This is a genomic window from Gilliamella sp. App4-10 (genome assembly GCF_001690495.1).
GTDB classification, from domain to species: Bacteria; Pseudomonadota; Gammaproteobacteria; order Enterobacterales; family Orbaceae; genus Gilliamella; species Gilliamella apicola_G.
Window position 1 is genome coordinate 1 of the sequence record NZ_LZGS01000044.1, and the last position, 57,671, is coordinate 57,671.

Annotated in this window: 59 protein-coding genes, 4 tRNA genes and 3 pseudogenes (1 of these 66 running past the window's edge); 41 read left to right on the plus strand and 25 right to left on the minus strand. The window is 34.2% G+C overall.

Annotated elements, in window-relative coordinates; translation table 11 throughout:
- Nucleotides 1–159 precede the first annotated feature (159 nt).
- From argC to serC, 5 genes are all read left to right on the plus strand, one after another.
- Entirely contained in the window at nt 160–1,170 is a 1,011-nt protein-coding gene (gene argC, locus A9G23_RS09010; RefSeq protein WP_065587296.1) for an N-acetyl-gamma-glutamyl-phosphate reductase, read from the plus strand.
- 76 nt (nt 1,171–1,246) lie between these two features.
- Nucleotides 1,247–2,026, plus strand: a complete 780-nt coding sequence (argB, locus tag A9G23_RS09015; protein WP_065587297.1) for an acetylglutamate kinase — start codon at nt 1,247–1,249, stop codon at nt 2,024–2,026.
- Nucleotides 2,027–2,130: 104 nt separating this feature from the next.
- Nucleotides 2,131–3,381 carry an argininosuccinate synthase gene (locus tag A9G23_RS09020; RefSeq protein WP_065587298.1) on the plus strand — a complete coding sequence of 417 codons (1,251 nt, stop codon included), beginning with the start codon at nt 2,131–2,133 and terminating at the stop codon, nt 3,379–3,381.
- A 120-nt stretch (nt 3,382–3,501) separates the two neighbouring features.
- Nucleotides 3,502–4,875, plus strand: coding sequence for an argininosuccinate lyase (argH, locus tag A9G23_RS09025; RefSeq protein ID WP_065587299.1), 1,374 nt, complete (start codon nt 3,502–3,504; stop codon nt 4,873–4,875).
- Between the two features lie 160 nt (nt 4,876–5,035).
- Nucleotides 5,036–6,121 (plus strand): 3-phosphoserine/phosphohydroxythreonine transaminase, encoded by a 1,086-nt coding sequence (gene serC / locus A9G23_RS09030; RefSeq protein ID WP_065587300.1) that lies wholly within the window; start codon nt 5,036–5,038, stop codon nt 6,119–6,121.
- A gap of 75 nt (nt 6,122–6,196) precedes the next feature.
- Here serC and A9G23_RS09035 read toward each other — a convergent pair whose 3' ends face one another.
- Nucleotides 6,197–6,556, minus strand: coding sequence for a DUF4156 domain-containing protein (locus A9G23_RS09035; RefSeq protein WP_065587301.1), 360 nt, complete (start codon nt 6,554–6,556; stop codon nt 6,197–6,199).
- 216 nt (nt 6,557–6,772) lie between these two features.
- On the opposite strand from A9G23_RS09035, the gene A9G23_RS09040 reads away from it, so the two are divergent.
- Nucleotides 6,773–6,849 (plus strand) — tRNA-Ile (locus tag A9G23_RS09040).
- 131 nt (nt 6,850–6,980) lie between these two features.
- Here the strand turns inward: A9G23_RS09040 and A9G23_RS11535 are convergent.
- Nucleotides 6,981–7,178: a hypothetical protein gene (locus A9G23_RS11535; protein ID WP_065587302.1), complete on the minus strand. Its 198-nt coding sequence runs from the start codon at nt 7,176–7,178 to the stop codon at nt 6,981–6,983.
- A gap of 150 nt (nt 7,179–7,328) precedes the next feature.
- On the opposite strand from A9G23_RS11535, the gene A9G23_RS09050 reads away from it, so the two are divergent.
- The 15 genes and pseudogenes from A9G23_RS09050 (at nt 7,329) to A9G23_RS09120 (ending at nt 20,675) form a co-directional block, all read left to right on the plus strand.
- On the plus strand, nt 7,329–7,565 hold the full coding sequence (locus A9G23_RS09050; protein WP_081297013.1) for a helix-turn-helix domain-containing protein: 237 nt from the start codon (nt 7,329–7,331) through the stop codon (nt 7,563–7,565).
- Nucleotides 7,566–7,578: 13 nt separating this feature from the next.
- On the plus strand, nt 7,579–8,610 hold the full coding sequence (locus tag A9G23_RS09055) for a BRCT domain-containing protein (RefSeq protein ID WP_176700613.1): 1,032 nt from the start codon (nt 7,579–7,581) through the stop codon (nt 8,608–8,610).
- A gap of 26 nt (nt 8,611–8,636) precedes the next feature.
- Nucleotides 8,637–10,136: an ATP-dependent nuclease gene (locus A9G23_RS09060; protein WP_065587305.1), complete on the plus strand. Its 1,500-nt coding sequence runs from the start codon at nt 8,637–8,639 to the stop codon at nt 10,134–10,136.
- Between the two features lie 20 nt (nt 10,137–10,156).
- The gene (locus A9G23_RS09065) at nt 10,157–10,363 is read left to right on the plus strand and encodes a hypothetical protein (protein ID WP_065587306.1); all 207 of its coding nucleotides are present in this window, start codon (nt 10,157–10,159) and stop codon (nt 10,361–10,363) included.
- Nucleotides 10,364–10,696: 333 nt separating this feature from the next.
- A complete protein-coding gene (locus A9G23_RS09070; protein WP_065587307.1) occupies nt 10,697–11,677 on the plus strand; it encodes an Abi family protein in 981 nt (326 codons plus the stop codon).
- Nucleotides 11,655–12,652, plus strand: a pseudogene (locus A9G23_RS09075) (phage integrase). Before A9G23_RS09070 ends, A9G23_RS09075 begins: the two are co-directional and overlap by 23 nt.
- An 11-nt stretch (nt 12,653–12,663) precedes the next feature.
- A complete protein-coding gene (locus tag A9G23_RS11405) occupies nt 12,664–13,347 on the plus strand; it encodes a hypothetical protein (RefSeq protein WP_141674929.1) in 684 nt (227 codons plus the stop codon).
- A gap of 778 nt (nt 13,348–14,125) precedes the next feature.
- Entirely contained in the window at nt 14,126–16,102 is a 1,977-nt protein-coding gene (locus A9G23_RS09085; RefSeq protein ID WP_065587309.1) for a BglG family transcription antiterminator, read from the plus strand.
- The gene (locus A9G23_RS09090) at nt 16,092–16,547 is read left to right on the plus strand and encodes a PTS sugar transporter subunit IIA (protein WP_065587310.1); all 456 of its coding nucleotides are present in this window, start codon (nt 16,092–16,094) and stop codon (nt 16,545–16,547) included. Before A9G23_RS09085 ends, A9G23_RS09090 begins: the two co-directional genes overlap by 11 nt.
- Before the next feature lie 29 nt (nt 16,548–16,576).
- Entirely contained in the window at nt 16,577–17,914 is a 1,338-nt protein-coding gene (locus A9G23_RS09095) for a PTS galactitol transporter subunit IIC (protein ID WP_065587311.1), read from the plus strand.
- A 13-nt stretch (nt 17,915–17,927) separates the two neighbouring features.
- Nucleotides 17,928–18,212, plus strand: a complete 285-nt coding sequence (locus A9G23_RS09100) for a PTS sugar transporter subunit IIB (RefSeq protein WP_065587312.1) — start codon at nt 17,928–17,930, stop codon at nt 18,210–18,212.
- A 104-nt stretch (nt 18,213–18,316) separates the two neighbouring features.
- Nucleotides 18,317–18,832 carry a YjbQ family protein gene (locus A9G23_RS09105; protein WP_065587313.1) on the plus strand — a complete coding sequence of 172 codons (516 nt, stop codon included), beginning with the start codon at nt 18,317–18,319 and terminating at the stop codon, nt 18,830–18,832.
- A 14-nt stretch (nt 18,833–18,846) separates the two neighbouring features.
- Complete coding sequence (locus tag A9G23_RS09110) at nt 18,847–19,497, plus strand: ribulose-phosphate 3-epimerase (RefSeq protein ID WP_065587314.1); 651 nt, start codon at nt 18,847–18,849, stop codon at nt 19,495–19,497.
- A 10-nt stretch (nt 19,498–19,507) separates the two neighbouring features.
- The gene (hxlB, locus tag A9G23_RS09115) at nt 19,508–20,044 is read left to right on the plus strand and encodes a 6-phospho-3-hexuloisomerase (protein WP_081297016.1); all 537 of its coding nucleotides are present in this window, start codon (nt 19,508–19,510) and stop codon (nt 20,042–20,044) included.
- 424 nt (nt 20,045–20,468) lie between these two features.
- Complete coding sequence (locus A9G23_RS09120; RefSeq protein ID WP_065587315.1) at nt 20,469–20,675, plus strand: hypothetical protein; 207 nt, start codon at nt 20,469–20,471, stop codon at nt 20,673–20,675.
- A 540-nt stretch (nt 20,676–21,215) separates the two neighbouring features.
- Here A9G23_RS09120 and A9G23_RS09125 read toward each other — a convergent pair.
- On the minus strand, nt 21,216–21,797 hold the full coding sequence (locus A9G23_RS09125) for an IMPACT family protein (RefSeq protein ID WP_065587316.1): 582 nt from the start codon (nt 21,795–21,797) through the stop codon (nt 21,216–21,218).
- A 54-nt stretch (nt 21,798–21,851) separates the two neighbouring features.
- Between A9G23_RS09125 and nfi the strand changes: the two genes are divergently transcribed.
- Together nfi and A9G23_RS09135 are read left to right on the plus strand one after the other, a co-directional pair.
- A complete protein-coding gene (gene nfi / locus A9G23_RS09130) occupies nt 21,852–22,523 on the plus strand; it encodes a deoxyribonuclease V (protein ID WP_141674930.1) in 672 nt (223 codons plus the stop codon).
- On the plus strand, nt 22,513–23,259 hold the full coding sequence (locus A9G23_RS09135) for a tRNA1(Val) (adenine(37)-N6)-methyltransferase (RefSeq protein ID WP_065587317.1): 747 nt from the start codon (nt 22,513–22,515) through the stop codon (nt 23,257–23,259). Before nfi ends, A9G23_RS09135 begins: the two co-directional genes overlap by 11 nt.
- Nucleotides 23,260–23,490: 231 nt before the next feature.
- Here the strand turns inward: A9G23_RS09135 and A9G23_RS09140 are convergent, their stop codons facing one another.
- The 6 genes from A9G23_RS09140 to lolB all read right to left on the minus strand — a co-directional run bounded on the left by A9G23_RS09140 (nt 23,491) and on the right by lolB (nt 29,577).
- Nucleotides 23,491–24,891: a basic amino acid/polyamine antiporter gene (locus tag A9G23_RS09140; RefSeq protein ID WP_065587318.1), complete on the minus strand. Its 1,401-nt coding sequence runs from the start codon at nt 24,889–24,891 to the stop codon at nt 23,491–23,493.
- A 52-nt stretch (nt 24,892–24,943) separates the two neighbouring features.
- A complete protein-coding gene (ddaH, locus tag A9G23_RS09145) occupies nt 24,944–25,714 on the minus strand; it encodes a dimethylargininase (RefSeq protein WP_065587319.1) in 771 nt (256 codons plus the stop codon).
- A 272-nt stretch (nt 25,715–25,986) separates the two neighbouring features.
- Nucleotides 25,987–26,538: an adenine phosphoribosyltransferase gene (gene apt / locus A9G23_RS09150; RefSeq protein ID WP_065587320.1), complete on the minus strand. Its 552-nt coding sequence runs from the start codon at nt 26,536–26,538 to the stop codon at nt 25,987–25,989.
- A 229-nt stretch (nt 26,539–26,767) separates the two neighbouring features.
- Nucleotides 26,768–27,841 carry a bifunctional transcriptional activator/DNA repair enzyme AdaA gene (locus tag A9G23_RS09155; RefSeq protein ID WP_065587321.1) on the minus strand — a complete coding sequence of 358 codons (1,074 nt, stop codon included), beginning with the start codon at nt 27,839–27,841 and terminating at the stop codon, nt 26,768–26,770.
- 263 nt (nt 27,842–28,104) lie between these two features.
- The gene (gene ispE / locus A9G23_RS09160) at nt 28,105–28,947 is read right to left on the minus strand and encodes a 4-(cytidine 5'-diphospho)-2-C-methyl-D-erythritol kinase (protein ID WP_065587322.1); all 843 of its coding nucleotides are present in this window, start codon (nt 28,945–28,947) and stop codon (nt 28,105–28,107) included.
- A 9-nt stretch (nt 28,948–28,956) separates the two neighbouring features.
- Nucleotides 28,957–29,577, minus strand: a complete 621-nt coding sequence (lolB, locus tag A9G23_RS09165) for a lipoprotein insertase outer membrane protein LolB (protein WP_065587323.1) — start codon at nt 29,575–29,577, stop codon at nt 28,957–28,959.
- Nucleotides 29,578–29,747: 170 nt separating this feature from the next.
- Between lolB and hemA the strand changes: the two genes are divergently transcribed.
- The 10 genes from hemA to A9G23_RS09220 all read left to right on the plus strand — a co-directional run bounded on the left by hemA (nt 29,748) and on the right by A9G23_RS09220 (nt 39,022).
- The gene (gene hemA / locus A9G23_RS09170; RefSeq protein ID WP_065587324.1) at nt 29,748–31,019 is read left to right on the plus strand and encodes a glutamyl-tRNA reductase; all 1,272 of its coding nucleotides are present in this window, start codon (nt 29,748–29,750) and stop codon (nt 31,017–31,019) included.
- Nucleotides 31,020–31,054: 35 nt separating this feature from the next.
- Nucleotides 31,055–31,303 (plus strand): DUF1289 domain-containing protein, encoded by a 249-nt coding sequence (locus A9G23_RS09175; protein WP_065587325.1) that lies wholly within the window; start codon nt 31,055–31,057, stop codon nt 31,301–31,303.
- Between the two features lie 121 nt (nt 31,304–31,424).
- Nucleotides 31,425–31,667 (plus strand): zinc ribbon domain-containing protein, encoded by a 243-nt coding sequence (locus tag A9G23_RS09180; protein ID WP_065587326.1) that lies wholly within the window; start codon nt 31,425–31,427, stop codon nt 31,665–31,667.
- Between the two features lie 99 nt (nt 31,668–31,766).
- Nucleotides 31,767–31,853, plus strand: a tRNA-Leu gene (locus tag A9G23_RS09185).
- A gap of 884 nt (nt 31,854–32,737) precedes the next feature.
- Nucleotides 32,738–32,965 (plus strand): hypothetical protein, encoded by a 228-nt coding sequence (locus tag A9G23_RS09200; RefSeq protein WP_065587329.1) that lies wholly within the window; start codon nt 32,738–32,740, stop codon nt 32,963–32,965.
- Nucleotides 32,966–33,105: 140 nt separating this feature from the next.
- Nucleotides 33,106–33,270, plus strand: a complete 165-nt coding sequence (locus A9G23_RS11540; protein ID WP_176700262.1) for a hypothetical protein — start codon at nt 33,106–33,108, stop codon at nt 33,268–33,270.
- Complete coding sequence (locus tag A9G23_RS09205; RefSeq protein WP_065587330.1) at nt 33,267–33,536, plus strand: flagellin N-methylase; 270 nt, start codon at nt 33,267–33,269, stop codon at nt 33,534–33,536. Before A9G23_RS11540 ends, A9G23_RS09205 begins: the two co-directional genes overlap by 4 nt.
- A gap of 464 nt (nt 33,537–34,000) precedes the next feature.
- The gene (locus A9G23_RS09210) at nt 34,001–35,074 is read left to right on the plus strand and encodes an HlyD family secretion protein (protein WP_065587331.1); all 1,074 of its coding nucleotides are present in this window, start codon (nt 34,001–34,003) and stop codon (nt 35,072–35,074) included.
- A gap of 13 nt (nt 35,075–35,087) precedes the next feature.
- Complete coding sequence (gene rbbA, locus A9G23_RS09215; protein ID WP_065587332.1) at nt 35,088–37,886, plus strand: ribosome-associated ATPase/putative transporter RbbA; 2,799 nt, start codon at nt 35,088–35,090, stop codon at nt 37,884–37,886.
- 5 nt (nt 37,887–37,891) lie between these two features.
- Nucleotides 37,892–39,022: an ABC transporter permease gene (locus A9G23_RS09220; RefSeq protein WP_065587333.1), complete on the plus strand. Its 1,131-nt coding sequence runs from the start codon at nt 37,892–37,894 to the stop codon at nt 39,020–39,022.
- A gap of 113 nt (nt 39,023–39,135) precedes the next feature.
- On the opposite strand, the gene A9G23_RS09225 is transcribed toward A9G23_RS09220, so the two are convergent.
- On the minus strand, nt 39,136–39,396 hold the full coding sequence (locus A9G23_RS09225; RefSeq protein ID WP_065587334.1) for a DUF4113 domain-containing protein: 261 nt from the start codon (nt 39,394–39,396) through the stop codon (nt 39,136–39,138).
- Between the two features lie 124 nt (nt 39,397–39,520).
- Between A9G23_RS09225 and A9G23_RS11290 the strand changes: the two are divergent.
- Both A9G23_RS11290 and A9G23_RS09235 read left to right on the plus strand, forming a co-directional pair.
- Nucleotides 39,521–39,910: pseudogene (locus A9G23_RS11290) on the plus strand (AEC family transporter); the annotation flags it as partial.
- Nucleotides 39,911–39,916: 6 nt separating this feature from the next.
- Nucleotides 39,917–40,459: an AEC family transporter gene (locus A9G23_RS09235; protein ID WP_081297019.1), complete on the plus strand. Its 543-nt coding sequence runs from the start codon at nt 39,917–39,919 to the stop codon at nt 40,457–40,459.
- A 265-nt stretch (nt 40,460–40,724) separates the two neighbouring features.
- Here the strand turns inward: A9G23_RS09235 and A9G23_RS09240 are convergent.
- From A9G23_RS09240 to A9G23_RS09305, 14 genes and pseudogenes are all read right to left on the minus strand, one after another.
- Nucleotides 40,725–40,800: transfer RNA gene (locus A9G23_RS09240), tRNA-Gly, on the minus strand.
- Nucleotides 40,801–40,812: 12 nt separating this feature from the next.
- A tRNA-Leu gene (locus tag A9G23_RS09245) sits at nt 40,813–40,900 on the minus strand.
- Nucleotides 40,901–41,131: 231 nt separating this feature from the next.
- Nucleotides 41,132–41,686: a CDP-diacylglycerol--glycerol-3-phosphate 3-phosphatidyltransferase gene (gene pgsA, locus A9G23_RS09250; RefSeq protein WP_065587337.1), complete on the minus strand. Its 555-nt coding sequence runs from the start codon at nt 41,684–41,686 to the stop codon at nt 41,132–41,134.
- A gap of 107 nt (nt 41,687–41,793) precedes the next feature.
- The gene (gene uvrC / locus A9G23_RS09255; protein ID WP_065587338.1) at nt 41,794–43,629 is read right to left on the minus strand and encodes an excinuclease ABC subunit UvrC; all 1,836 of its coding nucleotides are present in this window, start codon (nt 43,627–43,629) and stop codon (nt 41,794–41,796) included.
- Nucleotide 43,630: 1 nt separating this feature from the next.
- Nucleotides 43,631–44,308, minus strand: coding sequence for an arginine ABC transporter permease ArtM (artM, locus tag A9G23_RS09260; RefSeq protein ID WP_065587339.1), 678 nt, complete (start codon nt 44,306–44,308; stop codon nt 43,631–43,633).
- Between the two features lie 12 nt (nt 44,309–44,320).
- Nucleotides 44,321–45,049: an arginine ABC transporter permease ArtQ gene (artQ, locus tag A9G23_RS09265; RefSeq protein ID WP_065587340.1), complete on the minus strand. Its 729-nt coding sequence runs from the start codon at nt 45,047–45,049 to the stop codon at nt 44,321–44,323.
- Between the two features lie 132 nt (nt 45,050–45,181).
- The gene (locus A9G23_RS09270; RefSeq protein WP_065587341.1) at nt 45,182–45,916 is read right to left on the minus strand and encodes a transporter substrate-binding domain-containing protein; all 735 of its coding nucleotides are present in this window, start codon (nt 45,914–45,916) and stop codon (nt 45,182–45,184) included.
- Between the two features lie 23 nt (nt 45,917–45,939).
- Nucleotides 45,940–46,668: an arginine ABC transporter ATP-binding protein ArtP gene (artP, locus tag A9G23_RS09275; RefSeq protein WP_065587342.1), complete on the minus strand. Its 729-nt coding sequence runs from the start codon at nt 46,666–46,668 to the stop codon at nt 45,940–45,942.
- A gap of 182 nt (nt 46,669–46,850) precedes the next feature.
- A pseudogene (locus tag A9G23_RS09280) lies at nt 46,851–47,480 on the minus strand (ElyC/SanA/YdcF family protein); the annotation flags it as partial.
- A 1-nt stretch (nt 47,481) separates the two neighbouring features.
- Nucleotides 47,482–48,171 (minus strand): CidB/LrgB family autolysis modulator, encoded by a 690-nt coding sequence (locus A9G23_RS09285; protein ID WP_065587343.1) that lies wholly within the window; start codon nt 48,169–48,171, stop codon nt 47,482–47,484.
- Entirely contained in the window at nt 48,168–48,623 is a 456-nt protein-coding gene (locus A9G23_RS09290) for a CidA/LrgA family protein (protein WP_081297021.1), read from the minus strand. Before A9G23_RS09290 ends, A9G23_RS09285 begins: the two co-directional genes overlap by 4 nt.
- Before the next feature lie 96 nt (nt 48,624–48,719).
- A complete protein-coding gene (sbcB, locus tag A9G23_RS09295; protein WP_065587344.1) occupies nt 48,720–50,165 on the minus strand; it encodes an exodeoxyribonuclease I in 1,446 nt (481 codons plus the stop codon).
- A gap of 306 nt (nt 50,166–50,471) precedes the next feature.
- Nucleotides 50,472–50,957 carry a ubiquinone anaerobic biosynthesis accessory factor UbiT gene (ubiT, locus tag A9G23_RS09300; protein WP_141670044.1) on the minus strand — a complete coding sequence of 162 codons (486 nt, stop codon included), beginning with the start codon at nt 50,955–50,957 and terminating at the stop codon, nt 50,472–50,474.
- 21 nt (nt 50,958–50,978) lie between these two features.
- Nucleotides 50,979–52,610, minus strand: coding sequence for a Na+/H+ antiporter (locus tag A9G23_RS09305; RefSeq protein ID WP_065587346.1), 1,632 nt, complete (start codon nt 52,608–52,610; stop codon nt 50,979–50,981).
- A gap of 155 nt (nt 52,611–52,765) precedes the next feature.
- Between A9G23_RS09305 and recO the strand changes: the two genes are divergently transcribed.
- Nucleotides 52,766–53,458: a DNA repair protein RecO gene (recO, locus tag A9G23_RS09310; RefSeq protein ID WP_065587347.1), complete on the plus strand. Its 693-nt coding sequence runs from the start codon at nt 52,766–52,768 to the stop codon at nt 53,456–53,458.
- Between the two features lie 34 nt (nt 53,459–53,492).
- On the opposite strand, the gene A9G23_RS09315 is transcribed toward recO, so the two are convergent.
- Nucleotides 53,493–53,948 carry a YaiI/YqxD family protein gene (locus A9G23_RS09315; RefSeq protein WP_065587348.1) on the minus strand — a complete coding sequence of 152 codons (456 nt, stop codon included), beginning with the start codon at nt 53,946–53,948 and terminating at the stop codon, nt 53,493–53,495.
- A gap of 254 nt (nt 53,949–54,202) precedes the next feature.
- On the opposite strand from A9G23_RS09315, the gene thrS reads away from it, so the two are divergent.
- From thrS to pheS, 5 genes are all read left to right on the plus strand, one after another.
- Nucleotides 54,203–56,128, plus strand: coding sequence for a threonine--tRNA ligase (gene thrS, locus A9G23_RS09320; protein ID WP_065587349.1), 1,926 nt, complete (start codon nt 54,203–54,205; stop codon nt 56,126–56,128).
- A gap of 27 nt (nt 56,129–56,155) precedes the next feature.
- The gene (infC, locus tag A9G23_RS09325) at nt 56,156–56,695 is read left to right on the plus strand and encodes a translation initiation factor IF-3 (protein WP_065587350.1); all 540 of its coding nucleotides are present in this window, start codon (nt 56,156–56,158) and stop codon (nt 56,693–56,695) included.
- Nucleotides 56,696–56,780: 85 nt separating this feature from the next.
- Entirely contained in the window at nt 56,781–56,978 is a 198-nt protein-coding gene (rpmI, locus tag A9G23_RS09330) for a 50S ribosomal protein L35 (RefSeq protein ID WP_034945602.1), read from the plus strand.
- A gap of 30 nt (nt 56,979–57,008) precedes the next feature.
- The gene (gene rplT, locus A9G23_RS09335) at nt 57,009–57,362 is read left to right on the plus strand and encodes a 50S ribosomal protein L20 (protein ID WP_024496189.1); all 354 of its coding nucleotides are present in this window, start codon (nt 57,009–57,011) and stop codon (nt 57,360–57,362) included.
- Nucleotides 57,363–57,573: 211 nt separating this feature from the next.
- On the plus strand, nt 57,574–57,671 hold the beginning of the coding sequence (gene pheS, locus A9G23_RS09340; protein ID WP_065587351.1) for a phenylalanine--tRNA ligase subunit alpha. 886 nt of this gene lie beyond the right edge of the window; 98 of the gene's 984 nt are visible here — the first part of the coding sequence; its start codon is at nt 57,574–57,576; its stop codon lies off the right edge, out of view.

The following is a 57,671-nucleotide window of genomic DNA, read 5'->3' on the forward strand; positions in this document are numbered from 1 at the left end:
CCAAAAACCAAAAACCAAAAACCAAAAACCAAAAACCAAAAACCAAAAATGAAATTAAATTCATAAAAAATGAATAAAAATTCATTTTTGCGCTTGTAATAGCCTTATAAATAACCTACTATATACAAATAATTGTATAAAAAATAGATAAGGATAGGCATGTTAAAGGCAATTATTGTTGGAGCGAGTGGTTATGCTGGCGCAAAATTAGTGTATTATTTACATAAGCATCCACATATAGAACTTATTGCTTTAACAGTATCAGAAAACAGCCAAGATGATGGCAAACTGATCTCTGATTACGATTTATACCCTCAGTTAAAAGGCGTTGTTGATTTACCGCTTATAGCTACTGCGGATTATTCCGCTTATATTAATGATGTCGATATCGTTTTTTTAGCTACTGAACATGCTGTTAGTCATAATATAGCCCCTTATTTCTTAGAACATGGCTGTACCGTTTTTGATTTATCCGGTGCGTTTAGAGTCAATTCCGCCACTTTTTATTCTGATTATTATGGCTTCAACCATCAATACCCAAAATGGTTAGATAAAGCAGTTTATGGTTTAGCCGAGTGGAATAGTGAACAAATCAAACAGGCTCAACTTATTGCTGTACCAGGATGTTACCCTACAGCTTCACAATTACCACTAAAACCATTGATCGAGGAGGGTCTATTAGATAATTCACAATGGCCTGTTATTAATGCTGTGAGTGGGGTGAGTGGGGCAGGGCGAAAACCTTCGCATAATAATATATTTTGCGAAGTGAGCTTACATGCCTATGGACTTTTTACTCATCGCCATCAACCCGAAATTGCGACACATTTAGGTCAAGAAGTGATCTTTACACCTCATTTAGGTAGTTTTAAACAAGGTATTCATGCCACTATAACTTGCCGAGTAAAAGAAGGCGTAACATCACAAGATATTCTTACGGCTTTAAATAAATATTATCAAAATAAACCTTTAATCAGAGTCTATCAAAAAGATTGGCCGGCATTAAAATCTGTCATTGGTTTGCCTTATTGTGATATTGGTTTTGTATTAAAAGATCGCCATTTAATATTAATTTCTGTTGAAGACAACTTATTAAAAGGTGCAGCAGCACAAGCAGTGCAGTGTATGAATATTCGATATGGTTTTGATGAAACTACATCATTATTATAAAAATGGATGAAATATTTAAATTCTGTAAAAAATTATTGAATAAATTAGCAGTAAGTTAAATTAATAGGAAACTAAAATGAAACCATTAATTATAAAGCTTGGTGGTGTATTACTTGATAACAAAGATGCCTTAAATAAATTATTTGTTGTTATTAGTGAATATAAAAAGAATTTTCAACGGCCATTAATTATTGTGCATGGTGGTGGTACAGTGGTCGATTCACTAATGGATAGACTCTCTTTACCCGTGGTACGTCGAAATGGACTACGAGTTACCCCTGCTGACCAAATTGACGTTATTGTCGGTAGTCTTGCTGGCAGTGCCAATACCACCTTATTGTCAGAAGCTAAAAAACAGAAAATAGCCAGTGTGGGGCTCTGCTTAGCTGATGGTAATAGTGTAGAAGTCAAGCAAATTTCGGAAGATCTTGGTTATGTTGGTGAAGCCAAAACCGGCGATCCTACGTTAATAAATCTACTTATTAATACTGGTTACTTACCCATTATCAGCTCGATTGGTATTACTGACGCAGGGCAAATGATGAATGTCAATGCTGATCATGCTGCGGTGGCGCTAGCCAAAACGTTAAATGCTAACTTAATATTATTGTCTGATGTGATTGGTGTACTTGACGAAAATAAACAACGCATTGAATCACTAACGCAATCGCAAGCCGATCAACTGATTGCCAAAGGTATTATTACAGAAGGCATGATCGTAAAAGTCAGTTCCGCTTTTGAAGCTGCCAAAGCTTTAGGACGACCGATTGTAATTGCTAGTTGGAAAGAGTCTGACCAACTGATTGAATTATTTAACGGACAATCAGGTACTACAGGTACAAGAATAATAGCTTAAATATTAAGCTGCTAGTATATTAAGCTAGTTAGCTATATTTAACGATTAAAAGTAGAGGTCTTTAACTCATTTTTTATCATAAGTTAATTTAGAAAGGGTGTAGTATGAAAAAAAGTGGAACAAAAAAAGTGGTATTGGCTTATTCGGGTGGTTTGGATACATCGGCGATTATTCCTTGGCTAAAAGAAAACTATGGAGGGTGTGAAGTTTATGCATTCGTTGCTAATGTAGGTCAAGATCCCAAAGAATTAAAAGATATAGAAAAAAAAGCTAAAGCGTCGGGTGCAGTTGCTTGTAAAGTTGTTGATTTACGAGAAGAATTTGTTAAAGACTATGTGTACCCTGTCTTAAAAACAGGGGCCTTATACGAAGGTACTTATTATCTTGGTACCTCGATGGCTCGTCCAATTATTGCCAAAGCACAAGTTGAATATGCGCTAGCGGTTGGCGCTGATACATTATGTCATGGCGCGACGGGTAAAGGTAATGACCAAGTACGTTTTGAAACCACTTATACCGCACTCGCGCCACAACTTAAAGTGATTGCACCTTGGCGTGAATGGAATCTACGTTCGCGTGAAGCATTAATTGATTATTTAAAAGTACGTAAAATTCCAACTACCGCAACTGTTGAAAAAATTTACAGCCGTGACGAAAACGCATGGCATATCTCAACCGAAGGCGGCGTGTTAGAAAGCACATGGAACCAAGCTAACGCTGATTGCTGGGCTTGGACTGTTTCGCCAGAAGAAGCGCCAGACAAACCAGAATTGGTGACCATTGGCATCGAAAAAGGTGAAGTGGTTTCAGTCAATGGTAAAAAATTATCGCCTTACAACTGTGTTGCAACATTAAATAAAATTGGTGCAAAACATGGTGTTGGACGAGTTGATATTATTGAAAACCGCCTAGTTGGCATTAAATCACGTGGTTGTTATGAAACGCCAGGTGGCACAATCATGATGACAGCATTATGCGGTTTAGAACAATTAATCTTAGATCGTGACAGCTTTAAATGGCGCGAACAACTTGGTTTAGAAATGGCTTACGTTGTTTACGATGGACGCTGGTTTGCTCCATATCGTCGATCAATTCAAGCTGCAGCCGAAGTTTTAGCGCAAGATATGACAGGTGAAGTAGTGGTTAAACTTTATAAAGGTAATGCGACTGCGGTACAAAAGCAATCACCCAATAGCTTATACAGCGAAGAGTTTGCCACATTTGGTGAAGATGAAGTTTATGATCATAGCCATGCTGGTGGGTTTATTCGTCTATTCTCGTTATCATCACGTATACGTGCATTAAATGAAGAAAAGCAAAAACAACCTGCAAAAAAGCGAGAAAGTAAAAGCTAATGTGCAAATAAAATAGTGATAATTATAAATATATACAGGTTAAATCCTGTATATATTATTTTTATTCTTGATAAAATTTAAATTATTTAAGCAATTATTGAAGATAATATTGAGGTAATTATGGCATTATGGGGTGGACGTTTTAGTCAAGCGGCAGATCAACGATTTAAGCATTTTAATGATTCATTGCGCTTTGACTATCGTCTTGCAGAGCAAGATATCATGGCTTCAATTGCCTGGTCAAAAGCATTGGTGACGGTTAACGTTATATCTTATGATGAACAAAAAAAATTAGAAAAAGCCTTAAATGAATTACTAATTTCGGTTAAACAAGATCCCAAACAGATTTTACAAAGTGATACCGAAGATATACACAGTTGGGTCGAACAAAAACTGATCGAAAAAATTGGCGACTTAGGTAAAAAATTACATACAGGGCGAAGCCGTAACGACCAATCAACGACCGATTTAAAACTATGGTGTAAAGATCAAATCCCTTACTTAATTAGTGCGATTAATCACTTGCAACAATCTCTGGTTATAGCTGCCGAACAGCATCAACATGCCATTATGCCCGGTTACACCCACTTGCAACGTGCTCAACCAATCACCTTTGCACACTGGTGCTTAGCCTATTTTGAAATGCTAAGTCGTGATGTCAATCGCTTACAAGATACACTAAAACGCTTAGACGTTAGCCCATTAGGCTCAGGTGCATTAGCTGGAACCGCCTATCCAATGGATCGTGAGCAATTGGCGCATTGGTTAGGGTTTACTCAAGCAACGAATAATAGTTTAGATTCGGTGTCTGATCGTGATCATATTGTTGAATTATTAAATAACGCCTCAATAGGCATGATACACCTATCGCGTTTTGCTGAAGATCTTATTATTTTCAACAGTGGCGAAGCCAATTTTGTTGAACTATCAGATCGTGTGACTTCAGGATCTTCACTCATGCCACAAAAAAAGAATCCTGATGCATTAGAACTGATTCGTGGCAAAGTAGGGCGGGTTACGGGGGCTCTAATGGGAACACTCATGACTATCAAAGGTTTACCGCTTGCTTATAATAAAGATCTACAAGAAGACAAAGAACACCTATTTGATGCGCTCGACACTTGGCAAGAATGTTTAGATATGGCCGCACTAGTGTTAGAAGATATCAAAATTAACTATACAAACTGCCAAGAAGCCGCTAAACAAGGTTATTCAAATGCAACCGAACTTGCTGATTATTTAGTTGCCAAAGGCATACCATTTCGCGAAGCTCACCACATTGTTGGCGAAGCCGTTGTTGATGCGATAGCAAAGCAAAAAGCACTCGAAGAACTCTCGCTTACCGAACTACAAAAGTTCAGTCCCGTTATCGATAGTGATGTCTATCCAATATTATCGTTAGAATCATGCTTAGCTAAACGCTGTGCTAAAGGCGGCGTTGCACAACAGCAGGTAAAATCGGCGATTGAAGTTGCTAAGCAACAACTTTCATAATCACCTATATCAATCTAATTACAACCATGCCGGCATTCGCCGGTGTTTTTATACTAAAACACATGGTTTTCTGAAACTTTTTTACAAAAAATCTGATTGTATATCTGTCCATACAGTGTAAAAATAGAATACTTTTTTGAATGGATTAAAGTGAATCGCAATGAATAAAAGTTATAACTTTAGTGCAGGTCCTGCAAAATTGCCTGCTGATGTATTAAAGCAAGTGCAAACTGAATTATTAAATTGGCGTAATACAGGTGCATCGGTTATGGAATTAAGCCATAGAGGTAAAGATTTTGATGCATGTGCTATTGAAGCCTCTAACGACCTGCGTGAAATTTTAAACATCCCTAATAATTACAAAATCCTTTATTGCCAAGGTGGTGCCAGAGCACAATTTGCCGCAGTTCCATTAAACATCTTAGGTAACAAAACCAGTGCAGACTATATTAACAGCGGTTATTGGAGCCAATGCGCAGCTAAAGAAGCTAGCAAATATTGCCAAATTAATGAACAAAATGTTGTTATCAAAGAATATGGAATAACAGCTATCAAACCTATGTCAGAATGGCAATTAAATGATAATGCCGCCTATGTACACTATTGCCCAAACGAAACAATCGATGGAGTTCAAATCTTTGAAGAGCCCAACTTTGGCAATAAAACCGTGGTTGCTGACTTATCATCATGCATATTATCGCAACCTATTGATGTAAGCCGATATGGCATTATTTATGCCGGTGCACAAAAAAATATTGGTCCATCAGGCATTACCATTGTTATTGTGCGTGAAGATCTTATTGGTTATGCGCAAAAAATACTACCATCAGTATTAGATTACAAAATTTTATTAGACAACGATTCCATGTTTAACACGCCTCCTACATTTGCATGGTATATGTCGGGCTTAGTGTTTAAATGGATAAAAAGCCTTGGCGGACTAAAAGCAATGCAGCAACGAAACCAAGCCAAAGCGCAATTACTATACCAATTTATCGATCAATCCGATTTTTATCGAAATGCTGTCGCAACAGCGAATCGATCAATTATGAATGTCACTTTCTTGTCGCCAAATGAAGAACTAGATAAAAAATTTGTAAGCGAAGCAACTCAAGCTAACATTATTGGCATCAAAGGTCACCGTATTGCAGGTGGAATGCGTGCATCCATTTATAATGCGATGGATCAAGAAGGAGTGAATTATTTAATTGACTTTATGCAGCAATTTGAAAAACAAAATGGTTAAATTAATTCAAGATATTATAATTCATTAATACCAATAAGAAAGGGAGGCAAAGCTCCCTTTCTTATTTAACTAGCTTTATTTACAACTATAAACATCACCAACCATAACAGCATCTGTTGGCGCTATATCCGAAATATATTGCATAGAAGCATCTTGTGCGTTATAAATCACATTCCCCCCCATTGCAGCAGCCTTATTCATCAGCTCAGAAGCTGCATCGCGAATTAGCTCGCTATGAGTTTTAAGGCCAGAAAAGAAACTACTACGACGTCCTTCTGCTTTACCCAATAATTGACAAGAAGCCGCAGGCTTAGTATCCATAAACTGAACTTGACTACCAGCAGAAGTCGGTTGATATTTAGAGCCACTACAAGCACCTAAAAACAAGGTTGCAAACATCGTAACACCAATAAATAATAATTTTTTAATAGACATAACATTCCCTCAACCAATAAAATAACGAACAATAATAAACCAAATTATTGTATCAGTTTAATTAAACAAAAAATATCAGTAATTCGATCTGAATAAAATCCAATAAATTGCAGTTTAATAAATAATCAAACCAACCTATTTTATTAATTAACTATAGCAAATTTGATTCAACTCTATTATAATCATAATCCTACTAACTCAGTAGCACATACAAAAGGCCCCTTAGCTCAGTTGGTCAGAGCAGTCGACTCATAATCGATTGGTCACTGGTTCAAGTCCAGTAGGGGCCACCATTCTAAATCAATATAATCAAAAAGTTATACTTAAAAAACACATTATAAAAATCAGTCAATTTTATTAAGTAGCGGTAGTCAATCCAATAAGCTTTTATACTAGTGTAAGCATTTCTATCAGCAATGGCAAATCAGTGCTGATCGCCAAGTTTACGGATGATTGTTGTTATAGGGATATCTTGACTATTTACCGTTTTTGCCAATCCTTTTTTGAAAATAATCAGCACGCCGTTTTTTAATGTTACAGCGGCATTAAAATCATTGTATAAACGTGTTAAAAGTGAAGCATCAGATTCGTTGGTTTGGCCTATATGGGTGATGAAACTCACGCAAAAAACTGTGTTGATTTGTTGCTTGAGTATTTGGTGTTATGTTCATGTAATCCTCGAAGTGAATAAACCGGGGTTAAGTGTGCTTAGTCTTGCGCTTTTTTTCTAAGCAAAAAGTAGCCTGCTGTTCTGAATCTGATAAGCTTATCTATGCGATATAAGAGGGATAGTTTTCCTTACGATCTTGTTATTAGATGTATGGATGAAACAGGGGCTACTTTACAATGGTTAGCTAATGGTGAAGGTGAATTTTTATCAAATGAAAAACCAAAAGAAACCGTTCTAACAGATGAAACGCTAGAAAAGCTGGAACGACTGGCAAACCTGAAAGAAAAGGGTGCAATAACCGATCAAGAGTTTAACGAATTAAAGGCTAAGTTGATTTAGTAAAGGGTGAATGATGGCAAAGTGCTTGAATTGTAATAATGATATTCGAAAAGGCGCATTGAAAAATAATTGTCCGTACTGTAATTATCCTCAACCGACATGGAGTAATAAAAGTCTTATTATTACTTGGTGCTTTTTTGCTTTTACTTTTTTGTTATGTGGATTTCTATTGTCAAAGGTATTTTTAGTTATACTTACAATACAAGCATTTTTCTTCTTTTCTATGTTAAAAAAAAGAAAGTATTTTTCTTTTAACACGAAGCCAAAAGAACAAATTGAACAAGAAAATACAATAAGTTCAAATGAAATTGGCTTTGGTAAAACTAAATTATCTAAAAGCTCTCAAAAACGAATTTTAAAAGCTAAAGCAAAAAAAGCAATTAAAGCAGAAGCAAAAAAAGAAAAGAAACATAATCCAGTCAAAAGCATTTCTTACACACCTCCAACAGCAGAAGAAGAAAAAGAGAAAAAAGCTAAAGAACGTGATCGATATTTAAAAGATAATTTTGAATCTAAACTAAAAACATTGTGGAAAGGTTCAAAAGATATTGAGTTTTCTTATTCTGATGCAAATGATGATATTAGCTATCGTCTTTTAAATTTAAATAAAGTATTGATTAACCAACATAGTGAAATCTATTTTTCTGGTATTTGTGCCGTTCGTGATCAAATTCGAACATTTAAGGTGGATTGTATTATATCCACCATTGAGTACAATTATCATGATTATAGTATTAAACAGTTTTTAACCCAAGTTTTACAAATTAGCAATAATGCTGGAAGCTCAAGAAAAAAAAGTAAAACTAAAAAAGAAACGTTTGATGTCCATTTTACAGGGTTTAAGCAATCTGATAAAAAACGATTAATCAAACTAGCAGAAGAAAAAGATCTAACAGTAAGAAAAAGTGTTACTCAAAACTTGCAAATATTGTGCATAGGTTATAACGCTAGTAAAAATAAAATTGAACAAGCAAAAAATAACAATATACCAGTGATGAATCAAGAAGAGTTCTTACATTTTCTTGAGACTGGCGAAATTTCATAATTTTATATATAAGGATAGTTAATATAATGAATTTAGTTAAATTAAAAATTGAAAATATTAAAAATATTAAGTTCGCAGATATTGAATTACCTTTTGAAGGTGGAATTTATGGCATTATTGGTTCAAATGGTTGCGGTAAAAGTACCTTAATGCTTTTACTTTCAGTTTTGACAAGCCCAAAACGATACTTTATGTTGAATGCACATGACTATGATAATAAATCATTTGTATATTTAGATATAAATATAGATGGTAAAAATACAATCAATACCTGGGTTGTCGAAAATGATAATAAGTGGATGTGTAAAGAAAACTGTGTTCGTTTGTCTGGTGTTTACGAAGGTAGTCTGTTTTATGGCACAAGATTTGATAACTCAAGAATAGTAGATAAATTGTTTAAAGAAAGAATGATAACTGATGATATGATTGTTGATGCTGATGATTTTGTTAAAGATAACCTAAGTTATATTTTGCATGGTGACAGAAAAAACTACAGAAATTTAAGAAGAATTAAAAGCAAACGGATATCAGAAAAATTAAATTTAATAAATATTCCTTACTTTATTGATATTGAGAATAGAGGTTTAATAAGTCAATACAGAATGAGCTCTGGTGAATGTTTATTAATTTCATTACTTAACTATATCTATTATACATTGATTAATCAAGGAACTAAAAAATATCAAAATACAACTCCCTTGATTCTGATTGATGAAATTGAGTTAGCTTTACATCCTATTGCGATAAAGAGATTATTCGCTTTTTTTGAAGAACTAAGAATTACCTACCCAAAACTGGTTATATATATAACTTCACATTCTCCAGAAGTTATCAGGGCACTAGCTCCCGAAAATATGTTTTTGCTGAAAAACGATAATGGTAATATAGATACTATCAACCCCTGTTTTCCCAGCTATGCGATAAGGGATGTATACTCTCACGATGGTTATGATATTTTAATTCTTGTTGAAGATAAACTGGCTTGTTATCTTGTTAATAATATAATTGCAGAGCATTTTCTAAACAAAAGCAAATTAATACATGTTGTTCCTGTCGGAGGCTATGATAGTGTTTTAAAGCTACATGTAGACTTATTAGCCAATAATGTATTAGGTACTAATAAAAAAGTAATAAGTATACTTGATGGGGACGTAAAGGAAAGCGTAAGTAAATTAACAGATTTTCAAAATCTCTTAAAGCTTTATTTACCGATACCGAGCATTGAAAAATTTTTGTTTGGCATGCTGAATGAGAAAAAATATTCAGATGCTAAAAAGGTTATAAATGATAAATATTTTACACTCAAATCATTAGATAATTTATTTTCAGAATTTAATAATGAACATAAATCTCCTCCAAAAAATCCAGACAAAAAATTTTATTCAAATATAAAAAAAGATCTAAAAGGAAGATGTATTGAGGAAAGCGCGTTTATTGAAAAATTAAGTGATGATATAAAAACAATACCTAGTTTGGAATTTGATAAATTTGCTAAAAATCTTAATAAATTCATAAATGAAATTTAGTACTGAGAAATTAATAAGATATGTCAATTCGAAAACAAAATTCAGGCAAATGGCTTTTTGAGAAATACCTTGAAGGTGGTCGGCATGTTCGTAAAACGTTCGCCACCAAAGGCGAAGCGTTACCTTACGAAAATTATTTAGAAGAGCAAACTAACCAAAAGCCTTGGCTAGGTGAAAAGTTTGATAAGCGCCATTTATCGGATTTAATTAACCGTTTTCATTACTAGGCAAACGCTTAAATGCAATGTTATTTGTTAATATATCATGAATTAAGGCAACTCCTTAAGCTTTTTAGAAACTGGTGAGATATTGTTAGGGAGTGATTGTGGAGCTGATTCTATGCAATTTCATTGATTGAAAAGTGCATATAAAAACAAATAAGCATCAATAAACATCAATTTTAGTCGACAAGGATCCGAACTTGTAGTAATATAATTGTAACGGTACCCTGTCCTCTAATCTCTTATTAACGTACTTAATTGGGCGAAGAGTAATTATGGCAGGGTCTTCTTTTATCTGCATTAGGTAATTAAGCCCATTTTATTTATAAAGGTTTAGTTATGTCTTATCATGTAATTCCCAAAAAAGAGCCAAAACCCCACAAAACGTATCAACAACAAATCGATATACTGGTTAGCCGTGGCATGTCTATAAAGGATATCAAACGAGCTAAACGAAAATTATCTCATATTGGCTATTATCGTTTATCGGGCTATTGGTATATTGCAAGAAAAGAGGCGATTAATTCCAAGCTTAACAAGCGTTTAGATGACTTTCAAGAAGGAACCGTTTTTGAAGATTTTTATAACTTATATTTATTTGATAAAGATATTAGGTTACATCTTTTTTGTGGAATAGAACGAATCGAAAATTATCTTAAAGCTATTATTTCTTATGAACTAGGTAAAAGTAATCCTTGTGCACATTTAAACAAAAACTTTTTTAAAGTAGATAAACAAAAATATAACGATAAGTTTGAAGAGTATATAAAAAAACTAAAAAGTAAGATCGTAAATAGTAAAGATGTTTTTATTAAATGGAATTATGAAAACTATAAAAATATACCGATCTGGGTTGCAACAGAGATTTGGGATTTTGGTATGTTATCTAATTTTTATCAGATATTAAAACATAACTATCAACAAAGTATTTGCACTCGACTTGGTATAACTGATGATAGTACTAAGCATTTAGAAAACTGCCTACATACATTAAATATTATTCGGAATAAATGTGCTCATAATTCTAGGCTATGGAACTATAGCGTTAAACCCTCAATATCATCAAAATTATTAAATAATCTAGAATTAGACTCACTACAAGATTATTCATTAACCCGCCTTAAAGCGGTTATTTTAGCTATTTGGAGTTTAACTAAACGATTTAGTAAAAATTCAGATTGGCTAATAAAAATGGTTAAATTACTGGAGCAAAAACCTAATATTCCAAATGTAAACTATTACAATATGGGATTTTTTAATAACGATCTAAAAGTGTTATACCAATTGTTGGATAAGTATGACTGTACGCAAACAAAGTAACGGCAAATGGCTATTTGAAAAATACCTTGAAGATGGTCGGCGTGTTCGTAAAACGTTCGCCACCAAAGGTGAGGCGTTAGCTTACGAAAATTATTTAGAAGAGCAAACTAACCAAAAACCTTGGTTGGGTGAAAAGATAGATCGCAGGCGTTTATCAGATTTGATTAATACTTGGTATTCATTACACGGGCAAACGCTTAAAGACGGTGAAAAACGCCTAAAAGCCATGTTATTTGCTGATGATTGTATAGGTCATCCACTTGCTACCGATTTCACAGCCAAACAATTTACTAACTATCGTCAAAAACGCATTGATGGTGAGATATTTAGAACCGATCGCATTAAAAATGTAGCTCCCCGAACCATGAACCTTGAATTAACTTATTTTAAAGCAATGTTTAATGAGTTGATCAGGCTAGGGGAATGGCAACATAACAATCCAGTTGAACGAATACGCCCATTTAAAACAGATGAGCAAGAAATGGCTTATCTAATTAAAGAGCAAATTCATGAACTCTTGCTATCTTGTGAGCAAAGTACTGCCACCGATTTAACCATCATTGTTAAAATTTGTCTAGCAACAGGAGCAAGGTGGAGCGAAGCCGAAAGCCTAAAAGGTGCTCAAGTAAAAGATGGTAAAATCACCTACATTAACACCAAAGGCAAACGTAATAGAACCATTCCAATTAGTACAAGCTCTTTAACGAAATTCCCAAAAAGAATGGTAGCTCATTTACTCCCTGTTACTCGGCGTTCCGCTCGGCAATCAATCGTGCAGGAATAGAATTACCAGATCGACAACTAACCCACGTATTACGCCACACTTTTGCCAGCCATTTTATGATGAATGGTGGTAATATTTTAGTATTACAAAAAATCCTCGGCCACACCGATATCAAAATGACTATGCGCTACGCACACTTTGCACCTGATCACTTTGAAGATGCGGTAAGGTTGAATCCGTTAAATGACTAAGAGGGAATTGAATGAGATATTTGAATATATTAAAAAAAATTGAAATTGAGGAAAAAAGAAGGGAAAAATTGAGATTAAAATTATACAAATCATCTTTTTTGTATAAATCAAAAAAATACTCTTACTTGGCATCAATAGTGTCAGTACTAATTTCAATAATATTTCTGCTTTGTATCCATTGTTTAAATTATGAGCCAAATTCAAAGCTCTATATAGTTCCATTTCTTATTTTAATTTTTAGCTATGCTTCTATGACATTCTGTGTTGCTCTAGATATTTATAGCAACAAAAAGAAAATTATTAGCCACACACTGTTACCTTTTTGTAATTCAATAAATTCAAATGTAAAAACTTCTTACATCATGGATAACAAATATTTTAAAGAACTGTTACAGCTTGATCTTCAAGTTTTAGAAATTGGAAAAATTGAATTAAAAAATGAACGCTCTTTTTTAGAAAAAAGAATAGGATGTATTGTTGGTTCCTTGGATAAATTGGGTATTTTACCTGGAGTATTATCTACTATGGCTATATTATCAACTTCTGGCGGTTTTAATTGGGTGTCAGGTATTGCTTATGCATATATTATTTTGATGTTAATTTCATTCACTTTCTATCCAATGATAATGAGATATAACAGAATGATTGAATTAACAGAGTTAGTCATACAATTTAAAAACGAGCAACTAAAATAATGGCGGAAAAATGGCGGTTGAAAATATTTTTATATAGTAAAATATGTCTATATATGTATTTATAACCGCTTGATTTAATTGTAAGTTATTGATTTTAAATACAGCTTTAAAGAACTCATAATCGATTGGTCACTGGTTCAAGTCCAGTAGTAAATGTTTTATCTCTTTTCACCACTTTTCATTTTAATAAATAAAATCATTAAACTATATAAAACAAAGTACGCTTATTATTCATTATTGCTCGTGTTAATTTGGTTGCTATTACCAATTTTAGTAATATAAATCATATGTCATAAACGGCGTATTACTAAAACTGAGGTGATATATGGCTAGGATAGTAAAACCATTAACTGATAAGCAAATTCAGTCATCTAAACACCAAATTGAAATAATATCAATTATCTGATGGAAAAGGTCTTTTTTATTAATAATGCCAACAAGTGTTAAGCTATGGCGTTTTAATTACATGTATTTATATAGTTAAAAATTCAAGAGTAGCTCATTAGTGTAATCCATGTAAATACCCCTAACTTAGTACACAACTAACGTAGAAAATTATGCTACTTGTTTTAGTGTTTTATACTCAATCGGTGTCATGTTATTTAATGCCTCATGAGGTCTTATCATCAATCAATGATTTTTTCAGTTCTTTTTAATGACATTTTTTTCCAGATTAATCTGGAAAAAAATGTCATCGTCTTAATTTGTTGAACTCATTATACTTTAAAGCATAACGTTATGAATGTATTACGATAAAACTGACAAAAGGAGTTTGGTAATGGAAAGACAGATACAATTACTGAAACTACTTTTTAATGAGTCCGAATTTAAACCAGCAGCCTATTTTAGTTCAAAATTATCCATTTCGACCAAAACCATTTATTTTGACATTGAAAAGTTAAATGATCAGCTATTAACCTTCCCCAATAACGATATTTATATCGAAAAATCTCCCCGTAAAGGTTTAATACTGATGGGAAATAAAGACGATATTGATTCGATAATTGGTTATCTAGAGCAAAACAATAGCCATGGCTATTTTAATAAAAACGCACGTCGATTAACGCCACAATATCGCCGATTAGATATTGTAAAACGTTGTTTGCTAAATCAAGAAAGCGTTTCGTTAGAACAGCTCTCTGATGATTATATTGTTAGTAAAACATCACTTCATAAAGATATTGAGTTTATTAACCGTTCATTATTCTCTGAAAATGTCTTACTAAATATCACGCACAAAGCCATTGTTGTAGAGGGTAAAGAAAACCAAATTCAGCGCGCAATTAAGCACTTTTTATTGTTATATATTCATAAACAAGATAGTTATTATCTAAATCAATTAATGAAATCATTGATGGACAATGATTCTTTTACGCAAATTAGCCAATTATTATTTGCACACTACGAATCAATCGTTCAGCAATCGTCAGAATATTATTTATCATCGTTATTGATATCGATTGCAATACAGTTAAAACGATTAATACTCGGTTATCCTATTGATGAAGAAGATGATTTTTTATTTAACCATATCCGTTATATGCAATCGTATTTAATTGCATCAGATCTTGCTAAACAACTCGAAGTTACCTTTAAAATCAATTTTTCAACTAATGATATTAAATATTTAAGTAAGCTATTTTTTGCTCATCGAATCATTGATGAATCGGTAAAAGTTGATGATAGTTTTTATGAACAAATCATCCGCAAAATTATAAAAAAAATTGGCGAAATTGAAGGAATCGATTTATCGAAAGATAGCAAATTGTTCCATTCATTGTTATCTCACTTTCCACCCATGATTACCCGTTTGCAAAAACAAATACGTATTATGAATCCTATACTAAAAGAAATAAAACACGAATATTCAAAATTATTTAGCGTATTGTGGTATGCACTTTCTGATGTAGAACGTAAATTTGATATTCGCTTAAACGATCACGAAATCTCATTTTTATTGATTCATTTTCAAATTGCGTTAGATAAAGCAGCTGATGCTAATAATATTGTGATTATTTGTCAATATGGTTGTTCTTCATCGAATTTAATACTTAATAAAGTTCGAAAAATATTACCTTCTAAAGATAATATTGAAGTTTATTCAGTTTCGAAATTGGCATCGACCAATCATAGTAATGTTGATTTATTTATTACTACACTTGATATCAACAATCTCAATAAGCCAGTTGTTAAAATTTCCTCATTATTAAATACCAATGACTATCAAAATATTATTCAGGCTTATGCCAATTATGTGTTAAATAAGCAGTCTAATTTTTATGATAAAACAAATTGTTATCCAGCCACAGCAAAATTTGTTGTTGCTGATCTTATTCAATTAAATGTCGATATTGATAATAAAAATGAATGTCTTAATCAATTAATACATCGGCTTGAAGATAAAGGTTATGTCACTTATCACTACCGTGATTCTGTTTTACATCGCGAAGAAATAGGTGACACCGCTATCGAAAACGGCATTGCCTTACCGCATGGGTCCCCCATGTTTGTGACGAAATCCAGTATATCCATTATGACATTACGCAAACCCATCAAATGGGGTGTTATTGATGTTAGCGTAATTATTATGGTTAGCCTTTCTGAAAATAACATCAATAGTATCAATGAAGTATTTACCGAAATTTACGAAATTGTTTCGAACAAACACGCAATATCAGCGTTAAAAAATATCACTCGTTTTACACAACTAAAATCATTTTTAAATAATCAAAAAGGAACCAAAAATGTATTTTGATAAACAGTTATGCCTTTTGAATATCGAGGCATCAAATCAAGAACAAATTCTGACGCTAATGGCACAAATGTTATTTAGCAATGGAATAGTTACGCAAGATTTTTTAGACGGCATTTTACAAAGAGAACAACAATATCCAACGGGTCTATTGGTTAATTCTGTTGGGTTTGCTTTGCCACATACGGATTCATCAAAAGTTAATCAATCACAAATTTGTTTTGCATCATTAAAACAACCCGTCACTTTTAACGGAATGACTGATGACAGTGAAAAAATTCCGGTCAAATTTATCTTTATGCTTGCCATGAAACAACCTCATGAACAAGTTGAAAATTTACAAAACTTGATCGATTTATTTCAAAACGAACAAGCAATAAAACAATTAGAACAGTGTAGTTCAATGACTGAATTTATCGCAATTTTAAATCAAGCAGGCATTAAATAAAAAATTAACTTTTTTAAAGGAGTTCTAAAATGGATAGTGTGATTAACATCTTTCAATGGCTCATAAATTTAGGTGGGGTAGTGTTTTTACCGATCATCATATTTATTATCGCCTTGGTTTTTAAGGTTCCATTTTCCAAAGCGATTATGTCTGGTATTACTGTTGGTACCGGTATTGTTGGTTTAGGTTTAGTGATCGCTTTATTGTCCGATACGTTAGGTGTTGCTATCCAAAGAATGGGTGAACAATATGGCACATCATTAAGTATCATGGATATTGGATGTGGTGTGGGAGGTCCATTGGCGTTTTCAACTACATTGGGATTACTGCTTATCCCTATCTCGTTGATAATTAATTTTATCTTTATTTCACTCGGTTGGACGCGCACCTTAAATGTTGATATTTGGAATTTCTGGTTTGCGATATTTTTAGGCTTAGTGGCATATTCAGTTACAGGATTATACTGGGTTGGCATTATTGGGTGCATTACTGCGGTTATGTTGCAATGGTTCTTGGCTGATTTACTACAAAAACCAATCAGTTCATTTTTTGGCTATCCGGGTATTTCAATTACTCACTTAATGGCCCTATCGGGCGCTGTTGTGGCCATTCCTTTAAATTGGCTCTTTGATCGCATTCCTGGGGTTAATCAATTAAATACCGATTCAGAAACACTAACCAAAAGATTTGGTATTTTTGGTGATACGGTCGTTATTGGTTTAATTATTGGTTTAGTTGTGGGGATTTTAGCCGGCTATGATGTGCCGCAAATTGGTAAGCTAGCAATTTCAACCGCGGCAATTATGAAAATAATGCCCAAAATGGTTGCCATGTTTATGGAAGGTTTGCTACCAGTTGCTGAAGCTGCTCGTGAATTTACCAGCAAAAAACTCAATGGCAAGCAAGTTAATATTGGTATGGATGCTGCATTAACGGTTGGACATCCCGCTGTTATGGCAACGGCATTAATTATGGTTCCGGTTTCACTCCTATTGGCCTTAATCTTACCAGGTAATAAAGTGTTACCTTTTGGTGATTTAGCTTTCTACGCTTTTGGTATCTGTTTGATGGTTCCGTTTTTTAAAGGAAATATCGTTCGATCAATTATTGGTGGCACAATTTATTTAGTGATTTGCCTATATATGGCAACTTGGCTAGCACCGGTTATTACCGATGTATTTCATTTAGCTAACTATGATGTGGGCACTGCGGGCATTGTCACAGTTATTTTATGTGGTTTATGGCCAGTCACCTTATTTGTGTTGTTATTAAACTATCTTGGTTATATCGGATTGATAGGTTTAGCGCTAGTCATTTTATGCTCACTAATTTATATCAATAAAATCAAAAAAATCGAAATGTACTAAAAGGAACATTATGATGAAAAAATTACTTATTATGTGTGGTGCAGGGCATGCAACATCAACTATTGCTGTTAGTAAAGTGACTAAATGGCTAAATGATGAAAAATTGGCAGGAAAAGTAAAAATTTATCAATCAAAAATAGCTGATGAATTAAGTAAAATCAATTCATATGATGTAGTTGTCAGTACCACTATTGTGCCAGATTCAATCAAAGATAAAGTCATCAATGGGTTACCTTTGTTAACTGGCGTTGGATTAAATGAGTTTTTTGCTGAACTAAAAAAACGTTTGGCGATCTAGTACTACGTCATTAAATCAGGTGTATAAACAACGTCCCATTTGCTGCGCAATTTAGTCAAACATTAAAAAAGTAAATGGGACACATACATAAGGATAATACCAATATGAACATTTATCATCACGCCATAACAATCCAAACTGTTGCTGGACGGCACTCATATCATAATATCACCGATGAGTTAAGCCATTTTATTGAGCAATCAAATATCCAAAATGGTCAACTCACCATCGCCACAACGCATACGACATGTTCACTTTTTTTTGATGAATGCATGCATGATACTAACTTTTTTGGTGATGAGTTATTGCAGGTTGATATCAATAATATTTTAGAAAAAATAGTCCCTAAAATGACCAGCGAAAATCAATATAACAGTCCAGGGCCAAAGCATATTGAGTTTGGTTTAAGCTTAAATGATCCCAATTATCCTGCTGAAAAATGGGTCATGCTCAATACCGATGCTCATATTAAATCATCTCTATTTGGTAGTTTTTCATTAGTATTAATCATCAAGGATGGCAAACCACTTATGGGAGAACTAGGGCGAATTTATTTTGTTGACTGGGATAGATTACGAGAACGAATCCGTAATGTTAATTTTATGCTGATGGGCTGCTAATAAAGGTGATAACCATGATTTTGTCTCCATCATTGTTTAATTCAGATCTTTATTTGATCAAAGAAACGTTAGATACGCTTGATTCACTAGGTATTACGCATTTACATATTGATGTAATGGATAATCACTATGTACCAAATTTAGGTTTTAATAGTGACTTTGTATCAAATTTGAAATCGCATGCCCATTTTATTTTAGATTGCCATCTAATGATTGAAAAACCTGAATTATCAATTTTCGATTTTATTGAAGCTAAACCCGATATTATCACTTTTCATTATGAAGCAACGGTTCATCATTCGTTTATCATCAATAAAATAAAAAACAACCATATAAACGTGGGGCTAGCAATCAACCCAAGCACACCTATTGAACAAATTAAAATGCTATTGCCGCTTGTTGATCTAGTCCTTGTTATGACCGTTAATCCCGGACAAAAAAATGAAACTTTTTTGCCTTTCACATTACAAAAAATTGAACAACTGAGCTTAGAACGGCAAAAAAATAATTATTCTTATGACATTCAAGTCGACGGAAATATTACTGATAAAACTCTATCACTATGCGTAAAAGCAGGGGCTAATAATATTGTTTCGGGTGGATTTATCTTTAAAAATAATGATATCGCAAACAATATTGAAAAATTAAAAGAAGCAATTAATTAAGGAAAGTGCAATGAGTATGAAAACAATATTAAGTAATATATTAACTGAAATAGCGGCACAAATAGACACAATCAACGAAGAACAACTGCACGAATTTAAAAATGCGATTATTGGTGCAAACCATCTATTTTTAGCGGGAGTAGGACGCTCAGGGTTAATGATAAGCGCTTTTGCTAATCGGTTAATGCATTTAGGTTTAAAGGTCAGTTTAATTACCGAAATTAGTAAACCCAAAGCCAATAAAGGCGATTTACTGATTTTAGGCTCTAATTCAGGCGAAACCAAAAGCTTAATTGCCTATGCACAGCAGGCAAAAGACTTGGACGTCAAAGTCATATTATTCACCACACACAACACCTCGACCTTAGCAAAATTAGCCGATAATATGGTTGTTATTCCCATCAAAGTTGATAAGTTAAACCAACCAATGGGCAGCACATTTGAGCAACTTTCATTACTAACTTATGATAGTCTTATTTATAGTTTGATGGAAAGCGTACAACAAACTCCTGAGATAATGAAGTGTCGGCATGCGAATATTGAGTGATTTTTGCGTTTATAAATAAAATTAATGATATATTTGTTATTTTTATAAAAACGTACAATTTTTTATAGTAGCTTAGTCCATTGTTACTCTATATTATCGTTGGAAAGCTTAACAACGCAAATCCAATAATAAAATTAACTTTTATACACTAATACAGAGTTATCTGAAACTTTTTGACAAAAATTTCAGACTTTCATTAAAAAACAAAATCGACTCGCATATAAAATATAACTAGTTGATTTATTTTAATTAATAAAAATGAATAAAATCAATACGCTACCTGACGATTTTTTATATCATCTAAATTGGTTGTTTTATCGATTATTAGTTTAAAAACTATACTTGCTTTTTCCTAAATCAGCGTTTATATATAACAGTGATAAGCATTGGGCTTATCATTAATTTAACTTGGGAGGAACTTATAATGGTACAAAAATTTGCTCCATATGGTAGTGATGTTTCGGCTGGCACTTATAAGTGTGCCGATTGTGGATATCAGTATTCAAACCAAAGTAAGAAATCGTTACCGCCTTGCCCTGATCAGAATAAAAAACCCCATAGCAAAAATGGTTGGTATATTATGTCGGGACAAGGTGATTCTGTTAAAGATCCTCATCCAGATAAAAAGTAATATTAGTGAGTTAATACTATTAAAAGGTAAACAATTAGGTTACCTCAGATTGTTGGTAAAGAACTCGCTTGTTTGCGAGTTCTTTGATTTGTACGGTGTGTAAATAAAGGTTGTTTCCCATGCTGAGAAAATCCACACTATTAACATCAGAAAAACGAAAACAAATATCGATTGAAGTTTTAGATCTCTAAAATCATCTTGTTTTTTGAGAAATCGCACTTTGTTACCTCTGATTGGCAAAGTACTGGACTGCCTTTTTAAGCATTTTTTCTTCTTTTTACGTCATAGAGCAACCACAAAAAATCGCGCAAAATAAAAAAATAGGATTTAAATTTATGATAGACAATTTTTTATTTTGGAATTGTGTTGCTTTAGGGGGAAACGTTACACCCAAATGAGATAGAAAGGTGATATTGACTAACCCATAATTGGCCAATTGTTGTATAAACTTGGCAATAAACTATTCACCCCCCCAAAATTTTGATTTATATCACAAAGGTAAATATCATATTGAATTTTTTACCAATTTCCCCAGGTTCTTTATAACTCAATAATAACGCGTCCACGGGTGATGTCGCTGATATTTTTTTGTAGTAATTGGGATTTATCTTGTGTGATGCCTGTTGTGACGTTGACACCTTCAGCATCAAACTCTTGATTTTCAATAATGGCATCAAGTTCTTTTAGGCGATTTTCGATAATTGGCCATTCGTTATAATAACAGTGAAATTGTAATGTCATGCGGGCAATAAGTTCGATACGCTCTGCTTGTTGCAAGCAGTGACTAGCCGAACCACCATAAGCACGAATTAACCCGCCAGTGCCCAGCTTTATTCCGCCAAAGTAGCGAGTTACCACCACAACCACTTGATCGCAATCTTGCCCTTCAATGGCTGAAAGAATAGGGCGACCGGCAGTGCTGGTGGGTTCGCCATCGTCGTTAAATCGATATTGTTGTCCAATCTTCCATGCCCAGCAGTTGTGAGTAGCGTTGGGATCACTGATTTGGTTAATAAAGTCGGTGGCTTGTTCGGCTGATGTAACTGGCGCAGCATTGACAATAAAGCGGCTTTTTTTTATTTCTTCTGTTAGTTCAACGGGATTTGCTAATGTATATGGCATGCTAATTCTGGTAAAATCAATTTATTGTGGATAATAATACTGAACAGAATCAAAATGTCTATTAATTTAGAACAATTAAAGCAAACACAACAGATGTTAGCTAAGAAAGTGATATTAACTGATACGTTTTGTCAGTCGGTTAAATTTATTGGTGGAACCGATGTAGGCTTTGAGGATGATGGTCATGTGACGAGAGCTGCAATGGTTGTTCTTACTTATCCTGATTTTAAGGTTGTTGAATACCATATTGCTCGAATAAAAACACAGTTTCCTTATATTCCTGGTTATTTATCTTTTCGTGAGTATCCAGCACTGATCGAGGCATGGCAGCAGGTAACACAGAAACCCGATTTATTGTTTGTTGATGGACAAGGCGTTGCTCACCCTCGGCGTTTAGGTATTGCAAGTCATTTAGGTTTGTTGCTAGATATGCCAACAATTGGTGTAGCTAAAAAAAAGTTGTGTGGTCAGTATGAACCATTGCCAAAACAAGCGGGTAGTGTCACGCCGTTGCAAGATAAGCAAAAACAGATTGGTTGGGTGCTATGTAGTAAAAATAATTGCAATCCTTTATTTATTTCGGCCGGTCACCGAGTCAGCCAAGATAGCGCTTTAAAATGGGTTAATTTATGCTTGTGTGGCTATCGCTTGCCTGAACCAACGCGCTGGGCTGATGCGATTGCATCAAATAAACCTTTGTTTAAGAAGTTTATCCATGCAAAATAATCTATTACCATTAAAAAAAGGTGGTTTTACCTTTAAACGTTTTTTTGTTGGGCATGACAAAAGTCCAATGAAGGTAACAACCGATAGTTGTTTGCTAGGCGCATGGGCGCCAATTTGTTCTGTTCCGCAAAAAATACTGGATATTGGCTGTGGTTGTGGCGTAATTGCGTTGATGTTAGCTCAGCGATTAGAAGATAATCGCTGTCAAATTGATGCGATTGATATTGATGTGCAGGCAGTGACACAATGTCAGCAAAATAGCCAGCAAGCTGGGTTTACTACAGTTAACGCGATTAATATCGACATTAATCAATTTGAGCCAAGTCATGCCGTGGGCTATGATTTGATTGTGACCAATCCCCCTTATTTTGAATCCGCCGTTGATTGCCGTAATCCTCAAAGGCAATTAGCACGCTATACCGAAAGTTTAAACTTTCAACAGCTTATTGACACGGTTAAGCGTTTATTAAGCCCCGTAGGTCAATTTTGTTTAGTTTTACCTTATCATTTATCCAATCAGTTTAGGTTATTATGTGAATCTAACCAGTTATATTTACACCAATTGATGAATGTTAGATATAGTGCAGAAAAAGGTTTTTCATTGTCGTTGATGGCTTTTTCATTAATTCAGTCTAATAAGGTTAATTCGCAGGAATTGTGTATGCGAGATGATGATGGGCGTTATTCACAAGAGTTTAGACGATTGTTATCTGATTTTTATCTGTTTCGAAAATAACGCTTAGATGCTTACTTATTTTTAATTTCATAGTGAATCTAAGTTATTTAATAGTAAGTAATAAATCTTGATAAAAAGAAATTTTCATCCTCACAAGTTAAAGCATAAAAGTAATGTTATATACAAATATAACTTATTATTTAAGCCGCTTGCATTCCTTTTATATATTCGTATTTTTTGCTCATATGAGGCTTTTGGAGATTGTTAAAAAGCCTCGACTAAACTATGTGATCAGATCAAGAAGTATAAAATAGCGATGATAGCTAATAGGATAATTGCAATAGCATAAACTTTGTCGTGTAAGTAACTAAATGCTGGTAAAGATCGTTCCTTTCTAGCATAGAGGTAAAAACCTAGTCCCACACTATAGAGTATCATGGAAAGTAATAAATAAGTTGTACCACCAGCATAAATCAACCATACTCCATAAATCGATCCTAAAGCGCCAATCATAATTAAATAAACTTTGCCTTGTTGAATAGCTAATTTGAAAACAAAAAGCGCCGAAAGCAAGTAGGGGATCAGCACCATTGAGGTTGATAACTGGATTAAGGTGTTGTAGCCCGATTGATAGAAATGAGCAAGGATAATTAATACCGTTATTAAGCTTGTTGTTAACCATAATGCGTTGGAAGGCGTGCCTGCTTTGTTGAGTTTACCAAAGCAACTCGGCACCGTGTGTTGTTTGCCTTGACCGCTTAAAAATAGCATTTCAGCGGCTAGCATTAGCCATGATAATAATCCGCCACTGACCGACACGATTAAGCCGATATTAATCAAAGTTGCTCCCCAACTGCCAACTACATGTTTAATAACAAGTGCCATGGAAGGGTTTTTCATTTGCGCCAGTTCTTGTTGCGGTACAATACCAAGCGATAACACAGATACGCAAACAAGCAATAAGCTGGTAATGGCAAAGCCAAAAAAGGTAGCACGGCTAATACTGATGATATTTTTGGCTCTCGTGGCATAAATCGTTGCGCTTTCAATTCCTAAATAGACCCAAACGGTATAAAGCATGGTGTTTTCAACTTGCTCAATAATTGATCCTAATTGCGGTGTGCCCCAAAAGTCGATCTTAAATGTCGAGATTTTAAAGGCGAGGCTAACACAAACAATAAACAAACCGATGGGCACAATTTTAGCTAATGTCACTATACAATTTAATAAAAAGGCGCGATATATTCCATTCAATACAAAATAATGTACTATCCATAACAATAAAATGGCCGAAATAACCGCGGGTAATGTGGTGCCATGACCAAAGAATCTCAAGCAATCAAAAGAGCCTAATGCGCTAAATAAAATAACTAAGTAGCTAGTACACGACATCCATGCGGATATCCAGTATCCCCATGCTGCATTAAAGCCGATATAATCGCCAAAACCTTCTCGTACATAGCCGTATAATCCATCATTGATTTTGTAAAATCGGATCGATAAATACTGAAATATCCGTGTTAGCATGAACATCCCTAAAAGGGTTATTGTCCATGCAATTAAAATCCCCCCAGTCCCTGACCCTTCGGCCATGTTTTGTGGGAGACTAAAAATTCCACTTCCGACAATACTGCCAACCACCAACAGTGTGAGCGGCAGAATGCCGAGTTTTTTTCTTACTGGTGTATTCATCTTGTTGTCTTATTTATGCGGTTTAATATAATTAATATTTAATATCGATCGATTAAAAACGTAACGACATGCAACTTACGCCGCCATCTATTTTTTGATATTCAGAGGTATCTACTTCGATAATTTGGTAACCAAGCTCTGCGATTTTGCCTTTTGTTATTGGATAGCCTGCTGGCATAATAACGCGGTCATTAACCCATATACAGTTAGCTGCATAACTTTCTTGTTCAGGGATTTCAATAATATTAAGGTGTTGAAATTCGGGTTTAGTAATAAATTCGCCTGTTGCTAATAAGTTGTTATTCTCTAAATAAGCTAGACCTGTTTTTAGATGTAACACTTTTTCGAGCTTAACCACTGAACCGGTTAATCCATACTTTTCTAAAATAGCTATCATTTGGTTTGCGCCAGCTTGATTGGTTCGAGCCGATAAGCCAATGTAGTAGTGGTTTTCAACCATCATTATATCGCCCGCTTCAACTGTACCAGGTGCGTTAATTCTTTCTACTTTATTTGGATAAAATCTTTCGATGGTGTCAGCGATAATTTCAGTTTCTCCCCTGCGGCTTTCGGCTCCAGGTCTTGTAATAATGGCACAATATGGCGTGCAAAGTACGGCATCTTCAACAAAGACTGAATCAGGAAAACGTTCGTCAGCGGGTAAAATGGTGATATCAACATCGCATTGTTGTAATGCTCGGATGTAATTGTTGTGCTGATCTAAGGCTTTTTGATAATCAGGTTTGCCCAAGTTGGCTGATGTTAAACCGTTAATTAGTGATTTGGCGGGCATTCTTGCAATAATATGGTTAAATTTTTTCATTTTATTTCCTTTTAAATAATTATGCTTTATCAGTGAATAATAATTCACATTTTAGGCTTTATCAAGCTAAAAAATGTGTTTTTATTCGTTTTAGTGAGTTTTTATTGATTTGTTATTTTGATTAATACATCTGAATTTAGATGAAGTGAGGAGTACATATCTATTTTTTGTATGCAATGAAAATAATTTACTGGTTTTATTTTAGAAAGGAAAACAAATTAAAGGTACTTAAAATGAAAAAAGGGCACCAAGCGTGCCCTTAATAATAATCATTATTCGCCGTCAAAATTAACTAAAGTAAAGCAATCAATCCCCATATCCGTTAACTTGGATTTGCCACCTAAATCGGGTAAGTTGATCACAAATGCGGCATTTTCGGCAATACCACCAGCTTTACGAATTAAATTAGCTGTTGCGGCGATCGTTCCACCAGTAGCAAGTAAATCATCAATAATTAATACTCGTTCACCCGGTTTAATGGCATCTGTGTGAATTTCTAATGTGTCTGTACCGTACTCAAGTTGATATTCTTCTTTAAATACGTGACGAGGTAATTTATTAGGTTTACGAACAGGAATAAAACCTACACCCAATGCGAGCGCAATTGGTGCTGCAAAAATAAAGCCTCGAGCTTCTGTGCCTACTACTTTGTCAATTTTTTTATTACGATAATGTTCAATTAATAATTCAACAGTAGTTTTAAATGCAATAGGATCAGCAAGTAAACTGGTGATATCACGAAACAAAACCCCTTCTTTTGGGTAATTGGGAATGGTAAGAATGCTGTCTTTAATTAATGCAAGTTTTTCTTGTAACTGATTCATTTAAATGCTCTCTAAGTCTTTTCTATAAGAGTTGCTAATTTTTCATTATATACCTGCAAACTTTTTAGTTGCAATAAAGAAACCGTAATATCATACTGAAAACCAGCAATTCTTGTAAGTTAATATGTTAGTGTCATTAGCCTTTATAGTAATTAATATTATAAATAATACCATGTCGTAAAAAATACTTTTTAAACACTTTATGTTTTTTACAGTTTTTTACAGTTTTTTACAAAAGCATTTTATTTTGATTTGAGTGATTCTTTTCATGTTCAATTAACCAGCGTTTTCTTTCTAATCCTCCGCCATACCCCATTAATTCACCATTTGATCCAATAACCCGGTGACAAGGTATGATAATTGCGACTCGATTACACCCATTTGCGTTTGCAACTGCACGTATAGCATGTGGATTATTGATGTTTTCTGCTTGTGCTTTATAAGTAGTTAGTTTTCCATAGGGGATTTGTTTTAAACAGTCCCAAACGGTTTGCTGAAAATCCGTTCCAGGGGTATGCAAATTGACATTAAAATGTTGTCTTTTTCCTTGAAAGTACTCACTAAGTTCTTCTTTGGCTTGTTTTATATGTTTGTTATCTCCAAAAATTATCTGCAATTTTAACTGTCTTTGCAACTGTTCGAATTCGGTTTCTAACATTCGTCTGTCGACAAATTCTAATAAGCAGATCCCTTGATTAGTGGAACATATAAACATAGGGCCTAATGGTGTTGTTAAGCGATTAATTAGGATAATGTCTTGGTTAATGCTCATTAATGGGGCATTTTTGGTGATTTTTTTATAGGTATATCCAAAGCCACTTAAAGATTCATACCCTGTATCATAAGCGGTATTGATGACATTTTTGCCGACTTTAAGCTCTTGAAAGGCATGATTAATTCGATACATTCTTTGGTAGGATTGGAAAGTGATACCATAGTGTTTTTTGAACCAACGTCTAACTGTTTCGGGACTTATTTGATGTTCTTTTAATCGTGTATCCGATATTTTTGTTTTGGAATTTTGTGTAATTAATGCGATAGCTTTAACGACTTCTGGCGGTGCTTCATTTGCGTTTTCAGTTGGTTTACAAATTTTACAAGGGCGATATCCTGCATCAAGGGCTTCTTTAAAAGTGCTAAAAAATTCTACATTTTCAAATTTTGGTTTTTTTGCTCGGCAAGTTGCAATACAAAATATCGATGTTGTTTTGACGCCAGCGTAGAATACCCCAATATAGTGCTGATCCTTTACTAGTAAAGCTTGATAGTATTGTTTTATTTTGTCGACATTGGTAATAAGCATAATTTTTAAAGGTCTCAATTTTAGTTAATTTAATAACTGAGTGATCAGCAATCCGGTTAGCATATTAAATAAACACGAAACGTTGCAACCGAAAAAAAGACAACTATTTTTTATTTTGTTGTTTAGTCTGATTTGGGCTTAAATATTATTGATGATCGCAAGATTAGCGCGTGGCACAAATGGAGTTTATTGAATATTTAAACATTGGCATTATTTATAAAAAACCTTAACCATATTAATAATATTTTTTGATTAGGTTTTTTTTAATTTGCGTATAAAGGTGAAGAGTTTAATGATTTAGCCACAACACTATGGATTGAGAGTGTTTTAAGTTTGTCTTGAATGGTTAATGCTTGCTGTTTTGATTCACATTGTGTAAAAACACATGCACCGGTCCCAGTTAACCGGGTAACACCATATTGTGAAAGATAAGCAATGATACTGTCTACTTTAGGGTAACGTTTTCGAACAACGCTTTCACAATCGTTTTTCAATTCGTTAAACGGCAATGAAAGCAAATCAGTGATGTTTTGGACCGGTGTGTCACGAGTTAGTTCAGGATCATTAAAAATTTTAACTGTAGATATTTCAATATTAGGGTAAGTAACTAGGTACCAATATTCTGGTATATCTACAGGCTGAAATTGATCACCAATTCCTTCGGCAAAAGCAGCGTGTCCATAAATAAAAATAGGGACATCGGCACCAATTTTTCGTCCTATGTTCATTAATGTTTCAGTTGATAAGTTAAGTTGCCATAACTGATTAAGTGCCACTAATACTGTTGCTGCATTGGACGATGCGCCGCCCAATCCCCCCCCCATTGGGATCTTTTTATCAATTGTGATATCCACACCTAAATTATTGCGATTGGTATAAGTTTTTAATTGTTCAGCAGCAATAACCATTAAGTTTTTATTAGTCGGTATGTTTGCAAAATCGGTTAATAAGTTAATTTTATTATCTTTACGCACGCTAAACGTTACAGTGTCACAATAATCAATAAATTGAAACAACGTTTGTAAATTATGATACTTGTCAGCACGACGACCAGTAATATATAAAAATAAATTTAATTTAGCAGGTGATAACCACTGTTTCATCACTATTTTCCGTTATCGTAAAATCCAGTCACTAATTTTTAATCGAACAACTTTGTCATCATGCATAAGTTCGATTGTAGCAGGCAAATCAATCTTTTGATTTTTATAGGTATAAGTTGCGTAACTTGGAATTTTTAATGTCCATTTATTATTGTTTTGCATAAATACGGTTGAAACTAATCGTCCAAAATTGTCTAATTTGTCAGTATAGATATTGTCTGAAAATCCTTTTAGCCAATTGTGTAACGAATTCAGTGGGATATTTACGTTAGATATTTTTTTCATGAGATTTTCAACATTGGCATCTTGGTAACTTCCACCATGTCTATCAATCAATTGAGCAGAATTAGGCTCGGCTTTTAAGGTTAGAATATTGGTACCGACGGGGGTGGTCAATTTGACTTGATAATTATCGGTTGATTGTTGAGTTATTAAAAATCGTCCATAACTACGCGATTTATCACTTATATAAGCGATACTACCTTTCACTTGAAAAGCGTTTATTTGTTTTAGATTTTGTTGATGAACTTGCCATTGTTGTTCAATTGAAGCGGTACTTTGAGATTTTGTTGCTTGGCAAGCTGTGATAAATAAAGATAGCATGACAATAAAAGCATATTTAATTTTAGACATGAAATAACTCTTTAATTGATAGTGTATGTGCCAATGATAGCAGTATTATAACTGATAATCGTCTAAATAAGAAAAAGAACCTTTAGTGTTTTTTATGTATAATATAGGCTTAAGCACGTTTAACAAAATAGTATATATTTAATATAACTTTTAAAAAAAGAAGTACTGCAATGTCAATTATAATTTTTGGTGTTAATCATAAATCTGCGCCAGTCGCTTTAAGGGAAAGGCTTGCTTTTCCTACTGAGATTGTTGATAAAGCGCTATATAGCTTATACCAACATCCTTTGGTTGAAGGGTGCGTGATTTTGTCTACTTGTAATCGAACAGAAATTTATCTGAGTTATGAACATCAAACCGATGACCTAAGATTAAAACAATCAGTTGAAAATTGGTTAGGGCAATTTCATCATATTGATATTGAGTTATACCGAAATTCACTTTATTGGTATGACGGTCAACAAGCCGTTGAACATTTGATGTCTGTGGCTAGCGGTTTGGACTCTATGATTATTGGTGAGCCACAAATTCTTGGGCAAGTTAAGCAGGCATATAGTTTTGCGCAAAAACAAAACTGTTTATCTGTCCAACTAAAAAAATTATTTCAAACAGTATTTCATGTGGCAAAAGTTGTCCGCAGTGAAACCAATATAGGTGCTAATACGGCATCTGTCGCTTATGCCGCTTGTTTAGTTGCTCGTCATCTTTTTGTTGATACTTCTAGTTTAAACATTATGCTTGTCGGAGCAGGGGAAACGATAGAGCTTATCTCGCGCTACTTAAAACCGCATGGATTTAATCAAGTGATTATTGCCAATCGTACCCGTGAAAAGGCATTAAAACTTGCGGCTGGTATCGATGCAGAAATCATTTCATTGCCGGATATTGCTAATCGACTTAAAGATGTTGATATTGTGATTAGTTCAACAGCGAGCCCTTTACCTATCATAGGTAAAGGTATGGTTGAACGCACCTTACGTGCTAGAAATTATTGCAAGATGCTATTTATTGATTTAGCTGTTCCCCGCGATGTCGAGGAAGAGGTTAATCAGCTGGAGAATGTGCATCTTTATACTATTGATGATTTACACAAAACGGTTGAAAATAATTTAGAGCAACGCGCTATTGCCGCTAAAGAAGCACAATATCTTATTCAAGAGCAAGCTGAACTTTTCATTGATTGGCTTAAGACAAGACATGCAGTTGCTTATGTTAAGCAGTATCGTCGTAATGCGGAAAGTATTAAGCGTGAATTAGAAATAAAAGCCTTAAATGCTATTAAGCAAGGCGCTAATATTGACGATGTTTTTACTGAGTTTTCCCATCGTTTAACTAATAAATTAATCCACGCACCGACTCAAACACTATTTCATGCAGCTACACATGATTGTGCTGACTGTTTTAAAGTGCTTAGTAAAGGTTTGGGTTTAAAAGAACATTAGTCAACGTGTAACTTTACCTAAAAGTTGAGAAATAATTGGAGCAGATTGAACTTTTTGATATCTCAAGCCCTTGTAAACGGGTTTGCGAAACTGATAAAAAAGGCTATTGTATTACCTGTTATCGCTCAAGAGAAGAGAGATTTAAATGGTTAACCTTGAGTGATAGCCAAAAGCGAGAAGTTTTACGTTTATGCAAACAGCGGGCGTTAAGGCGCCGTTATCTATTATCACAACAACAACCACAATTAAATCCAACCACTTCACAATTTGATCTTAATTTCTGAAATCTACTTATCTATTTTTAATTGTATATTGTAATCTTGTTTAACTAAGAGTAGGATTTTTTATACATATAAAGATGGCAATTATTGAGTCACCTTTTTAAATTTTATTGGAATTTAGAATATGAAAATGTGTATTGCTTGCGGCATGCCAATGACGGTTATTGCTGATTATCCATTGCTTGATATGTCTAAAAGCTATTGTAAACATTGTGCTCATAAAGATGGCACAATGAAAACATTTGACGAAAAATGGCATGAAGTCACATTACAATATGCTAAAAATCACAATATTGATAAGGCAATAGCTAAGCAAACAGCTTATATCATCCTTAAAAAATTACCCGCATGGAAATCTAGATGGTAGCTTGTTTTTTAGGCATATAAAGCACTTTGCGATAATACTTGTTGCAGATATTACAAAGCTAAGTATAATGCTTAACGTTTACTTATTTACACGTGTAATGCCAGTGTGGCGAAATTGGTAGACGCAGCGGATTCAAAATCCGCCGCCCTTAAAAGCGTGTCGGTTCGAGTCCGACCACTGGCACCAATTCCCAAAAAAAGCACCAGCTAAAAGCTGGTTTTTTTATGTCCAAAATCTCATCAAGGCAGGATTCTACAATATTTAGCTGTTAACTGATTCTACCAAAATCAATTCCAATTGACCCAAATCGATCACAAAACTGAACGTGATAGCGTAATCATTGATCTAAATAAACGATCAATAAGCATTGATTGATCGAAAATATCGATATGACAATGTTCCTCTATTCATTAATAATTAAATAAAAATAATAATTCTTTTTTATTTCTTGTTCCGTAGATTGGAAAAACAATTTGATAATTTAACGCATAATTAAAATATAACGCGTGGGTGTAAAAGCCATCGGATTTTTGTTCAGATAAAGCATAAAGTTCTATTTGTGAATTTAGTTAATACTATATTTACGAAAAATTATATTACTTTATAAGAATTAACTGATTAAAAATAACGCAATGTTTCTATTTTGGGAAAGGGTTATAATAGGGAAATAGATGATGGGTAGGAAGAAAGATTCAAATGTTAGTGCCGGACAAAAACTGTTGAAAATGTATCACATTTTGCTATCAGATAATAAACCGCATTATCAATCAGATTTAGCTGAAATACTAAACTGTTCTGCTAAAACAGTCACAGAAAAAATCGTTAACAGATCAAGAAAAAAAATCATTAGAAAAGTTAGAAAATAAAGAAAAAGCAAACTTTAATAAAATGCTTGAAATAGACAAAAAAGCACGGGCTAAATACGAGAGAACTGTCAATATAGCCTATTATACTAGCAGTAAGTTTGCTAAAGATGTCGCTCTTAATGGTGCATTATCGAGTGTAACCACTACTGTTACTAATATATTTTTCACTACGCAAAAAATGCTTGGAAAAATGATTCGGGGGAAATGTGGGGGCATATAACGGTAGCTATAAAATTAATCTTTTTCAACCCTAATTCATTGCCTTTAGGTCAATTAGTTAAAGAAGTAAGTAAAATTATTAGTGCTGGAATTTCCGTTGTTTGTGGTACTGCTATTTATAGTATCTGTTCACAATTATTTGCTTTTCCATTTGGCACTGAGTTATCTGCATTTTGTAGCGCACTAGCTACTGGTATTTTAACCACTATCTAGATAGAGGGGCTCTTCCTCAAAAGATTTGGGCATTTTTAGATAAATTTAAGGATAAATACGAAAGAACACTCGATTTTTTTAGAGCTGTAAATGCTGAATTAGATAATTATTTAAAAGAATTGGCAAGGCTAGAGTTCAATATGGATACACAACAATTAGCGTCGTTTACATTGCATCTTACCACAACCAATAATGAACTAGAACGCAGCTTTCTGTTAAAAGAAGAAGTAAAACGCCGCGGCATTAAATTACCATTTGAAGCTGGCAATTTAGAATCAGTGTATTCATGGATAAAATCACTATGAGCAATTTGCCTCCATTTCCTTGTTATCAATGTGGAGCTTGTTGTTGCAATGTTAATCGCTCGCAAGAAACACAATTTCTGGATAGTGGTAATGGGGTATGTCGTTATTATGACCATCAAACAAAATTATGTACCATTTATGAAACAAGGCTAGATATTTGTTGTGTAGATAAACAATATCAGCTCAATTATAAAGATAAATATAGTTGGGTTGAGTTTATCGAGATAAATACTATTGCATGCAAAATATTGAATTCGAAAACTTAGTTGTAAAAGATTGCCATTTAGATGTATGTGTTTGTATTCGGGTTATAGATAAAGGCAATGACATAAATAAAAATACAGTATAGCTAATTGCATCAGTTAAAAATCACAATATCTGGGGAAAATTATATATGTTACCCGTTGCTATTTTGCATCCTTATATTGTTAAGAAATTATTTGAAAATACAAAATAATAAGTCTGTTATCATAAATAGCTTATCAATTTGCAATGGGCATGCCAGCTTTATTGCATAATATAGTGATGTGATTAATTTCAAATCTATAAATAAAATATAAAAACATCCTGCTTAAATTAAAATTTTTAGCTTTTATTGCGTTTATTTTATGAACAGATTTTATTTTTCATAAACATTTGATACTATTTAATCAATACAATCAATTAGCCTATAACGAGTTGTTATTTCGTTAAGATTTATTATGAATCTTTTAAAACAATAAGGTGTTATATGAAAAATATAAGCAGGAAATCGGTTGTTATTGCAGTTGTTATTGTTGCCGTCATGTTTATTTTATGGCAACAATTAAAAACAGAAGGCTATGGTAAAGGTTTTATTAGTGGCAATGGGCGCATTGAAGCGACCGAGATCAATATTTCGACTAAATTAGCTGGCAGAATTGAAAAAATTAACGTTGATGAAGGCGATTTTGTTAAAGCTGGTCAGTCGCTAGTCATTATGCAAACTGACACTTTACAGGCACAATTAAACGAAGCACAGGCGCAATATGGGCAAGCAATCAGTAATGAGATCAGCGCTCAAGCTCAAGTTGAATTAAAAATGAGCGATAAAGTTGCTGCTCAAGCCGGTGTGAGTCAACGAGAAAGCGATTTAGATATTGCATCTAAACATTTACAACGAACTACCGCTCTTTATCATAAAGGCGCAATATCTATTCAACAATTCGATGATGATACCGCTAAATTTAATAGCGCTAAAGCTGCGTTAGATTCAGCAAAATCTCAAGTTACAGCGGCTGATTCTGCAATTGCCGTGGCTCAGGCAGGTGTTGATAGCGCTAAAGCAGCTATTAATGTTGCTAGTGCTAATATAAGACAAATTCAAGCTGATATTGATGATAGTACTTTAATTGCGCCTGTTGATGGCCGTATTCAATATCGCATTGCTCAGTTAGGCGAAGTTTTACCGTCGGGCGGTAAAGTACTAAATCTAGTTAATCTGTATGATGTTTATTTAACTTTCTTTTTACCTGAAACTGTCGCGGGTAAGGTGGCTATTGGTGATGAAGTCAGGCTCATTTTAGACGCACTACCTGATAAAGCGATTTTAGCTAAAATTTCGTTTGTTTCAAGCGTTGCCCAATTTACGCCCAAAACCGTTGAAACAAAAGATGAACGTCAAAAATTAATGTTTAGAGTTAAAGCACAATTAAGCCCTGAATTATTAAAATGTTATATTACTCAAGTTAAAACAGGTTTACCAGGTGTGGCTTGGGTTAAACTTGATCCTAACATGCCATGGCCAGCTGGCTTATCTGATATTGCAAAATGTCCAACCGAATAATTGGAGATAGTAAATGTCAGATTCAGACAATAAGAATTTAGTTTTATTAAACGAAGCTAAATCCATTGATGATGCAGTGGTAAAAGTAAGCAATGTCACACTGCATTATAAAAAAAATTGTGCGCTCAATAATATTAATTTAGCCATTCCACCGCGATGCATGGTGGGTTTTATTGGGCCTGATGGCGTGGGTAAATCGAGCTTATTATCGCTGATTGCTGGTGCGCATGTTATTCAAGAAGGCTTAGTGTATGTTTTAGATGGTGATATGAAAGATAAGTCGCACCGTAAAAATGTTTGTACACGCATTGCATATATGCCTCAAGGGTTAGGTAAAAACCTTTATCCTACTTTATCCGTTGAAGAAAATTTGCAATTTTTTGCTCGTTTGTTTGGTAATGATGCGGCTGAGCGTCGTCGCCGTATTGATGAATTAACGCGTAGTACTGGATTGTATCCATTTTTATCAAGACCAGCAGGGCGGTTATCTGGTGGTATGAAGCAAAAGGTTAGCTTATGTTCTGCGCTAATTCATGATCCGGACTTGTTAATTCTTGATGAGCCCACAACGGGAGTCGATCCACTTTCCAGAGCCCAATTTTGGCAGTTAATTAACAAAATTCGTAAACAAAGACCGCAAATGAGTGTGATTGTGGCAACCGCCTATATGGATGAAGCCCAAAACTTTGATTGGTTGGTTGCGATGTATGGCGGTAAAATTCTTGAAACTGGTACACCAAAATCCTTACTAGCTAAGACAGGAAAAGATAATTTAGATGATGCATTTATTCAGCTCATGCCAGAAAGCGCTAGACAAGGTTATCAAACTGTCGAAATTCCACCCTTAGATCTTAATAAAGATTTGCAAATAGCGATAGAAGCAAAAGATTTAACAAAACAATTTGGTAATTTTATTGCAGTTGATCATGTTAATTTTTCAATTAGACAAGGTGAAATATTTGGCTTTTTAGGCTCAAATGGCTGTGGTAAATCCACCACCATGAAAATGTTAACCGGTTTATTACCGATTTCGTCAGGTGAGGCATGGTTATTTGGTAAGCAAGTTGATGCTAGTGATATTAATGTTAGACGTCATTTAGGCTATATGTCTCAAGCATTTTCTTTATATAGTGAGTTAACAGTCAAACAAAATTTAGTTCTACATGCGCGTCTGTTTGGTATTGAAGAAAGTAAAATACCTGCTCGTGTTGAAGAATTACTGAAACGTTTTGGTTTAGAACAAGACGCAGAAAATCTGCCCGATAGTTTACCTTTAGGGGTAAAGCAACGGCTTTCATTGTCAGTTGCTGTTGTGCATAATCCGCAAATTCTTATCCTTGATGAGCCAACATCAGGCGTTGACCCCATTGCTCGCGATGATTTTTGGCGTTTAATTATCGAACTTTCTAGAAAAGATAAAGTAACGGTGTTTATCACAACTCACTTTATGAATGAGGCCGCAAGATGCGATAGAATTTCATTAATGCATGCGGGTAAAGTATTAGCAAGCGATACACCAGATAACATTATCAGCTCCAAAAATGCTAAAACACTAGAAGAGGCCTTTATTAACTATCTTGTTGATGCAGGGGCCGATGATAGCAATACAGAAGAACACTCTATTGAATCACCAAAAGAAATACGCAATCAAGCAACAAAAACATTACCAAATCATCACCGTCAAGGATTTAGCCTTACCCGTATGATAGGTTGTCTATGGCGTGAGACTCTTGAATTATCTCGCGATCCTTTGCGAGCATTATTAGCGTTATTAGGCTCAGCAATTTTAATGTTGGTTATGGGATATGGCATTACGATGGATGTTGAAGATCTCCGCTTTGCGGTGCTTGATCGCGATCAAAGTATGATCAGCCAAAATTATACTCTAAATTTGTCAGGCTCTAAACGTTATTTTATTGAAAGGACACCTATCACTGATTATAACGATATGGATGCGCGGTTACGCAGTAATGACATTGCTTTAGCGATTGAAATTCCACCAAATTTTGGCCGTGACATACAACGAGGCGATCCCGTTGATATTGCCATTTGGATTGATGGGGCAATGCCACTACGTGCCGAAACAATCAAAGGCTATGTGCAAGGCATGCATCTTGCTTGGTTAAGTGAAAAAGTAAAAGAAGTAACCGGAAAATCCTCAACTAGCTTGGCAAATATAGAAACAAGATACCGCTATAATCCTGATATCAAAAGCTTACCTTCCATGGTGCCGGCGGTAATACCTATTTTATTATTAATGATTCCATCAATGTTAGCGGCTTTGTCGGTCGTGCGTGAAAAAGAGATGGGATCGATTATCAATTTATATGTAACACCAGTATCTAAAGCTGAATTTTTGCTAGGCAAACAAGTACCTTATATCATTATTTCTATGTTTAGCTTTTTATTATTGTTATTTATGGCAATCACCATTTTTGGTGTGCCTGTAAAAGGAAGCTTGTTTACTTTGTGCTTAGCTGCATTTGCTTATTGTATTATTTCAACGGGTTTCGGTCTGTTGGCTTCGACGGTCACCCGTAGCCAAATTGCCGTTATCTTTTTAACTTGTGTTGGTACAATGCTACCAGCAATTCAATTTTCGGGATTGCTCAACCCTGTCGCATCTTTAGAAGGTGGCGGTCGCTATATTGGAGAAGTATATCCAACAACGCATATGCTAATTATTGCTCGTGGTGTGTTTAATAAAGCGCTTGGTTTTATCGATCTACATAATTCAATATTTGCTTTATTGGTCACAATCCCTATTGTGTTGGGTGCCAGTATTTTTCTTCTTAAAAAACAAGAAGGATAGATATTATGCAAAGTTTAATTAATATTTATCGCTTAGGAATTAAAGAATTATGGGGGTTATTGCGTGATCCTATCATGTTGCTATTAATTGCCTATTGCTTTACCTTTGATATTTACATTGCCGCAACAGCTACTTCTGACTCGTTACATCATGCCTCTATTGCCGTTGTTGACGAAGATAACTCCCCCTTATCAAGACAAATTATTACAGCCTTTTATCCGCCAATGTTTAATTCTCCTGTTAAATTATATTCAATGGATGATGTCGATCGTGGTATGGATACGGATAATTATACGTTTGCTTTAAATATTCCGCCTAATTTTCAGCGTGATGTGCTAAATAATCAAAGTCCAGAAATTCAACTCAATATTGATGCAACCCGAATGGGGCAAGCGTTTGTCGGAAATGGTTATATAACGCAAATTATTACTGGTGAAGTGACTGAATATGTCAACCGTTACAATAAGGTAACAAATTTGCCCGTTAATATACAAGTGCATACTGCCTTTAATCCTAACTTAACGCGATCTTGGTTTGGTTCGGTCATGGAAATTATCAATATTGTGACAACATTATCTATTATATTAACGGGTGCCGCTTTAATGAAAGAACGCGAACATGGTACGATTGACCATCTTCTTGCCATGCCTGTTACTCCTTTTGAAATTATGATATCCAAAGTATGGTCAATGGGGCTTGTGGTATTAATATCAACTTGGGTAGCGTTGTTACTTGTTGTTCATAGTTGGCTAAATGTACCAATTGTAGGTTCGGTAACCTTATTTTTGATAGGTGCAGCATTACATCTTTTTGTGACAACGTCACTTGGTATCTTTATGGCAACAGTAGCCAAATCCACTGCGCAATTCGCAATGTTACTTATTTTAATTTTATTACCACTACAAATGCTATCTGGGGGGAGTACTCCGCGCGAAAGTATGCCAGAAATTGTGCAAAATATTATGATGTTTGCTCCAACTACGCATTTTGTTGAATTAGGGCAGGCAATATTGTATCGAGGTGCTGGCTTAAGTGTGGTTTGGACTTCGTTTGCATGGTTATTAGCAATTGGTACCGTGTTCTTTTTAATCGCTTTAAGGCGATTTCGTAGCTCAATTGTGAATATGGGATCATAATATCTCATATTTTATGGCAAAATTAGTACTATTAAATATATGCAATATTTGTTGCTCAAGCTGATAATTTTGTTGAACTGGATTTAGTTTTTATAATCGGTAAAGTAAATCAGCTATTTACCCAATGGCAATTCATCCCAACGAGTGGTATATCGCTGGCTTAGTAACTCTCGCTTTACTTGCCATGGTGCTGATTTTTGGATTTCACCTAACTGAATTGTGTTTTTTCCCATTTTTTGATTAATTGAATCAATTTTCTTTACCAGCATGTCACTTTTACGCTGCAATAAATGTGCTAGTTCAGTAATGAAAAAGTCAGGTTGGGAATAACTATTTTTAGCTTTTAAATCCAGTAATATAACGCCTGATTTCATAAATAAAAATCTAGTCCAAAGTTACCGACCCATTACCGAATTTGTATTCCAAGTAATATTATTTTAGGAGTTTTAAAAAATGAATTTAATCTGGTCAGCAGTTGGGTAAGTTGTTAGTTCTTGTCTTCCGGTTTTTTTATTAATTTTTCTTGGTTGGTTATGCGTACAACAAGGGATCTTTTCAAAAGATTCTAAAAAATTATTATCAGGACTTGTATCAAACTTTGTTTTTCCTGCATTGCTTTTTGTGCATACGTTTCATGCCAAACCATCACAAATATTTAATGGTATTTGGATGATTACCTTTTTCTGTACTATGTCATTTTTATGGATAATTTGTTTTTTAACCAATAAATACATTTTGCATAAAGAGTTAAAGTCAACAGCAATGAATGCAATGCTTTGCTGTTTTTCAATTATGGACGGGATGGGGGGGCCTTTTTTAACGTTGATGCTTGGGGCAGCCTCTACCATTTCGGTCGCGCTTACTAATTTTGTTGTTGCATTATCATAGATTCTAATGACAATCTTTTTATTAGAACTCTGTGATACTAAATTATCTGACGGTAAAGTCACCGGCGATATGATCTTTAATGCGGTAAAAAACTCGCTCATGAAACCGATGTTTTTGGCCGTGATTTTAGGACTCATTGTTAGTGTCACCGATGGAACCCAATGGTTACCTCATTTTGTGTTTAACACCTTTGATATTATGTCAAGTGCCAGTAACTTTATTTCGATTATTGCGGTCGGTGTTGGTATTCATGGGGTTAAATTAAAATTATCTAAACCATTAATGATTAATGTGGTTTTAAAAAGCTTCATTACGCCAATTGTTGCGCTTATTGAAGTGTATTTATTTGGTCTTATAGGTATGGAGGCTGAAGAGATGGTCTTCCTATTAGCCATGCCAACGGCATCAACAGCAGTTATTTTGGCTTATAATTGGAATGTTGAGCAAGAACAAGCATCAAGCATTTTCTTTGCATCAACGGTTCTATCTATCTTTATTTTACCAACTTTATTACTTATTATGGATTTCACCATTCCTGGTATTGCTTAATAAATAAAAACTAGGTATTGATGCCCTCGTTTTATTTGACTTAATCGAGGGCATTTTATCACTTATTACACGCTTCTTGTAAGTGACTTTCTTTAATTGCCAAGACAATCACAGAGCAAATACATCCTACCGTTAGGATAAAATATTACCTTATTTCTTATAAAGAAATAGGTCAGGAAAGGTATTGATGTTAGGGAGAAGTCAATGAGGTTAATTTATTGTAGAGGGGAAACTGATAGCGTTTTTTATATACTAAAATATAAATTGGAGCGGGAAACGAGGTTCGAACTCGCGACCCCGACCTTGGCAAGGTCGTGCTCTACCAACTGAGCTATTCCCGCATAGGTAAGAAGTGGTGCCCGGGGCGAGACTTGAACTCGCACGGCCAAAAAGGCCGAGGGATTTTAAATCCCTTGTGTCTACCGATTTCACCACCCGGGCCAAAACTGATTACTAGGAAGTAATTCGTTTTGAATGCAGTGCATTTTACCGATCTTATGATTTCAGTCAATAAAAATTTTAAATTAATCGTTTAATTGTTCAATGTTTAACTGATTATCACTTTAAATGCAGTTATTTTTAATTTGAAAGGGAGTGAGTAATTTTGTTTATAGGAATCTTTTGAACAAAACTACTCATATAAAAGATGTTTAGATAAACATTAACTAAAAGTTATTCTTCTTCTAATAAATCGCTATGTGCTATCCATAAATATTGTAACATTGATAATAGCGTTAATACTGTTGCAATAAACAACGCAGCCAGACCTGCGTAAATCACAAGATCACAAGGACGCCAAAGTAGCCCTGTTAACGCCGTCATTTGCACTATAGTTTTGATTTTACCAATTGATGAAACGGCTACATTTTTGCGTTTACCGATTTCTGCCATCCATTCACGTAAGGCCGATATTATAATTTCGCGCGAAACGATAATAATTGCAGGGACAGAGATCCACCAAGTTTGGTAATATTGAGTGATTAAAACTAGCGCAATTGTTACCATGATTTTGTCGGCAACTGGATCTAGAAATGCACCAAACTTAGTTGTTTGACCTAAGCGACGAGCAAGATAACCATCTAATACATCAGTTACGGCTGCAATTAAAAAAATCAATGCAGAAAAAAAACCAGACCATTCAATAGGGAATAAATAAAACGCTAACACAAAAAAAGGGATTAAAATAACTCGAAATAGTGTTAAGAATGTTGGAAAATTAATTTTCATGTGATACAAGCTCTTTTTTGGTTTATTAATCAATGCATTAGTGATTAATAAAAAACAGTACTTTCTTAATGGTTATGTTGCCTGAAATATGTTATTTTTTCAATGGGTTATTGCTGTAAATTTAGATAAATTTTTTCAGCTAATGGTTTTGATATACCTTGTACTTGAGCTATTTCGTCAATACTGGCATTTTTTACCCCTCTTAATCCACCAAAATGTTTAAGTAGCGCTTGACGTCTTTTGGTGCCAATGCCTTCAATATGTTCTAAGGCGCTATCGGTGAGCTGTTTTGTCCCTTTTTTACGTTGACCAGCAATAGCATGATCGTGTGATGCATTTCTAATTTGCTGAATGAGTAATAGAGCAGGGGAATGATCATCAAGATAATATCCGGTGCCATGAGCTTCAAAAAATAGTGTTTCTAATCCTTCCTTGCGTTCAGCACCTTTTGCGACCCCAATTAAAATTGGGTGATTTTTATCCCAATTTACATCTAATTGTTCAAATACTTTCAGTGCTTGGTTAAGTTGTCCTTTACCACCGTCGATAAAAATGATATCAGGAACTTTTTCGTTAGGCAGATCTTTTTTACTGTAACGGCGCGTTAATACTTGTTCCATTGCTGCATAATCATCACCGGGTGTAATACCAGCAATATTGTAGCGTCGAAATTCAGATTTAACGGGTCCCTTATCATCAAAAACAACACAAGATGCAATGGTATTTTTACCCATAAAATGGCTGATATCAAAACATTCCATTCGATGAATTTTATCAATACCTAGAAAGGCTTTTAATGCCTCATAACGTTGATTAATTGTTGAGTTTGCTAGTAGTTTGTTCTTAACCTCAGTTTGGGCATTCACGGTTGCAATATTGAGTAATTTAAGATTATCGCCTTTAGGTTCATCAACCAGCTTAACTTGATGCTCAGCAATCAGTGACAGTGTTTCTTCCATTGGTTGTTTATCAGACAATGAAAAGTTAAGTAGAATCTTTTTAGGAATATTTCTATTCTGATTGCCTTGCAAATAAAACTGTCCCAAAAAGGTTTCAATAACTTCTTCTAGTTCGGTATTTGATGGTACTTTAGGAAAATAAGAACGATGCCCAAATGTCTGCCCATTGCGAATAAACAGGACATATATACAAGCTAGGCCTAATTCATAATGGAAACCGATCACATCAAGATTATCGTTATTGTTATATATTGCTTGTTTCTCATTGATATGCTTTATTGCCTGTAACTGATCGCGTAGTACGGCGGCTTTTTCGAAATTAAGTTCATTACTAGCCTTTTGCATGTCTTCAGTAATTTTTTGTAATATCTGTTCTGATTGTCCTGATAAAAATAACCTTACATAATTAACTTGCTGTTGATAATCTTCATCACTAACTAAACCTGGTACGCAAGGTCCTAAGCAACGTTTAATTTGATATTGTAGACAGGGGCGTGTTCGATTGCGATAGGTTGAATTTAAACATTGTCTTATTGGAAATGTTTTTTGTAACAAGGCTAATATTTGTTTAACGGCATAACCATTTGGATAAGGACCAAAAAATTCATCTTTTTTTCGATTCACGGCACCACGATAAAGAGACAGCTGTGGATGTTGTTCTTTGCTTAATTTTATGAAAGGATAACTTTTGTCATCTTTCAAAAGCACATTGTATCGAGGTTGATGCTTTTTAATATAAGTTTGTTCAAGCAGTAAAGCTTCGGTTTCGGTATTGGTAATTGTAAATTCAACGTGATGGATATGGCTAACTAGCATATCTGTCTTTAATGTTTTTTTACTATTATTGAAGTAGCTTTTTAAGCGATTATTAAGATCTTTGGCCTTTCCCACATAAATAATCGTCTGTTTATCGTTAAACATCTGATAAATTCCCGGTTTATGTGGGACTGTTTTTAAAAAGGATGTTGAATCAAATTGGCTCATATTAGTTTTCAAATGTGAGGGCTTTTTTCTCTATATGTCTCATAATGGTGCTAAGTAAACCATTTATCAAGAGGTATACTAGTCCAGCCGCTATAAAAATAGTGAAATCATAATAATCTGCATTCAATTCATTGCTATAACCCATCACATCCATGACAGGAATCATTGAAGCTAATGCAGTGCCTTTAACTACAAATATAACTTCATTTGAATAAGTAGAAAGAGCTCGTTTTAATGCATAAGGCAAAACAACTTTTAATGTTTGTCTTTTATTCATACCAAGTGCTTCGCAAGCTTGCCATTGTCCTTTAGGTAAGGCTTTTAACGAACCATAAAAAATTTGGGTTGTATAGGCTGCACTGTTAAGTGTTAATGCCAAGTAAGCACAAAACCAAGGCGAAGAAATAATGTTATAAAATGTCGGTACTTTGACTAAAACATCTCTAAATTGTGATGGTCCATAATAAATTAGTAGTAGTTGCACCAGTAAAGGTGTACCAGTAAATATAATAATATATGTGCGTATAACTTTATTTAATAGAAAGTGATTTAATGATAATAAACATGATAGGCAAGCGGCAATAACTCCAGCAGATAAAATACCTAAAATGCCTAAGCTTAATGTATCAGGTAGACCTTGGGCTATGATTTTAAGGTAATGAATAAAATTATCAGACATAATGCGACCTTACTAACTTTTTGCTGATGTAGGTTGTTCAAAATAGGTTGAGCGTTTTTCAATGCGCGATATAACCTTTTGGCTAAAAATTGAGATGATTAGATAAATAATCATAGCAACGAAATACCATACAAATGGTTGGTTGGTTCGCGCAATAATGGTTTTAGTTTGCATCATTAAATCATCTATTGCGATTGCTGAAACTAGTGCAGTGTCTTTTAACAAAATTAACCACTGATTACTTAATCCTGGTAAAGCATGACGCCACATTTGCGGCATGATAATGCGAAAGAACGTGCGTAATTTACTTAATCCAAGTACTTGAGCTGCTTGTTTTTGTCCATTAGAAATTGCTTTAAATGCACCGCGTAAAGTTTGAGAGGCATAAACAGCATATAGAAGTGAAAGTGCAGCAACACCACATAAAAAAGGACTAATATTAAAATTTTGAATGTCTAATTGTATCGTCAACGAGGTAAAATGAAAATCAATAGTAAAGCCATCATTTAATAATATTAATAATAATGGTAATCCGTTATAAATGGCTACTACAATTAATAATTCGGGCAGTGCACGAATTGTTAAATTGAATAAGGACATTGTCCATGCAACGGGTTTGAATGGAACAGATTCTAATATTGAGAAAATTAAAGCGAAAATAATTCCAATGATTAATGATACAAAGGCTAATGATAACGTGATACCTGTCGCTTGTATAAGCGGCAAAATATATCCATCCATTGAGGATGAAATCCATATCATTTCATTTACAAAAAAATCAAGCATAGAAAAACCAAAATTAAATTAAAAAATAAATTCGCCGCAAGATACTGCGGCGAGGTGACCATTGTAAGATTTCTCTAAAAATAACGTTTATTTATTAAACCATTTTTTGTAGATAGCATCTAACTCTCCACTTGCTTTTAGTTTATCTATTGCTTGATCAAATTGGTTAAGTAATTTTTCATTACCTTTGCGGATAGCAATGCCTAAACCTTCACCAAAATAGTCGTGATCAGTGATTTTATCGCTTAAAGAAACTATATCTGCCTCTTTTCCTAGCCATTCACTAGCTACAATTGAGCTTGACACTATCGCATCAATTCTTTTCGCTTTTAAATCTAAAATAGCGTACTGATAACTATCATAACTAATCGCTTTCATATCTGGATATTTATCGCTTAAATATTTAGGATAGGTCGTTCCTTTTTGGTAACCAACACGTTTACCTTTTAGTTGATCAAGGCTAGTTAATGTATCTTTCAATGTAACAAATTGGATTGAACTATCGTCATAATAAATTTTAGTAAAATCAACTTGCTTTTTACGTTCGGGCGTAATATCGATTCCAGCTATAGCGGCATCAATTCGACGAGTTTTTAAACTAGGAATTAAGCCATCAAATGATTGATTGACAATTTTGCAAGAGACTTTTATTTCATCACAAATTTTATTTATCACATCAATATCAAAACCAATGATTTCATTTTTTTCATTAGTAAATTCAAAAGGCGCATAAGTTGCTTCTGTGCCGATTGTTAAAGTATCTGCTGCTTGAGCTGCAAACGCTGTTCCTGCAAGACAAATGGCTAGTAACGTTTTTTTCATATATCCACCTAATTTTATTTTCATTAATGTGATAAATAAGCTTTAAACTCTTCGGATTTAGGATGAGCAAAGCATTCAAGTTGTCCTTGCTCAATAATTTTACCTTGTTCCATATAAATGACTTGTGAAGCAACTTTGCGTGCAAAATCGACTTCATGTGTAACGATAATTTGTGTAATACCTGTTTGAGAAAGCTCATTAATAATTTCAGCAACTTGTGATGTGATAGCTGGATCTAATGCTGCCGTTGGTTCGTCAAATAATAATATTTGTGGTTCCATCATTAATGCTCTTGCTATAGCCACACGTTGCTGTTGTCCGCCTGAAAGGTGAAGAGGGTAACGCTCGGCCATATCATCAATTTGCAGCCTTTTTAAAATAGCTATTGCTTTGTCACTAGCTTCTTTTTTAGATAGCTTTAATACATGGCAAGGTGCTTCGATCAAATTTTCTAACACAGTTAAATGTGGCCATAAGTTATAGTTTTGAAAAACCATGCCTACATTTTTGCGAAGAAGTCGAATTGTTGACTCACTGATTTTTTCAGAAAAATCAAAATGCGTGTTAGCAATAGTCATCTGCCCTGACGCTGGTATTTCAAGTAAATTAAATACTTTTAATAAAGAGCTTTTACCTGCTCCACTTTGACCAAGTAATACAATGGTTTCTCCAAGCGGATAGCAGAGTGAAATATCATTTAAGGCCTGATGTTTACCATAAAAACAGTTAATATGGTTTAATTCAATATTCATTGTTAGTTATACGTTTTGCTTGACTCTAAATTTGATTAAATATTACTTTTTTTTGCATAAAAATGCAATCTAATTTATTAGACTATCGTTTTTTTGCTATGTTTTTATGCTTAAACACCGAATTACCTGAAATTTTTTGACAAGATTTTTATAATTAAGGATGCTTATTGAGCATTAGTTAGAATAGGGAGCACAGGGCCAAGGTATTTAGGCTCTTTTTTTAGAACATAAAGATCAATAAAAGCACTAACACGAGCAAACATTTCACGGATACGGATTAATTTCATACTTTTAGGAGAGGGCACAGCAAAACACTGTGCTTGTATATCTTGTGCAAGAGCAATAAAAATAGCTCGCTCACAATGAAACTCTTGAGTGATAATAGTAAAATCATTTGCAATAAATACTTTATTCGCACGAACCACTGAATCAAATGTTCTAAAGCCTGCATAATCTAAAACAATGGAATCACTAGGAATACCAGCTTTTATCAAATCCTTCTTCATAGTGATTGGTTCGTTATAACTCACAAGGGCGTTATCACCACTTAATAATAGATAATCGATTTTGTTTTGCCAATAAAGATCAATTGCTCCATCAATACGATTACGGTAAAAATCATTTAAACCACCTCCTCGAACATATTTGGATGTGCCAAGTACAACACCAATGGCTCGATAGGGAAGTTTATTTTCATCATGATAAATATAAGGGGCCGTTTTATAGCTGATCCAAAAATCTAAACTGACAATTGCAACCATTGATAACAGGACAAAACTAGAAAAACAAGCAAGAAGCCTTTTTAATTTCATGCTAAAACCAGTTAAAAATAAACACCATTATTGGAAATAAAAAAGGCGCTGTCAATGATGTTATAATACCACATAATACTAAAGATAAAGAGCTATATGCCCCTTCATTGTAATCTACTTCAATGCAACGAGCTGTGCCAACCGCATGTGAAACTGCACCGATTGATAAGCCTCTGGCTGGTGCTGATTTTATTTTTATTAAATTCAATATCTGATGCCCAAAAATGCCACCCAATATGCCAACGAATATTACGCATAATGCAGCTATAGATGGGATTCCACCTTGATTACTCGCAACAGTTACAGCAATGGCAGTAGTAACAGATTTAGGTAATACAGAAGCAGCAATTTCAGCATTTCCACCTAACCAAAAAACAATGCACACTCCAGTTATCATAGATGCAAGTGATGCGGTAAAAGTAATAATCATTATTGATTTCCACCGCGCTTTAATTTGTGGAATAAGCTCATATAAAGGATAGGCTAGAGCTACAACTGAATAAGGTAATAAATCATTAATGATGCGCACGTTACTAACGTATTGTATATAGCTTGTATTGGTTATTAGCAAAAGTGGAATTAATACTATGACAGAAATCACTAAAGGATTAAATAGTGGATTTTTTATTTTAAATGATATTCTTCGAATAATGAGAAAAACACAAATCGTTAATGGTAGCATCCATATCATGGCTGATTTTCCTCATCTTGTGGTGATATCATTGAATTATTTGGGGCTACTTTATGACAGTATTCCGTTAAAAAAGCACTTAAAATTAATATGATAAGAGAGCTACCTACACAGCCAAATATAATCGGTACCCAATTTTGCATTAAAAGTGAATAATTATCCATAATTCCCATTGCAGCAGGAATGAAAAGTAATGTCATGTAACGCATGAAAAGATTGCAACTATTTTTGATCCAACAGGTGGGAATTAGCTGAAATGTAAGCAATAAAAATAGAATCAACAAACCAATAATACTGCCGGGAATCATTATAGGTAATATTTTAGAAATAATCTTTCCTACCCATAGGCAGAGAGTTAATATGACTAATCCTCGACTATAACTAAATAGTGTATAATACAAAGAATATAGTCGATGTTTGATAGTGGCGTGCTTAGCTAGAAAATGTTTCATAACATAAATGCTATTAGTCTTAATTTTAAATTATGATCATTATGCCTGTGGTTACGCGACATAATTTTATTTGTTTATATAATACCCCCGACAAAATTAATTACCAACTAAATAATAGCAATAATGATAAAGTTGTTTAATTATAGCGAGTTTTTCTTGCTGGTGAATATAATTTTCTGCAAGTTGTTCTAATGTCAATAAATAATCTTCGATTTTTTGGGTATTAAACTTGTCACGACAATAATCCTGCCAAATAATCAGCTCATGTTCTGTTAAAGTTTGCGGGTAATTTCGCGCTTTATATCTAAAAAATAACGTTGCTAAACGAGGATCATCAAACGTTAATGATAAACTATCTAATAAATGGACTGGCGTGGTTCGAATTATTTCACAGCGTAATTTATCTTGGTTATTAAAAAATTTTCCATAAATTTGAGTGTCAACATCTGAACGAATAGCATTAACAGAACTGTTGTCATCGATATTGAATAGTGCCTGCATTTTATTTTGTAATAATTTGTGATTTTGTAATAGCTTTTGCTGGTTGATTAAGCATTGTTCTATATCAATATTAAATCTTTTAGCATTTTCAGATAATAAGGTTTTTAATGGTGCAAGAATAGGACATTTATTGGTATGAACCAATTTTAAAGGCACTCGCGACTCACCCAATTGTAGATCTTCAGTTTTGGTGTACAGTTTTTCTTTTATTTCCTCAACGGATAGATTGATTAAGAGATCAATATCTCCTGTTAAATCACAAATAACAGCGGAATGATTTTGTACTGGATGCCAAATTATAGGCGCAACTAAAGATAGATTACCTCGATGGCTACCTAACATGCCTGATACGTGAACCAGTGGCGTCATATTCACCACATCAATAAGCTCAGCTACTTTATTCTTTTTACGTAATGAGAAAAAATAATTGAACAGTTTAGGTTGTTTTTCTTTTATTAATTTAGCCATTGCAATAGTTGCATAAACATCCGACATCGCATCATGAGCTTGTTCATGCTTAATGTTGTTCGCTTCTGTCAAATGTTGTAAACGAAAGCTTGGTAGACCTTCATCATTTATTGGCCAATTAATTCCTTCTGGTCTTAGCGCATAACAAGCTCGAACTACATCCAGCAGATCCCATCTTGAATTGCCGTTTTGCCAACAATAAGCATAAGGATCATAAAAATTACGATATAAAATATTGCGAGTTACTTCATCATCAAAACGAATATTATTATAGCCCAGAATACAAGTATTAGACTCACTAAATGCTTGATGAATTAGGCGAGTAAATTCTGCTTCACAAATCCCTTTTTGATTTGCTTCTTGAGGTGTAATTCCGGTGATTAATACAGCCTCTGGATTTGGCAGATAGTCTTGAGCTTGACAGCAATATATAACTAAGGGCTCTTCAATGATATTAAAATCTTCATCAGTTCGAACTCCAGCAAATTGGGCTGGGCGATCTAATGCAGGATGAGTTCCAAAAGTTTCATAATCGTGAAAGTAAAAAGTTAGTTGTTCAGAGCAGTATTTCATTGCGTAGTTTTACTCGTATTTGTTTTTGTTACATTCAATTATTTGATTGTTTTTTAATGTAAGAAAATAAAATGGCGTTAGATTATATAAAACTAAAACCAGTATCAGTTAAGCTTTACTTAGAAGGCTTAAACCAATTAATATTGCTGAATAAACATAAGAATACCACAAAATTAGGTTTGCATTTTAATTTTTCAAAGGAGGGTAACAAAGTGTTATGAAAATTAACTTGTCACAAGTGCTGTTCTTATAAGGCCTTGCTAGAAAGTTAAATTTTGACAAGGCATTATTTTGTTTATTTTTAACTTAATTGGTAGGAGCACTTTCGATAATAGCTGCTAATTTTTGAAGTGTTAGTCTTAATAACTTTGGCATAGTATCTAATTCGATTGAGTCCATTAGGTTTTTAACATAAAGTCCTAACTCAGTATCACCTTCAACAATCAAACGACGTTGAAAAAATAGAGTATCGGGATCTTGTCGTCGGGTGGCTATCATAATTAAATCATTAGCATTGCCAATAAAACTCACGTCAGCAATTTCTTCTCGACTTACCACAAGTTTATTATCAATGAGACTTACAAACCAAATAAGCTCTAGATCAGTCACTTGAATTTTAAGCCATCGATTTTCTAAAAAGTCGAGCTCACCATCTTCAAGAGCATGCTCAAATTGTAGTTGTAATAATTGTTCTATGGCTTGCTTTTTAACATTAAAAGGTATGCATCTTAAGGTAAGCCCCAAAACATGGGGCGCTTTATTAACAAACTGTGAGTGAATTTTGTTTAAAATTTGGCTTTTCGCTTCAATCATTTATGCATCTCCAGAAATCATTTTTTCATAAATATCTAAATCAGTATTCAGATGTTCAAATGTTTCTTCACTCACCTCATTACGAATTTTCATTTGTAGCAAAGCTGTGCGCTCTGCACCAATTGCAACGAGACGCATACGCCTCTCTAAGTTTTCTGCCTCAAGCGCTTTTTGCTCTAAATCTTTAAGACCTGTTCGACGTCTTAACGAACCAATAACACGAGAACCAATTTCATGAATAATTTCTTGATCTAAACCAGCTTCAGATGTTTCTTGCAATAAATTATTTTGCATTTTTTCAAGACTGATAATTGCTTCTTCGGCCATTTGACCTTTGACTGTTAAAATTTCATTTTGTTGTTCAGAATTGTCTAAAATTACACTACCTCGTAACAAGATAGGTAATATTATTACTGCTACGATCAATGAAATTAAAATGATACCTGTTGCAATAAAAACAAGTTGATAACGACCACTAATTGTCATTGGAATAGATAATACACCTGCTAGGGTAATGGCTCCTCGAACGCCTGCAAATGTCGAAATCAAAAGATCTCTCGTTGAGTATGCTCTAAATGCAAGTGGGCGTTTGTTTCCAAATGGCATAGTCGGCATATGTTTCATACCCCATAACCAAGCAAATCGAGTTCCCATCAATACAGCAAAAACAAATAAAACAATTAAACATAATTGCCATACCTCAATTGATTTATCAATTTGATTTTCGGCAAAAGTATTATTCAAAATGCTTGGTAACTGAATACCTAATAAAACAAATACAAATCCATTAAATACAAAGGTTAACATTGACCATGTGCTATCTGATTGTAAACGTGCAGTTAAAGGAGCATTTCGCATCATACCAGAGTGGTTAACTGTCATGCCAGCACTTACTGCTGCTAAAATGCCAGAACAATGGCATTCTTCTGCCATAATATAAGCGGCAAATGGCAGTAAGAATAATAATACAATTTGAATTGCAGGATCATTATGAGTCAGCTTATTTATTTTACGTAAAATACGTGCGTATAACCAAGTAAATAAAACACCAATAGCCAATCCACCAATAGCAACAGTAAAAAATTTCACGCTAACATCAAAGATGCTAAATACCGCATCACCAACAGCAATAGCAATAGCAAATTTTAACGATACCAAGCCCGAAGCATCATTCATTAACGCTTCACCTTCAATGATTTCCATTTTTTCTTTTTCAATGCGCCCTTTACCGACAATACCACTTAATGCTACGGCATCAGTTGGTGATAAAACTGCCGCTAATGCAAATGTTGCAGCTAACTCAATTCCTTGCGGTAACATCCAATAAAGTAAATAGCCAACAGCGACAATGGTAATTACAACTAAAACTAGTGCTAGCCCTACAATTTCCCTAACATTGTATACAAAATCTTTTACTGATGTTTTACGGCCATCAGCAAATAGTAATGGTGGAATGAATAAAACAAGAAATAATTCTGGGTCAAATTTTACATAAACACCAAAGGCAGCCAAAATGCAACCTAATAATATTTGCATTAGTGGTAGCGGAATTTGAATTGGCAACATTTTAACAACGACACCAGAAAGTGATACAATTAACACTAGAAGTAAAATTACTGAAAAAAGTTCCATAGTTCGTCTTTTATTTATCCTATAATCCTATTGTTTGTATTGATTATATCGGATCTTTAGTTAAATTTCAGGTGAAAATTTCATGGAATTATTTAAATTTTGGTCAGATATAATTATTAATTAAAAAACAGTGATATAATTAACAGGTCTTTTCGATGGAAAGTTGGCAAAGAGCATTTATACTACATACTCGTTCTTATAGTGAAAGCAGTGTATTAGCCGATCTGTTTGTCGAAAATGTTGGAAAGATTACTGTGTTAGCCAAAGGAGCAAGAAGGAAGAGTTCTGCACTGAAAGGCATGTTGCAACCTTTTACTCCACTCATAGTGCAATATTCAGGTCAAGGTGAAATAAAAACATTGAGACAAGTTGAAGCTATGTCTCTGGCATTGCCGTTGGTATCTGTTTTCTTATATAGTGGATTTTATTTAAATGAACTATTACATCGAGTTTTAGTTGCAGAAATGGAAATGCCAACTCTTTTTGATGATTATCTAAAAAGCTTGCAACAATTAGCCCAGCAGGTCCCTGCAGAACATGTGCTGCGAGATTTTGAATTATCATTATTAGAAAATTTAGGGTATCACGTTGATTTTTTTCACTGCTATGTAACTAGCGATGATATTGTTGAGTCGATGCATTATCAATATCAACCAGAAAAAGGTTTTATCAGCAGTTTATTACAAAATAGTTCCGGTTTTACTGGTGAACAAGTTTTGGCTTTAGGGAAACGTCAATTTAATAATGAAGATACACTAAGAGCAGCTAAACGTTTTACCAGAATAGCGTTGAGACCTTATGTAGGATCAAAACCTTTTAAAAGCAGAGAACTATTTTTAAAAATTTAGTTTTGCTAATTTGAGGCTTGATTGTAATAGATTTTTAAATTTTTTTTGATGCTCGATTAAGTAATATATCAAGTTGATTAGAAAATCTTTCTCGGTTTTTGTTGGAAAACGTAGCTGGTCCTTTCGTCTGTATTCCGCTAGCTCGCATCGTCTCCATAAAATCTCGCATAGTTAATCGTTCTTTAATTGTATCAAGTGTGTATTGTTCTCCTCGTGGCGTGAGTACTAAAGCACCTTTATTTAAAACCTCTGATGCAAGTGGAATGTCAGAGGTAATGACTAAATCATTTTTTTTAACTAACTCAACAATTTTATTGTCTGCAACATCAAATCCTTTTTCAACTTGCAAGCTTTTGATATAAGGCGAGGAAGGGGGATATAATCGCTGATTAGCAATTAAAACAACATTAATTGCTTTCCTGTTAGCTACTCGATATAAAATCTCTTTAATTGGGTTTGGGCATGCATCAGCATCAATCCAAATGTTCATAACCAGTATGTCTATATTATAAAATATCAATTGCAAGCAATTATAGCTGTTATTAGGAAAAAACTTCTATTCATTTTTTGTGAAAATATTTTAGGTAAACCAGCTGTTTATTCTATTTTATGAATTTACTTATATTGATATAAACTAATTCTTTCTATTTAAAATCTTGATGATAAGTGGTAGTATATCGGACCAATTTATTTATGTACGCAAGTGCGCTTTCGTGTGGCGCACCACTGTTATAAGGATTTATTATGCCAATTATTACTCTTCCTGATGGAAGTCAACGCCAATTTGATAAACCCGTTACTGTTTTAGAAGTTGCACAAAGTATTGGTGCAGGGCTGGCAAAAGCTTGTATAGCTGGACGTGTAAATGGTGAGCGTAAAGATGCCTCTGATATTATTGAGCAAGATGCAACATTAGCCATCATTACCACTAAAGACGAAGATGGACTTGAAATTATTCGTCATTCTTGTGCACATTTATTAGGTCATGCGATTAAGCAATTATGGCCTGATACACAAATGGCAATCGGTCCAACAATTGATAATGGCTTTTATTATGACGTTGATTTAGATCACTCACTAACACAGGAAGATCTTGATGCATTAGAAAAACGCATGCATGAATTGGCTAAAAAAGATTATGAAGTAAAAAAAGAAGTCGTTAGTTGGGAACAAGCTAGAGAAGTATTTTGGGAGCGACGTGAACCCTATAAAATTGCTATCTTAGATGAGAATATCCCTAAAGATTCAAAACCAGCACTTTATCATCACGAAGAATATATTGATATGTGTCGTGGACCACATGTACCTAATATGCGTTTTTGCCACCATTTTAAATTGCAAAAAGTTGCAGGTGCTTATTGGCGTGGTAACAGTGACAATAAAATGTTACAACGTATTTATGGAACAGCATGGGCAGACAAAAAACAGCTCGATAGCTATTTACAATTTTTAGAAGAAGCGGCTAAACGTGATCACCGTAAAATAGGTAAACAACTTGATCTTTATCATATGCAAGAAGAAGCGCCCGGTATGGTGTTTTGGCATAATGATGGATGGATTATCTTCCGTGAACTTGAAGTTTTTGTTCGCACTAAATTGAAAGAGTATGATTATCAAGAAGTAAAAGGTCCATTTATGATGGATCGTGTTTTATGGGAAAAAACGGGGCATTGGGGTAATTATAAAGAGTTGATGTTTGTCACTTCATCTGAAAATCGTGAATATTGTATTAAACCAATGAACTGTCCAGGGCACGTACAGATTTTTAATCAAGGTTTAAAATCTTATCGTGATTTACCATTACGTATGGCGGAATTTGGTAGTTGTCATCGAAACGAGCCATCTGGATCTTTACACGGATTGATGCGTGTTCGAGGTTTTACTCAAGATGATGCGCATATTTTTTGTACTGAAAGTCAAATTCGCAGTGAAGTTAATAACTGTATCAAAATGGTTTACGATACTTATAGTACTTTCGGTTTTACAGATATTACTGTTAAGTTATCCACTCGTCCAGAAAAACGAATCGGTAAAGATGAAACGTGGGATCTTGCTGAAAAAGATTTGGCCGGATGTTTAACTGAAAATGGCATTGATTTTGAATACCTACCAGGTGAGGGTGCCTTTTATGGACCAAAAATCGAATTTACTCTACATGACTGTTTAGGGCGTGCATGGCAATGTGGTACTGTTCAACTAGACTTTATGCTACCGGAACGTTTAGACGCAACTTATGTTGGCGAAGATAACGAACGTCATGTTCCTGTTATGATTCATAGAGCTATTTTAGGTTCAATGGAGCGTTTTATGGGAATCTTAACTGAAAACTGTGCAGGATTCTTCCCAACATGGCTTGCTCCATTGCAAGTTGCGGTAATTAATATTACCGATAATCAAGCTGAATATGCAAAACAATTAACCGCGCAACTACAAAAAGTTGGCATTAGAGCAAAAGCGGACTTGAGAAATGAGAAAATAGGGTTTAAAATCCGTGAACATACTCTAAAACGTGTTCCTTATATGTTTGTTTGTGGAGACAAAGAAATGGAATCAGGAACAATTTCAGTTCGAACTCGCCAAGGTAAAGATCTTGGTAGCTTTGAAGTGAAACATGTTATAGAATTGTTGCTTAACGAAATTCATAGTCGTTCATTAGAACAAATGGATTAATGATAAATTAATTTGGAGGAATGAGATATTAAAGTCAGTAAACGAATTCAGTCAACACGAGCACATAAGATCAACGATGAAATTACCGCTCGCGAGGTGAGATTAACCGGCGTCGATGGTGAGCAGCTCGGTATAGTAAGCTTAGATGAAGCATTAAAACAAGCTGAAGAGGCAACTTTAGATTTAGTTGAAATAAGCCCTAATGCAGAGCCACCTGTTTGTCGAATTATGGATTATGGCAAGTTCCTCTATGAAAAGAGCAAAGCAACAAAAGAACAGAAAAAAAAGCAAAAGGTTGTTCAGGTTAAGGAAATTAAGTTCCGACCTGGTACAGACGAAGGCGACTATCAGGTAAAACTCCGCAGCCTGATTCGCTTTCTTGAAGATGGCGATAAAGCTAAAGTCACATTACGTTTTCGTGGTCGTGAAATGGCTCACCAACAGTTAGGTTCTGAAATGCTCGATCGTATTAAAGAAGACTTAGCTGATTTGGCGATCATTGAGTCTTATCCAACTAAGATTGAAGGTCGACAAATGATTATGGTGCTTGCGCCGAAGAAAAAATAATGGTTCAACAAGCTAGTTTTTAGTATCATTGAAAATTACACCATTATTTTGTTTTTATTAACAATGCGAAGTGGAAATTAATAAAATGCCTAAAATTAAAACTGTAAAAGGCGCAGCAAAGCGCTTTAAAAAAACAGCTTCTGGTGGCTTTAAGCATAAGCAAGCTAACAAAAGCCATATCCTAACTAAAAAATCAACTAAACGTAAACGCCATTTACGTGGTTTGACTACTGTGTCAAAAGGCGATTTAGGTTTAGTTACTGCGTGTGTTCCATACGCTTAATTTTGGTTAATTATTTAGAGGATATAGTTTATGGCTCGTGTTAAACGTGGTGTTATTGCTCGTGCACGTCACAAGAAAATTTTAAAACAAGCAAAAGGTTATTATGGTGCTCGTTCACGTGTATATCGTGTTGCTTTCCAAGCTGTAATTAAAGCTGGACAATATGCTTACCGTGACCGTCGTCAACGTAAACGCCAATTCCGTCAATTATGGATTGTTCGTATTAATGCTGCAGCTCGTCAATGTGGTCTTTCTTATAGCCGTTTTATCAATGGTTTAAAGAAAGCATCAATTGAAATCGATCGTAAGATCCTTGCTGACATTGCCGTATTTGACAAAAATGCATTTGCTGCATTAGTTGAAAAAGCAAAAGCAGCACTATAATAACTTGATAAAAGCCGAGTTATCTCGGCTTTTATCATTCTAACTTTCATATTTTTGAAGAGTAAATTAATTATGAACATAGTTATTTTTCGTTTCTTTTTTGGTTTCTGTTGCAATATAAATTTATGAGGCAAAGAAAAGACGAAAAATGATTATAAAAGCCTCAAAAAGAGGCTTTTTTTATGCAATGAACAATAAGCAGGAGAACTGTATGTCTCAATTAGTTGAACTGGTGAATAATGCCAAATCCGCTATTGAAAGTGCTAATGATATTAATTCGATCGAACAAATTCGAGTGGAATATTTTGG

Coding starts and splice junctions, on each gene's coding strand:
- argC (WP_065587296.1), top strand. CDS start 160: ATGTTAAAGGCAATTATTGTTGGAGCGAGTGGTTATGCTGGCGCAAAA.
- argB (WP_065587297.1), top strand. CDS start 1,247: ATGAAACCATTAATTATAAAGCTTGGTGGTGTATTACTTGATAACAAA.
- A9G23_RS09020 (WP_065587298.1), top strand. CDS start 2,131: ATGAAAAAAAGTGGAACAAAAAAAGTGGTATTGGCTTATTCGGGTGGT.
- argH (WP_065587299.1), top strand. CDS start 3,502: ATGGCATTATGGGGTGGACGTTTTAGTCAAGCGGCAGATCAACGATTT.
- serC (WP_065587300.1), top strand. CDS start 5,036: ATGAATAAAAGTTATAACTTTAGTGCAGGTCCTGCAAAATTGCCTGCT.
- A9G23_RS09035 (WP_065587301.1), bottom strand. CDS start 6,556: ATGTCTATTAAAAAATTATTATTTATTGGTGTTACGATGTTTGCAACC.
- A9G23_RS09050 (WP_081297013.1), top strand. CDS start 7,329: ATGCGATATAAGAGGGATAGTTTTCCTTACGATCTTGTTATTAGATGT.
- A9G23_RS09055 (WP_176700613.1), top strand. CDS start 7,579: ATGGCAAAGTGCTTGAATTGTAATAATGATATTCGAAAAGGCGCATTG.
- A9G23_RS09060 (WP_065587305.1), top strand. CDS start 8,637: ATGAATTTAGTTAAATTAAAAATTGAAAATATTAAAAATATTAAGTTC.
- A9G23_RS09065 (WP_065587306.1), top strand. CDS start 10,157: ATGTCAATTCGAAAACAAAATTCAGGCAAATGGCTTTTTGAGAAATAC.
- A9G23_RS09070 (WP_065587307.1), top strand. CDS start 10,697: ATGTCTTATCATGTAATTCCCAAAAAAGAGCCAAAACCCCACAAAACG.
- A9G23_RS11405 (WP_141674929.1), top strand. CDS start 12,664: ATGAGATATTTGAATATATTAAAAAAAATTGAAATTGAGGAAAAAAGA.
- A9G23_RS09085 (WP_065587309.1), top strand. CDS start 14,126: ATGGAAAGACAGATACAATTACTGAAACTACTTTTTAATGAGTCCGAA.
- A9G23_RS09090 (WP_065587310.1), top strand. CDS start 16,092: ATGTATTTTGATAAACAGTTATGCCTTTTGAATATCGAGGCATCAAAT.
- A9G23_RS09095 (WP_065587311.1), top strand. CDS start 16,577: ATGGATAGTGTGATTAACATCTTTCAATGGCTCATAAATTTAGGTGGG.
- A9G23_RS09100 (WP_065587312.1), top strand. CDS start 17,928: ATGAAAAAATTACTTATTATGTGTGGTGCAGGGCATGCAACATCAACT.
- A9G23_RS09105 (WP_065587313.1), top strand. CDS start 18,317: ATGAACATTTATCATCACGCCATAACAATCCAAACTGTTGCTGGACGG.
- A9G23_RS09110 (WP_065587314.1), top strand. CDS start 18,847: ATGATTTTGTCTCCATCATTGTTTAATTCAGATCTTTATTTGATCAAA.
- hxlB (WP_081297016.1), top strand. CDS start 19,508: ATGAGTATGAAAACAATATTAAGTAATATATTAACTGAAATAGCGGCA.
- A9G23_RS09120 (WP_065587315.1), top strand. CDS start 20,469: ATGGTACAAAAATTTGCTCCATATGGTAGTGATGTTTCGGCTGGCACT.
- A9G23_RS09125 (WP_065587316.1), bottom strand. CDS start 21,797: ATGCCATATACATTAGCAAATCCCGTTGAACTAACAGAAGAAATAAAA.
- nfi (WP_141674930.1), top strand. CDS start 21,852: ATGTCTATTAATTTAGAACAATTAAAGCAAACACAACAGATGTTAGCT.
- A9G23_RS09135 (WP_065587317.1), top strand. CDS start 22,513: ATGCAAAATAATCTATTACCATTAAAAAAAGGTGGTTTTACCTTTAAA.
- A9G23_RS09140 (WP_065587318.1), bottom strand. CDS start 24,891: ATGAATACACCAGTAAGAAAAAAACTCGGCATTCTGCCGCTCACACTG.
- ddaH (WP_065587319.1), bottom strand. CDS start 25,714: ATGAAAAAATTTAACCATATTATTGCAAGAATGCCCGCCAAATCACTA.
- apt (WP_065587320.1), bottom strand. CDS start 26,538: ATGAATCAGTTACAAGAAAAACTTGCATTAATTAAAGACAGCATTCTT.
- A9G23_RS09155 (WP_065587321.1), bottom strand. CDS start 27,841: ATGCTTATTACCAATGTCGACAAAATAAAACAATACTATCAAGCTTTA.
- lolB (WP_065587323.1), bottom strand. CDS start 29,577: ATGTCTAAAATTAAATATGCTTTTATTGTCATGCTATCTTTATTTATC.
- hemA (WP_065587324.1), top strand. CDS start 29,748: ATGTCAATTATAATTTTTGGTGTTAATCATAAATCTGCGCCAGTCGCT.
- A9G23_RS09180 (WP_065587326.1), top strand. CDS start 31,425: ATGAAAATGTGTATTGCTTGCGGCATGCCAATGACGGTTATTGCTGAT.
- A9G23_RS09200 (WP_065587329.1), top strand. CDS start 32,738: ATGTGGGGGCATATAACGGTAGCTATAAAATTAATCTTTTTCAACCCT.
- A9G23_RS11540 (WP_176700262.1), top strand. CDS start 33,106: ATGGATACACAACAATTAGCGTCGTTTACATTGCATCTTACCACAACC.
- A9G23_RS09205 (WP_065587330.1), top strand. CDS start 33,267: ATGAGCAATTTGCCTCCATTTCCTTGTTATCAATGTGGAGCTTGTTGT.
- A9G23_RS09210 (WP_065587331.1), top strand. CDS start 34,001: ATGAAAAATATAAGCAGGAAATCGGTTGTTATTGCAGTTGTTATTGTT.
- rbbA (WP_065587332.1), top strand. CDS start 35,088: ATGTCAGATTCAGACAATAAGAATTTAGTTTTATTAAACGAAGCTAAA.
- A9G23_RS09220 (WP_065587333.1), top strand. CDS start 37,892: ATGCAAAGTTTAATTAATATTTATCGCTTAGGAATTAAAGAATTATGG.
- A9G23_RS09225 (WP_065587334.1), bottom strand. CDS start 39,396: ATGAAATCAGGCGTTATATTACTGGATTTAAAAGCTAAAAATAGTTAT.
- A9G23_RS09235 (WP_081297019.1), top strand. CDS start 39,917: ATGACAATCTTTTTATTAGAACTCTGTGATACTAAATTATCTGACGGT.
- pgsA (WP_065587337.1), bottom strand. CDS start 41,686: ATGAAAATTAATTTTCCAACATTCTTAACACTATTTCGAGTTATTTTA.
- uvrC (WP_065587338.1), bottom strand. CDS start 43,629: ATGAGCCAATTTGATTCAACATCCTTTTTAAAAACAGTCCCACATAAA.
- artM (WP_065587339.1), bottom strand. CDS start 44,308: ATGTCTGATAATTTTATTCATTACCTTAAAATCATAGCCCAAGGTCTA.
- artQ (WP_065587340.1), bottom strand. CDS start 45,049: ATGGATGGATATATTTTGCCGCTTATACAAGCGACAGGTATCACGTTA.
- A9G23_RS09270 (WP_065587341.1), bottom strand. CDS start 45,916: ATGAAAAAAACGTTACTAGCCATTTGTCTTGCAGGAACAGCGTTTGCA.
- artP (WP_065587342.1), bottom strand. CDS start 46,668: ATGAATATTGAATTAAACCATATTAACTGTTTTTATGGTAAACATCAG.
- A9G23_RS09285 (WP_065587343.1), bottom strand. CDS start 48,171: ATGATATGGATGCTACCATTAACGATTTGTGTTTTTCTCATTATTCGA.
- A9G23_RS09290 (WP_081297021.1), bottom strand. CDS start 48,623: ATGAAACATTTTCTAGCTAAGCACGCCACTATCAAACATCGACTATAT.
- sbcB (WP_065587344.1), bottom strand. CDS start 50,165: ATGAAATACTGCTCTGAACAACTAACTTTTTACTTTCACGATTATGAA.
- A9G23_RS09305 (WP_065587346.1), bottom strand. CDS start 52,610: ATGGAACTTTTTTCAGTAATTTTACTTCTAGTGTTAATTGTATCACTT.
- recO (WP_065587347.1), top strand. CDS start 52,766: ATGGAAAGTTGGCAAAGAGCATTTATACTACATACTCGTTCTTATAGT.
- A9G23_RS09315 (WP_065587348.1), bottom strand. CDS start 53,948: ATGAACATTTGGATTGATGCTGATGCATGCCCAAACCCAATTAAAGAG.
- thrS (WP_065587349.1), top strand. CDS start 54,203: ATGCCAATTATTACTCTTCCTGATGGAAGTCAACGCCAATTTGATAAA.
- rpmI (WP_034945602.1), top strand. CDS start 56,781: ATGCCTAAAATTAAAACTGTAAAAGGCGCAGCAAAGCGCTTTAAAAAA.
- rplT (WP_024496189.1), top strand. CDS start 57,009: ATGGCTCGTGTTAAACGTGGTGTTATTGCTCGTGCACGTCACAAGAAA.